Source organism: Pseudomonas sp. FW305-25, assembly GCF_017351415.1.
Taxonomy (GTDB): domain Bacteria; phylum Pseudomonadota; class Gammaproteobacteria; order Pseudomonadales; family Pseudomonadaceae; genus Aquipseudomonas; species Aquipseudomonas chlororaphis.
This window is the reverse complement of the sequence record NZ_JACNDE010000039.1, coordinates 1-54,328: the sequence shown is the minus strand read 5'-3', so window position 1 is coordinate 54,328 and position 54,328 is coordinate 1. Positions and strand designations below refer to the sequence as shown.

The window sequence follows — 54,328 nt, the reverse complement described above, 5'->3', positions numbered from 1 at the left end:
CACCTTGTGGATAACTTCGAAGCCCTGGCCGGCCGCGGTGTGCGTGGCGAAATCAACGGCCAGCTCTACCACCTGGGCAATCACCGCCTGGTGGAGGAGCTGGGGCTGTGCTCGCCGGAGCTGGAAGAGCAGCTGTTCGCCCTGGAGAAACAGGGCAAGACTGTGGTGCTGTTGCTCGACAGCGCCGGCCCCCTGGCCCTGTTCGCCGTGGCGGACACGGTCAAGGAGTCCAGCCGCGAAGCGATCCAGCAGTTGCACGAACTGGGCATCAAGACCCTGATGCTGACTGGCGACAACCCGCACACCGCCGAAGCCATCGCCGCCCAGGTGGGCATCGATCAGGCCCGCGGCGACCTGCTGCCCACCGATAAACTGCAAGCTATCGAAGACCTGTACGCCCAAGGGCACCGGGTCGGCATGGTCGGCGACGGCATCAACGACGCCCCGGCCCTGGCCCGCGCGGAGATCGGTTTCGCCATGGCCGCGGCAGGCACCGACACCGCCATCGAGACCGCCGATGTCGCCCTGATGGACGACGATCTGCGCAAGATTCCGGCGTTTGTCCGGCTGTCCCGGCAGACCTCGAACATCCTCGTACAAAATATCGCCCTGGCCCTGGTCATCAAGGCGATCTTTCTTGGGGTAACCTTCTTCGGGTTGGCCACCATGTGGATGGCCGTGTTCGCCGACATGGGCGTCAGCCTGTTGGTGGTCTTCAACGGTTTGCGCCTGTTGCGCAAATAAAGGGATAACGAGAGCGTGCAGTGCTGAGTGCCGAGCTGAAGGCGTTTTACATGGTGGCCCGCCTGGGCAGCATCACCCTGGCGGCGAAAAAGCTCGGCCTGAGCCAGCCCACGGTGACCACCCAGATCCGTCATCTGGAAAGCCAGTATGCGGTCGAGCTGTTCTATCGCGGCGGCCGCCGCCTCAGCGTCAGCGAAGAGGGTGCCCGGCTGTTGCCGATGGTCAAGGCGCTGTTGCAGCAGGAAGCCGATATCGAGTTCTTCCTGCGCAATAGCGGCCAGCTGCAAGGCACCCTGCGGATTGCCGCCACGGCGCCGTATTACATCCTCGATCTGGTGAAGACCTTCCGGGAGCGCCTGCCCCAGGTGGAAGTGTCGGTGGAAATCGGCAACTCGCAGCAGGTCCTGGAATCGCTGGAGGAATACCGGGTCGACATCGCCGCGTCGTCGCAGCTGCTGGAGGATTCGCGCTTGATCCGCCGGGTGCTCGGCAGCGATCCACTGGTGCTGGCGGTGCACCGCAATCATCCGTTGGCGGCCCTCGATCACGTGCCCTTGAACGCCCTGGCCGGGCACACCCTGCTGATGCGCGAGCCGGGCTCCACCACCCGGCGCCTGACCGAAGAGCTGCTCGACAGCGCCCGGGTCAGCTTCGGGCCGCTGCTGGAGATCGGCAGCCGCGAGTCGATCCGCGAGGCGGTGCTGCGCAATATCGGCATCAGCATCATTGCCCGTCAGGAAGTGCCCCACGATCCGCAACTGCGGGTGCTGACCATCGAGAACGCGCCGCAGATCGCCGAGTATCTGTACTGCCTCAAGGAGCGCAAGGGTGCGCGCCTGCCGGCGGCCTTCCTCGGGCTGGCGCAGGAAATGGCGCCAGCCTGATCCGCCCACACCTCATCCGTAGCCGCTGCCGAGCGCAGCGAGGCTGCGAACGGGTGCGCAGCGCCCGCAAAAGGCGCCCTGCGGTTACCTCGCCAGATCGCGTTGTCGGGCCTGCGGTTGCTGCGCAACCGTTCGCAGCCTCGCGGGCTCGGCAGCGGCTACAAGGCTCTGCGTTCTCTTGAACCCAAATCTGCCAATACCACTATCGGCAGCTTTTGCCTCACTGCCACAGTAACTACGCATTCGTTCCCTAGGATGGCCTGCATCTGCTTGATGAGGTCCGTCCATGAACAACCCGATCGCAACTGCCCTGAGCAACCCCGGCGCGCCGATGAAAGTGCGCGGCATGCAGAAACGCTTTGGCGCTTTCACCGCCCTGGATAACGTCTCCCTGGACGTGGCGGCCGGCGAGCTGGTGTGCCTGCTCGGTCCGTCGGGCTGCGGCAAGACCACCTTGCTGCGCTGCATCGCCGGCCTCGAGCGCCAGGACCGGGGCGAGTTGTACCTGGGCAGCCGCGACGTCTCGCACCTGGCGCCCCAGGCCCGGGACTACGGCATTCTGTTCCAGTCCTATGCGCTGTTCCCCAACCTCAGCGTCGAAGCCAACATCGCCTATGGCCTGGCCGGCAGCGGTCGCGACGAAGTGCGCAAGCGCGTAGCGCAGATGCTGGAGCTGGTGGGCCTGACCGGCAGCGAAAAGAAATACCCCGGCCAGCTGTCGGGCGGCCAGCAGCAGCGGGTGGCCCTGGCGCGAGCCCTGGCCCCGGCGCCTTCGTTATTGTTGCTGGATGAACCGATGTCGGCGCTGGATGCCCGGGTGCGCGAGCACCTGTGCACCGAGCTGCGCCAACTGCAGCGACGCCTGGGCATCACCACCCTGATGGTCACCCACAACCAGGACGAGGCCATGTTGATGGCCGACCGTATCGCGGTGATGAACAACGGCAAGGTCGAGCAATACGCCACGCCGCAGGAAATCTATGATCGCCCGGCCACCCCGTTCGTCGCCGAATTCGTCGGCCAGGGCAACTGGCTGCCGTTCCGCCGCAGCAGCGACAGCCACGCCCAGGTTGGTGGGATGAATGTGCGGCTGGCGGCCGACTCCGGCAAGGCTGCCTCGGGTCGCTTGTTCTGCCGCCCGGAGGCGATCAGCGTCAACCCGCCGGTGCACGAGGAAAACCTGTTCCCGGCCAAGGTCCGGGAGATCACCTTCCTCGGCAACCGCTGTCGCATGAGTTTCGAACTCAACCAATTGCCCGGCCATCCGCTGCTGGCCGAGCTGGCCCCGGAAGCCATGCCGCGCCTCGGTGCCCAGGACATCTGGGTTGCCTTGCCACCGCGCAGCCTGCAGGTGTTTGCCTGAGATGGCCGTTGACCTGACCCTGCCGCTACCCACAAAACGGGCGCGCCAGGCGGCCCGTGCGCAAATCGGCGACCGCCTCTTCGTGCTCGGCGGCAAGCTGGTCCTGCTGATGCTGCTGGGCCTGGCGGTGTTGCTGCCGTTGCTGGCGATTTTCTGGCGCGGTTTCAGCGGCGAAGCCGGGCAGGGCGGTGGCCTGGTTGCGGCCCGTGAGCTGGTGACCAGCGCCAACTTCCACTGGCTGTTGGGCAACAGCCTGAAAGTCTCCCTCAGCGTGGCCGCCATCGTGGTGCCGCTGGCCTACCTGTTCGCCTATGCCCTGCAACGCACGCTGATTCCCGGCAAGGCGATCTGGCGCGGCCTGTCGCTGCTGCCGCTGATGGCGCCGTCGATGCTGCCGGGGATCGCCCTGGTCTATCTGTTCGGCAACCAGGGCCTGCTCCGTGGCCTGCTCTCGGACAATATCTACGGTTTCTGGGGCATCGTTCTCGGCGAGGTGATCTACACCTTTCCTCACGCCCTGATGATCCTGCTGTCGGCCCTGTCCCTGGCCGATGCGCGGCTGTTCGACGCCGCGTCGAGCATGGGCGCCAGCCCGGCCAAGGCCTTTCGCAGCATCACCTGGCCGGCCACCCGGCAGGCGGTGTTCGCCGCGTTCTGCCTGGTGTTCACCCTGACCATCACCGATTTCGGCGTGCCGGTGGTGGTCGGTGGCGACTATCAGGTGCTGGCGCTGGAAGCCTACAAGGCGGTGGTCGGCCAGCAACAGTTCGGCCGTGGCGCCTTGATCGGCATGGTGCTGTTGCTGCCGGCGCTGTTCAGCTTCGGTGTCGATGCCTGGCTGCGCCGTCGCCATGGCGATTCCATGAGCGGCCGGGCTCAGGTGTTCCAGCCGGCGCCTTCCCGGCTGCGGGACGGTTGCTACCTGGCGATCGTCCTGCTGATCTGCGCGGCGCTGCTGCTGGTGTTCGGCATGGCGGTGTTCTCGTCGCTGGTGAAGTTCTGGCCCTATAACCTTTCGCTGTCGCTCAACCACTACCAGTTCAACGACACCGCCGGCGGCGGCTGGCTGGCCTACCGCAACAGCCTGACCATGGCCCTGTGCACGGCGCTGATCGGCAGCGCGCTGATCTTCACCGGCGCCTACCTGATGGAGAAGACCCATACCCAGCGCGGCCTCAACCTGGCGCTGCGCATGCTCAGCTTCGTGCCGATGGCGGTGCCGGGCCTGGTGCTGGGCCTGGGTTACGTCTTCTTCTTCAACCTCAGCGGCAACCCGCTGCATGTGTTCTACGGCAGCATGACCCTGCTGGTGGTGTGCACCATTGCTCACTACCTGACCACCGCGCAGATGACCGCCACCACCGCGCTGCGCCAGCTCGATGCCGAGTTCGAGGCCGCGGCGCTGTCGCTCAAGGCCCCGCTGTACCGCCATTACCTGCGGGTCACCGTGCCGATCTGCCTGCCGGCGCTGCTGGATATCCTGCGCTACCTGTTCGTCTCGGCCATGACCACCGTCTCGGCGGCGATCTTCCTCTACAGCCCCGACACCATCCTCGCGGCGGTGGCGGTGCTGAACATGGACGACGCCGGCAACGTCGGCGGCGCGGCCGCCATGTCGACCCTGATCCTCTTTACCTCGGCGGGCGTGTCCCTGCTCCTGGCCTGGGCTTCGCGCGGTTTGCTGCGCCGCTCCCAGGCCTGGCGGCAGACCGCGCCCGGCCATTGAGTCTGCCCAACCCCCACTAACAAGCCCCCACCCCAGAAAGGAACCGCACCATGTTCAAGCCCCTGGCTGTTGCCGCTGCTGTCCTCACTGCCTTCAGCATGAACGCCTTTGCCGCGAAGACCGAACTGACGGTCTATACCGCCCTCGAAGCCGAACAGCTCAAGAGCTACAAGCAAGCCTTCGAAGCCGCCAACCCGGATGTGGAAATCAAATGGGTGCGTGATTCCACCGGGATCATCACCGCCAAGCTGCTGGCGGAAAAAGCCCGGCCGCAGGCGGACGCAGTGTGGGGCCTGGCCGCTTCCAGCCTGGCGATCCTCGATCAGCAGGGCATGCTGCAAAGCTATGCACCGAAGGATCTGGGCAAGATCGGCGGCAACTACCGTGACGCCGCCAACCCGCCGGCCTGGGTCGGCATGGACGTCTGGGCCGCGACCATCTGCTTCAACACCGTCGAGGCACAAAAGCAGGGCCTGACCAAGCCAGTGAGCTGGCAGGACCTGACCAAGCCTGAGTACAAGGGCAAGATCGTCATGCCCAACCCGGCCTCGTCCGGCACCGGCTTCCTCGACGTCAGCGCCTGGTTGCAGACCTTTGGCGAGAAGCAGGGCTGGCAGTACATGGACGACCTGCACCAGAACATCGGCCAGTACGTTCACTCCGGTTCCAAGCCGTGCAAGCTGGCGGCGGCCGGCGAATTCCCGATCGGCATCTCCTTCGAATACCCGGCCGTGCAGCTCAAGCGCCAGGGCGCGCCGCTGGACATCGTGCTGCCCAAGGAAGGCCTGGGCTGGGAAATCGAAGCCACCGCGGTGATCAAGGGCACCCCTCATGAAGAAGCGGCGAAGAAGCTCGCCGACTTCTCCGCCAGCCCCGCGGCCATGGAGCTGTACAAGGAAAACTTCGCCGTGCTGGCCCAGCCGGGGATCGCCAAGCCGCAGACCGAACTGCCGGCCGACTACGAGCAGCGCCTGATCAAGAACGACTTCGCCTGGGCCTCGAAGAACCGCGACGAGATCCTCGCCGAGTGGCGCAAGCGTTATGACGGCAAGTCCGAGAAGGTCGCCGCCCAGTAACCAATAGACCGCTATCGCGAGCAATCGAGCGTCGACCGGCTGCTCCTACAGGGTTGGCCTTTGTAGGAGCGAGCTTGCTCGCGATTGACCTCGTAGGGTCATTTCCCAAGGACCACACCCATGAGCAACCACAACGACCTGCTGATCGTCGGCGCCGGCATTCTCGGGCTGTCCCATGCCTATGCCGCGGCCAAGCGCGGTTTGCGGGTCAAGGTTTTCGAGCGCAGCGCCACGCCCCTGGGCGCGTCGGTGCGCAATTTCGGCCAGGCCCTGGTGACCGGCCAGCCGCCTGGCGTGATGCTCGACCTGGCCAGGGCCAGCCGCGGCATCTGGGGCGACTGGGCACAGTTGGCCGGCCTGCCGCTCAAGCGCAACGGCTCTTACCTGTTCGCCCGCACCGAGGCCGAGGAGCAATTGCTGCAGGCCTTCTGCGCCGGACGTGCGCAGGAACACGGCTACCGGGTCGAACTGCTGCGCGGCGCGGCGTTGAACGATCTGTACGGCGGCCGCTTCCGCCATCATCGCGCGGCGCTGCATGGCCTGGATGACCAGCAGCTGTATTCCCGCGAAGCCATCCCGATGCTGATCGACTACCTGCGCCGCGACCTGGGGGTGGAGTTTCATTTTTCCACCCTGGTGCGCGACATCGAGCCCGGCCAGTTGCACAGCACCGCCGGCAGCTTTCGCGCGGGGCAGATCCTGGTCTGTTCCGGGCATGACTATCAGACCCTGCTGGCCGAACCGATTGCCGCGCTGGCGCCGCAGGTCTGCCGCCTGCAAATGCTCCGCGCCCGGCCCGAGGTGCCACTGAACCTGCAACACGCGTTGCTCACCGGCCTGAGCTGCGTGCATTACGGCGCCTTTGCCGACCTGCCTGAAGCGGCGGCGGTGCAGGCGCAGATCCTGCGGGATGCGCCGCACCTGCACGAAAACGGCATCCACCTGCTGATCAGCCCGACGCCCTACGGCGAGCTGATCATCGGCGACTCCCACCATTACGGCAGCGACCCGTCGCCGTTCAATACCGAGCAGGTGGACACCTGGATGCTCGAACTGGCCGAGCACACCCTGGGCTGCAAGGTGCAGGTGGTCGAGCGCTGGCAGGGTGTTTATGGCGCCCGCGGCCCGGGGCCGTTTTCGTTCCTGCGCCCGGCCGCCGGGGTCAGCGTGGCCCTGATGCATACCGGCGTGGGCATGAGCGTCGGCCCGGCCATGGCCGAGGGCAATATCGCCCGTTTGCTGGAGGAAGCCTGATGCGGCCTGAGCAGCGGATCGCCGAGGTGTTCGGCCTGTATGAGCGCTTTGGCGACAGCGACTACATCGGCGAGCCGGTGTCGCAGATCGAGCACATGTCCCAGGCCGCACAACTGGCCATGGCCGAGGGCTTCGACGACGAAGTGGTGCTGGCGGCGTTCTTCCACGATATCGGGCATATCTGTGGGCAGGATGCCGAGAGCATGGACGGTTTCGGCGTGGCCGGCCATGAGCGGCTGGGCGCCGACTACCTGCGCCGCGCCGGTTTCAGCGAGCGCCTGGCGCGGCTGGTGGAGTACCACGTGCAGGCCAAGCGTTACCTGACCTGCAAGGAGCCGGGCTACTACGAGCGGCTCAGCCAAGCCAGCCGGCGCACCCTGGAATACCAGGGCGGGGTGATGAGCGCCGAGGAGGCCCGGGCCTTCGAGCAGGACCCGCTATGCGCGGTCAGCCTGCGCCTGCGCCATTGGGACGAACAGGCCAAGGAGCTGTGGGTGCCGGTGATGGATTTGCAGGTGCTCAAGGACAAGGCGGTGCGGTTGTTGGCTGTCTGATCCGAGTCCTGCGGTGCCCGGGGGACAGCTATCGCGAGCAAGCTCGCTCCTACAGGGGAACGCATGTTCTGTAGGAGCGAGCTTGCTCGCGATGACGTAGGCGGGGGCGCCGCAGGCTTAACTGTCGACCACCAGCTTCTGCGCCAACACCTCGATCTGCTCCTGGCGCTCCGCCTGGCTCAGGCGCGGCGCCGGGTTCAGCGACGACCACTGCGGATGGGCGCGGGCCTTGTTCAGCGCCTCCGGCAGCTTGCCCTCGCGCCAGCTCTGGTCCTGGGGCGTGGCCAGCTGGATGCTGCCCAGCGCCGCATGCCCGCGCACATTCAACGCCTGCACCAGTTGCCGTTGGCGCAGGGCCAAGAGGCGCAGCACGCTGTCGTCCACGGTCAGTTCGCGCTGGCCCTTGAGCTTGCCCAGCAGGCGGCCGCCGTAGCTGCGGGCGGTTTGCAGCGCGCCACCGGCAATCGCCCCGGCCAGGGCCGCCGCGCCCAGGGTCAGGCCGCCCACCAGCAGATCGACGCCAGCCCCGGCCGCCGCGCCGGCGGCGATCCCGCCACCGACCCGGACCCCGAGTTGCTTGAGGGTTTCCGGGTTGAACAGGTCATCGCCCCAGCGTCCGTCGAGCAGCGGCACATCGCTGGCGGCGGCATCCTGCGGGCGGAAGGCGTAGAGCTTGAGCAACGCCTCGACGCAGCGCTGTTCGCGCTGGCGCACGGCCTTGCGCAGTTCGCCGATGGCCTGCTGTTCCTGCTCGACCTCGCTGACCACGCTGCACCGGCAGGCGGCGCAATCGATCAGCAGTTCGGCGATCAGCCGCGCGGCGCTTTGCTGGCGAGCCGCGCGCTGCGCCTGCTGGTCGGCGATCAGGCGTTCCAGCTGCGGTCGCGAGCTTTCCAAAAGCAACGCCAGGCTTTCATACAGCCGCCGCTCGCCATCCTCCGGCGGTGCCACGCTGTCGAAGCGCACCAGCGCGTGCAGGCCCAGGCGGGCCAGGGCGTCGCGCCAGTCCGGCTCACGGTGGCTGGCGCTGCTGACGAAGTTCAGCACCGGCAGCAACGGCTTGCCGCAGCTGGCGAGGACTTCCAGCTCGTCGCGGTACTTGGCCAGTACCGGCTCGCGAGCGTCGATCACATACAGCCCGGCGTCGGAGTCCAGCAGTTGGCGCAGCACCTTGGCTTCCTGTTCGAAACGCTGGCGCGCCTCGCTGCCTTCGAGAAACCGCGCCAGGCGGGCCGGGCCGTCCAGGCGCTCGCCAGGGTGCTCCAGGCGTTCCAGGTAGTCGAGCAGGGCGATGGCGTCTTCCAGGCCGGGGGTGTCGTACAGGTCGAGCAGCGGTTCGCCGTCCACCGACAGCCGCGCGCCCTCGACATGGCGGGTGGTGCTGGGGCGATGGGAGACCTCGCCGAACCCCACGTCCCGGGTCAGGGTACGCAGCAGGGAGGTCTTGCCGACGTTGGTGTGGCCGACCACCGCCAGCTTCAACGGCGGTTTGCGAGGATCAGTCATGGCCGGTCTCCAGCCAGTTCAGCGGTGCGCAATCGGCGAATGGCAGCTCCAGCTGTTGCAGCGCCACGTGCCAGTCGCCCAGGCGTTCGGCGTCCAGCGCCTGGCCCGGTGGCGCCTGCAACAGCCAGACCCGGGTGGCAGTCGCGCTGCGGGCCAGTTCGGCGATCAGCGCCAGGCTGCCACGGTCCGGCGAGCGCCGTGGATCGCAGGCGATGGCCAGGCGCGCCGGCGGAAAGCGGCTCATCTGTTCCAGCAGCTTGTGCCGGGATTCGCGGCTGTCGAGGATGCCGGCGTCCTTCACCGAGGCCGGCAATTGCGGTGGCCAGGGGCGCTGGTCGTCCAGTTCGATGGCCACCAGCAGGGCGCCATCGCTGTCCTGTGCGCTGACGCCGCCTTCGATGCGGTGCAGCAGTTCGGGGGCGGCATCGTTGATCCCCAGGCGTTCGCTGCTGGGCATCAGCGCTTCGCGCAGCTGGCTGTAGCCAGGGAGGTTGAGGTCCAGTCGCAGGCGCGCCTGCCCGTGCTTCCAGCACCAGCGACAGAACAGCATCAACAACAGGCGCGGCAGCACGCCGTAAATGATCAGCGAGGCCACCAGCCAGACGGCCCACATCTGGCGCACCAGTTCAGTGTTGTAAACATCCCGGGTACTGGCGTGAATCATCTCTACGGTCGGTACCCCGAAACCTATGGCCCGGGGTATGGCGCTGAGGGCGTTGGTGATCGCCACGAAGGCATCCGCGCCGAGCAGGGTGCTTTCCCAGTAGAACCCGTAGCGCTTGGTGATCAGCAGCATCAGCAGGATCGCCACGGCGCTGAGCAGGGCGAGCAGCCACAGGCCGTTGACCAGGGTGCCGATGGCCCAGCGATTGAGTTTGCGCCGTTGCAGCAACAGCAGCAGGGCCGGCGCCAGCTGCGCGGCCTTGGCGTCGCGGGCGAGCTTGGCGCTGAGCCACAGCCACAGGCGGCCGAGGCTGGCGCCCTGTTCGCCGGCGAACAGCAGGCCGATGGCCCAGCTCAGCAGCAGAAGCAGGTTGAGGCCGAGCAGGCTGCCCAGGGCCCAGAACACATTAACCGGCGCCTGCCCGTTACCCAGGGCGGCGAAGGCCAGGCCGGCACCGCTGACCATGGCCAACACAGCCATCAGCAACAGCGCCAGGCGCGCGCCCTGGACCCAGTGGCGCAGGGCGGCGGCCAGGCCGTCGCGTTCGGCCAGCCACAGCGCGCGGTATTGGAGGCGGCTCGCCAGGTCGCCGCCCGCAGTGCGCGCCAGGCGATTGGCTTCCTGGTCCTCCAGGGCGCCGGCGTGTTCTTCACGCAGGCGTACGGCTTCGGTGAGCCAGAGTTTTTGCAGTGGGGTCAGTGCTGTCACGCGTCATTCCGTTGCTCAAATGAGCGCTGAGCATAACCGCTGTCACGCCTGTCGGGGTACGTTGCGGGATGCTGAGCCTCTGGTATGCTCGCCCGCATGAAAAAAACTCTTACTTTAAGTCTGATCGCAGCTCTTGGTGAAAACCGGGTGATTGGCGTCGACAACAGCATGCCCTGGCACTTGCCGGGGGATTTCAAGTACTTCAAAGAAAATACGCTCGGCAAACCGATCATCATGGGTCGCAAGACTTGGGATTCCCTTGGTCGTCCACTGCCGGGTCGCCTGAATATCGTGGTCAGCCGTCAAGCTGAACTGCAATTAGAAGGGGCGGAGGTTTATCCGTCTTTGGAGGCAGCGGTGACTCGGGCTGAAGAGTGGGCCCGTGAACAGTGTGCTGATGAAGTGATGCTGATTGGCGGAGCTCAATTGTATGCGCAAGGGTTGGATCACGCTGATCGGCTGTATCTCACTAGTGTTGCTCTGAGCCCGGAAGGGGATGCTTGGTTTCCCAAGTTCGACCAGAGCCAATGGAAAAAGGTGTGGGACAGCCCGAATCCGCCGCAAGGGGATAAGCCGGCCTATACATTCGAGGTCTGGGAAAAAGCCTAAAAGCTTCGCGGGCAAGCCTCGCTCCTACAGATGAAGGCGTTCTTCTGTAGGAGCGAGGCTTGCCCGCGATGACATTCTAAAGGTCGCAGCCCTTAAGCCTGCGCCAGCTCCGCATGCTCATCGGCATCGAGCTTTTCTTTATCGGTCTGCTGCATGATCTGGCTGGTGATCGCCCCGGCGGTCATCGAACCGCTGACGTTCAGTGCGGTACGGCCCATGTCGATCAGCGGCTCCACGGAAATCAGCAGCGCCACCAGGGACACCGGTAAGCCCATGGCCGGCAGCACGATCAGCGCGGCGAACGTCGCGCCACCGCCTACCCCGGCCACCCCGGCCGAACTCAAGGTCACTATCGCCACCAGGGTCGCGATCCACAGCGGGTCCAGCGGGTCGATGCCGACGGTTGGGGCCACCATGACCGCCAGCATGGCCGGGTACAGGCCAGCGCAGCCGTTCTGGCCGATGGTCGCGCCGAACGAGGCGGCGAAGCTGGCGATGGACTGCGGAATGCCCAAGCGGCTGGTCTGCGCCTCGATGCTCAGCGGGATGCTCGCGGCGCTGGAGCGGCTGGTGAAGGCGAAGGTCAGCACCGGCCAGACCTTGCGGAAGAAGCGCAGCGGGTTGATCCCGGCCAGCGAAACGAGCAGGCCGTGGACCACGAACATCAGGCCCAGGCCGATGTACGACACCACCACGAAACTGCCGAGTTTGATGATGTCCTGCAGGTTGGAGCTGGCGACCACCTTGGTCATCAGCGCCAGCACGCCGTAAGGGGTCAGCTTCATCACCAGGCGTACCAGGCGGGTGACCCAGGCTTGCAGGGTGTCGATGGCGTTGACCACTTTCTGGCCCTTGTCGGCGTCGTCCTTGAGCAACTGCAGGGCGGCGACACCGAGGAAGGCGGCGAAGATCACCACGCTGATGATCGAGGTCGGCTTGGCCCGGGCCAGGTCGGCGAAGGGGTTCTGCGGAATGAACGACAGCAGCAGTTGCGGGATATTCAGGTCGGCGACCTTGCCCGCGTAATCGCTCTGGATCACCTGCAGGCGGGCCATTTCCTGGGTCCCGGCCACCAGCCCTTCGGCGGTCAGGCCGAACAGGTTGGTCAGGGCGATGCCGATCAGCGCGGCGATGGCGGTGGTGAACAGCAGGGTGCCGATGGTCAGGAAGCTGATCCGGCCCAGGGACGAGGCGTTGTGTAGGCGCGCCACGGCACTGAGGATCGAGGCGAACACCAGCGGGATCACGATCATCTGCAGCAATTGCACATAACCGTTGCCCACCAGGTCGAACCAGCCGATGGAGGTTTTCAGGACGGGGTTGCCGGCACCGTAGATGCCGTGCAGGGCAACACCGAAAACCACGCCCAGCACCAGCGCCAGCAGGACCTTCTTGGCCAGGCTCCAGGTGGTATGACGGGTTTGTGCCAGGCCCAGCAGCAAGGCGAGGAACACCAGCAGGTTGAGGATCAGCGGCAGGTTCATTAAGGCTCCGATAAGACTTGTGCCAATCGCTTATGGCGGCGATTGCGAACCGGCAAGCCTAACAGCTTGATATCTAATGAATTAATATCAAAAACGCATTGAGACTGTCGTTTTTGGAATAAGCCGCTGACGCTCAGGCACATGCCGATGACGGGATCAGGACGCGGGCGGTCGCCCACAGGCGAGGATTGTCACAGCGATTTGTTAGCGTCGATCTCTTTAAATCAGGGAGAAAACGCCGATGAAACTCGCTCCGAAATTTCTGGTTGCCGCACTCTGCCTGGGCCTTGCCGGCCAGGTTCTCGCCACCGACTTGCAGCACTGGCCCGCGGACCAGGCCAAGCAACTGGACGCGATGATCGCGGCCAACGCCAACAAGGGTAACTACGCGGTGTTCGACATGGACAACACCAGTTACCGCTACGACCTGGAAGAGTCGCTGCTGCCGTTCATGGAGAACAAGGGCCTGATCACCCGCGAGACCCTCGACCCCTCCCTGAAGCTGATGCCGTTCAAGGACACCGCCGAGCACAAGGAAAGCCTGTTCAGCTATTACTACCGCCTCTGTGAAATCGACGACATGGTCTGCTACCCCTGGGTGGCGCAGGTGTTCTCCGGATTCACCCTCAAGGAACTCAAGGGCTATGTCGACGAATTGATGGCCTCGGGCAAGCCGGTGCCGGCCACCTATTTCGAAGGCGACGTGGTCAAGAACACCGAGATCAATCCGCCGAAAATCTTCACCGGCCAGAAAGAGCTGTACAACAAGCTGATGGAGAACGGCATCGAGGTCTACGTGATGACCGCCGCTTCCGAGGAACTGGTGCGCATGGTCGCGTCCGATCCGAAGTACGGCTACAACGTCAAGCCGCAGAACGTCATCGGCGTGACCACCCTGCTCAAGGACCGCAAGACCGGCGAGCTGACCACCGCGCGCAAGCAGATCACCGCCGGCAAGTATGACGAGAAGGCCAACCTCGGCCTGGAACTGACCCCTTACCTGTGGACCCCGGCGACCTGGATGGCCGGCAAGCACGCGGCGATCCTGACCTACATCGACGAGTGGAAAAAACCGGTGCTGGTGGGCGGCGACACCCCGACCAGCGATGGCTACATGCTGTTCCACGGTGTCGACGTGGCCAAGGGCGGCATCCACCTGTGGGTCAACCGCAAGGACAAGTACATGGCCCAGATCAACGGCATGATGGCCAAGCACGCCGCGGCCCAGGCCAAGGAAGGGCTGCCGGTGACGGCGGACAAGAACTGGGTGATCGTCAAGCCGGAGGACATTCAGTAAGAACGGGTTGAATCCATCGCGGGCAAGCCTCGCTCCTACAGGATCAGTGCCGCCTGTAGGAGCGAGCGGGCGGCGATCCGACTTACCCGCGACAGGCCTCGCAGAGGCCGATCTCCAGACAAAAAAATGCCCCGCACTTGGCGGGGCATTTTCATTCAGTGGCCGGCAATCACAGACCGTCGAGCATCGCCTTGTTGCGCACCGCGCCCTTGTCGGCGCTGGTGGCCAGCAGGGCATAGGCTTTCAGGGCGGTGGTCACCTTGCGTGGGCGTTTTTCCACCGGCTTCCAGCCTTTCTTGTCCTGCTCGACGCGGCGGGCAGCCAGTTCTTCGTCGCTGACCAACAGGTTGATCGAGCGGTTCGGAATGTCGATCAGCACCTTGTCGCCGTCCTGTACCAGACCGATGGCGCCGCCCGCCGCTGCCTCTGGCGAAGCATGGCCGATGGACAGGCCCGAGGTGCCGCCGGAGAAGCGGCCGTCGGTCAGCAGGGCGCAGGCTTTGCCCAGGCCCTTGGACTTCAGGTAGGAGGTCGGGTACAGCATTTCCTGCATGCCCGGGCCGCCTTTCGGACCTTCGTAGCGAATGATGACGATGTCGCCTTCCTTCACTTCGTCGGCGAGGATGCCGCGCACCGCGCTGTCCTGGCTTTCGAAGATCTTCGCGTTGCCTTCGAAGACGTGGATCGACTCGTCGACGCCGGCGGTCTTCACCACGCAGCCGTCCAGGGCGATGTTGCCGTACAGCACGGCCAGGCCGCCTTCTTTCGAGTAGGCATGTTCGACGCTGCGGATGCAGCCGTTTTCACGGTCGTCGTCGAGGCTCGGCCAGCGGGTCGACTGGCTGAACGCGGTCTGGGTCGGGATACCGGCCGGGCCTGCCTTGAAGAAGTGGTGCACCGCTTCGTCGCTGGTCTGGGTGATGTCCCACTTGGCGATGGCTTCTTCCATGCTGCGGCTGTGCACGGTCGGCAGGTCGGTGTGCAGCAGGCCGCCGCGCGCCAGGGAGCCGAGGATGCTGAAGATGCCGCCGGCACGGTGCACGTCTTCCATGTGGTACTTCTGGATGTTCGGCGCCACCTTGCACAGTTGCGGCACGCTGCGGGACAGGCGGTCGATGTCGCGCAGGTCGAAATCGATCTCGGCTTCCTGGGCGGCGGCCAGCAGGTGCAGGATGGTGTTGGTCGAACCGCCCATGGCGATGTCGAGCATCATGGCGTTCTCGAACGCCTTGAAGTTGGCGATGTTGCGCGGCAGCACCGACTCGTCGTTCTCGCCGTAGTAGCGCTTGCACAGCTCGACGATAGTGCGGCCGGCCTGCAGGAACAGCTGTTCGCGGTCGCTGTGGGTGGCCAGGGTCGAACCGTTGCCCGGCAGGGCCAGGCCCAGGGCTTCGGTCAGGCAGTTCATCGAGTTGGCGGTGAACATGCCGGAGCAGGAACCGCAGGTTGGGCAGGCGCTGCGCTCGTACTCGGCAACCTTCTCGTCAGAAGCGCTGGAGTCGGCGGCGATCACCATGGCATCGACCAGGTCGAGGCCGTGGGCGGCGAGCTTGGTCTTGCCGGCTTCCATCGGGCCGCCGGAAACGAAGATCACCGGGATGTTCAGGCGCAGGGCGGCCATCAGCATGCCGGGGGTGATCTTGTCGCAGTTGGAGATGCAGACGATGGCGTCGGCGCAGTGGGCGTTGACCATGTACTCCACGGAGTCGGCGATGATCTCGCGGCTCGGCAGTGAATACAGCATGCCGTCGTGGCCCATGGCGATGCCGTCATCCACGGCGATGGTGTTGAATTCCTTGGCCACGCCGCCGGCGCGTTCGATTTCGCGGGCGACCAGCTGGCCCAGGTCCTTGAGGTGCACGTGGCCCGGGACGAACTGGGTGAAGGAGTTGGCAATGGCGATGATCGGCTTCTTGAAGTCGTCATCTTTCATCCCCGTGGCGCGCCACAGGGCGCGGGCGCCGGCCATGTTGCGGCCGTGGGTGGATGTTTTCGAGCGGTAATCAGGCATGGAGCACTCCGGGCGGCTAATCAGGTAACAAATGGGGAGTGAGCTTCTATTGACCCCTGGAACACTCAGAAATGGCCGTGTGTCCTGAAGCTGCCGATGACGCCGCGGGATCGCCGCGCGCCTCAGCCTGAGCTCATAAACCCGCCGGGGGATGACTGGCGATGAATCTCGCGATTCTACACCGCTGGCGCCAGGAAGGAATGGTGCGAATGACCGGCAGTACGAACACGCAGGCCCCTGTAGGAGCGAGCTTGCTCGCGATCAGCCGCTAGGCTGAAATCCGGCGGCGCCTGCAAAATGGCTATCGCGAGCAAGCTCGCTCCTACAGGTCGATCGGGGCATCAGAGCCAGATGGCGTCCCATAGGGGGTAGTCGCCGATGCGCCGGACCAAACCAGCGCGCAGCGGGTTGGCGATAATGTAGCGGGCCATGGCTTTCAGGTCTTCGTCACGGCGCAGGGCCCGGTCGAAATAGCCTTTCTGCCAGACAGGTTGCGAACTGTTGCGGATGCGGTTGATAGCCCTGGCACTACGGGATTTGCTGCCTTGCATCAGTTTTGGCAAGTCGCCGCTGTGCAGTTCGATCAGCCAGTGGAAGTGATCCGGCATGACGACCCAGGCCAGAGATATGGCGGTATCCGACTGTTGAGCGTGCCTGAATTCATTGGCCAGCAAGCGGCCGAGGCGCCAGTCGTGAAAGATGGGCTCGCGGCATTGGGTGACGGCGGTGAGCAGGTAGATACGGCCTGATTCCGAATAACGACCGATGCGCAGACGATGGGCATGGGGAGTGTTGGACATTCCGTTGTCCTCTTCGATGGATGGAAGAGCAACGGTAGGTGCTGTGAAGAAGGCTGTCGTAGTGACAATGGGACTGGATGTATCTGTAGGAGCGAGCTTGCTCGCGAAAAAACATCAGGCACCGCGATCCGGCAGGACGGGCGCGTTATCGTTGACGTTTTTCGCGAGCAAGCTCGCTCCTACAGGTTTTGTGACGCCTTGTGTAGCGATTAGCTGTTAGGCAGCAGGCGGCAGGTGATGCTCTTGATGTAGCGGGTTTCCGGGATGGCCGGGTGCACCGGGTGGTCCGGGCCCTGGCCGCCGCGTTCCAGCAGCTGGATATTGCGGTCCAGGTGGCGGGCGCTGGTGAGCAGGATGTTCTGCAGGTCGTCTTCGGGCAGGTGCATCGAGCACGAAGCGCTGACCAGGATGCCGTCCTTGCTGAGCAGGCGCATGGCCTGTTCGTTCAGGCGGCGGTAGGCGCCTTCGCCGTTCTTCAGGTCTTTCTTGCGTTTGATGAAGGCAGGCGGGTCGGCGACGATCACGTCGAAACGCTCTTCGGCGGCCTTGAGTTCTTTCAGGGCTTCGAACACGTCGCCTTCGATGCAGGTGACTTTCTCGGCGATGCCGTTGAGCGCGGCGTTGCGCTCGACACCGTCAAGGGCGAAACCCGAGGCATCGACGCAGAACACTTCGCTGGCACCGAAGGCGCCGGCCTGCACGCCCCAGCCGCCGATGTAGCTGAACAGGTCCAGTACGCGCTTGCCCTTGGCGTAAGGCGCCAGGCGGGCGCGGTTCATGCGGTGGTCGTAGAACCAGCCGGTCTTCTGGCCTTCCATCACCGGGGCCTCGAACTTCACGCCGTTCTCTTCCAGGGCGACCCACTCCGGCACCAGGCCGAACACTGTTTCCACGTAGCGGTTGAGGCCTTCGGCATCACGCGCGGCGGAGTCGTTCTTGAACAGGATGCCGCTTGGCTTGAGGACCTGGACCAGAGCGGCGATCACGTCATCCTTGTGCTGTTCCATGGTCGCCGAAGCCAGCTGCACGACGAGGATGTCGCCGAAACGGTCGACCACCAGGCCCGGCAGCAGGTCGGAGTCGCCGTACACCAGGCGGTAGAACGGCTTGTCGAACAGGCGTTCGCGCAGCGACAGGGCCACGTTCAGGCGGTGTACCAGCAGCGATTTGTCCAGCGCCAGCTTGGCGTCGCGCGACAGCAGGCGGGCGCAGATCAGGTTGTTTGGGCTCATGGCGACGACGCCCAGCGGCTTGCCGCCGGCGGCTTCCAGCACTGCCTGGTCGCCTGCCTTGAAGCCGTGGAGTGGGGTGGCGGCTACATCGATTTCGTTGCTGTAGACCCACAGGTGGCCGGCGCGCAGGCGGCGATCGGCGTTGGCTTTGAGGCGCAGGCTTGGCAGGGACATGACGTCGCTCCGGAAAAAAGAGCGGGAGTATAACGTGTTGCGCTCGCCGAGAGGCTGGCGAGTGGATATGTGGTGACAGGGCAAACCCGCCGTGGATATCCCGCGCCGGCCCGGCATTGCCCCGAGGCGCCCGTTGTAAAGTTCCTTTCGGCTGGCCATGGGCGCCATCTAAAGGGTTAGAATCGCCGCCTAGCCCAGAGTGCGTACCTATGTCCCAAGCGATGTCCCAAGAGCTTTCCGCCGAACAGATTCAACAGGCCCTGCAAGGCATCAGCGTGCCGCCCCAACCGCAGATCATGGTGGATTTGCAGATGGAGCAGTACATGCCCGACCCTGACCTGGAAGTGATCGCGCGGCTGATCTCCCAGGACCCGGGCCTTTCCGGCGCCCTGCTGAAAATCGTCAACTCGCCGTATTACGGGCTGAGTAACAAGATCGCCTCGATCCAGCGCGCGGTGAACCTGCTGGGCAGCCGTTCGATCATCAACCTGATCAACGCGCAGTCGATCAAGGGCGAGATGAGCGACGAAACCATCGTCACCCTCAACCGTTTCTGGGACACCGCCCAGGATGTGGCGATGACCTGCCTGACCCTGGCCAAGCGCACCGGCTCGCAAGCGGTCGACGAGGCTTATGCCCTGGGCCTGTTCCACGATTGCGGCGTGCCGCTGATGCTCAAGCGCTTCCCCGACTACATGACAGTGCTGGAAGAGGCCTACGCCAGCGCGGGCCCCGAGAACCGCGTGGTGGATACGGAAAACCGTGCGTTCAATACCAACCACGCGGTGGTCGGTTACTACACGGCCAAGTCCTGGCGCCTGCCGGAGCACGTGACCAATGCCATCGCCAATCACCATAACGCCCTGGCGATCTTTAGCGACGAGTCGTCGCGCAACAGCCAGCTGAAGAACCTGCTGGCGATCCTGAAAATGGCCGAGCATATCTGCGCGTCCTACCGGGTGCTGGGCAATCAGGTCGATGATCATGAATGGAACAGCATCGGCCATCTGATCCTCGATTACGTCGGCCTGTCCGACTACGACTTCGAGAACCTCAAGGAAACCGTGCGCGAACTGGGCGCGCACTGATTCCCGACCACGTTATAGAGAACACGAGGCGCACATGCCTGAATTACCGGAAGTCGAAACCACCCGGCGCGGTATCGCGCCGCACCTGGAAGGGCAGCGCGTCAGCCGCGTGATCGTGCGCGAGCGGCGCCTGCGCTGGCCGATTCCGGAGGACCTCGATGTGCGCCTGTCCGGCCAGCAGATCGTCAAGGTCGAGCGCCGCGCCAAGTACCTGCTGATCAATGCCGAAGTCGGCACCCTGATCAGTCACCTGGGCATGTCGGGCAACCTGCGCCTGGTGGAGGTCGGCTTGCCGGCGGCCAAGCACGAGCACGTCGACATCGAGCTGGAGTCCGGCCTGGCCCTGCGCTACACCGACCCGCGGCGCTTTGGCGCGATGCTCTGGAGCCTGGACCCGTTCAATCACGAACTGCTGATCCGCCTGGGGCCGGAGCCGCTGACCGACCTGTTCGACGGCGAGCGCCTGTATCAGCTGTCGCGGGGACGTTCGATGGCGGTCAAGCCGTTCATCATGGACAACGCGGTGGTGGTGGGGGTGGGCAATATCTATGCGACCGAAGCGCTGTTCGCCGCTGGCATCGACCCGCGCCGCGAAGCCAAGGGGATTTCCCGGGCGCGCTACCTGAAGCTGGCGATCGAGATCAAGCGCATCCTGGCCGCGGCCATCGAGCGCGGCGGCACCACCCTGCGCGACTTTATCGGCGGCGACGGGCAGCCGGGCTATTTCCAGCAGGAACTGTTCGTCTACGGGCGCGGCGGGGAACACTGCAAGGTCTGTGGCACGGGGCTGCGGGAGATCAAGCTGGGGCAGCGTGCGAGCGTGTATTGCCCTAAATGCCAGAGCTGAAAAGCTTCGCGGGCAAGCCTCGCTCCTGCACAGGCAAAACCTGTAGGAGCGAGGCTTGCCCGCGATAGCTGTTGTTCTGACGCAGCAACACGACCGATTTATGCCTTGCCGGTGATCTTCCGGTACTTGGCCATCAACTCTTCTTCGGTTTCCGGGTGGGCCTCGTCCAGCGGGATGCAATCCACCGGGCAGACCTGCTGGCATTGCGGCTCGTCATAGTGGCCGACGCATTGGGTGCACAGGTTCGGGTCGATCACGTAGATCTCTTCGCCTTGAGAGATCGCGGCGTTCGGGCACTCGGGTTCGCAGACGTCGCAGTTGATGCAATCGTCGGTGATGATCAGGGACATGGGGCACTCCGGCCGGGGCGGCGGGCCCAGGCATTTGAAAAACCAATGGCGCAATTGTGCCGCATTGGCGAGCGCAGTGCACGCGGGCGCGATGGGAGGGGCGTTTGCAGGTCGACTGCGTGGGAGCTGGCGCGGGCTGCGCCAGCTCCCACGGGGGTTATTTCTTGAAGCGCAGGGTCAGGGCGTCGGCCACGGCCGGATGCACGAACTTGCTGATATCGCCGCCCAATGCCGCGATTTCCCGGACCAGGGTCGAGGAAATGAACGAATAACGCTCCGACGGCGTGAGGAACAGGCTTTCCACGTCCGGCGCCAGTTGGCGGTTCATGTTGGCCAGCTGGAATTCGTATTCGAAGTCCGAAACCGCCCGCAGCCCCCGCAGGAAGACATTGGCGTTCTGCTCCTTGGCGAAATGCGCCAGCAGCGTGGAAAAACCGACGACTTCAACGTTCGGCAGATGCTTGGTGACCTCGCGAGCCAGTTCCACACGCTGTTCCAGGGGAAAAAGCGGGTTTTTCTTCGGGCTGGCGGCGACGGCGATGATCACATGATCGAACAGGCGCGAGGCGCGTTCGACCAGATCGCCATGGCCCTTGGTAATAGGGTCGAAGGTACCTGGGTACAACACTCGGTTCATCGCGTCGTCCTGGCGGGAGTCCGTTGGGGAGTCGGATGGTATCGCAGCCTTTCCGGTCGGCCAAGTCGCCTGTAACGGAAGAAAGCACTATAGACGACGAAAATAAGCGGCGTTTTCACCCGCTTTTCAGCCGTTCGGCCAGGGCCGTTGCCAGTTGCGCAGTCAGGCCGTAGACCGACAATTGCGGATTGGCGCCGATGCTGGTGGGGAACAGCGAACCGTCGTGGATCGACAGATTGGCCAGTTGGTGATGCCGGCCCAGGCTGTCGGCGACGGCGTTTTTCGGGTCTTCGCCCATGGCGCAACCGCCCATCACATGGGCGCTGCCCAGGCGGGTGCGGTACAGCGCAAGGTTCAGGCCGTCGATCAGTGTCTTGGCCTCGGCCAGGGTCTTCACGTAGCGGGCATCGCTGTGCATCGGCATGACCGCCTTGGCGCCGCCGGCGAACTGGATCTGCGCCATGCTGTGGAAGGCCCGGCGCAGGCCATCCCAGGCGTAGTCCGAGACCTGATAGTCGAGCACCGGCGAGCCGTCGCCGCGCAGTTCCACGCTGCCGCCGCTGCTGTCCGGGTGAAAACCGTCGCGCAGCAGCGCGAGCATGGCATGGGTATGGGGCAACTGCTGCATGTTCAGGGCGCTCTGCGGGCCGAAACCGCCGAGCAGGGTGGCGGCCAGCGCCGGTTGCAGCGGCGGCACCTCGAGTTTGTAGGACATTTTGCCGGTGGTGCCGTCCAGCCACTGGAAATGGTCGGAGTAGATTGACTGCGGCGCCCCGTAAAAGGGGTTGATCACCTGGTCGAACTGCCCGGCGGAAAAATTCACCAGGTGCAGGAAGGTGCGTTTGCCCAGGCGCTTGTGCGGGTCGGCCGCGTCGGAGCGCAGCAGCAGGGCCGGGCTGTTGATCCCGCCACCGGCCAGCACATAGTGCCGGGCCTTGACCTTGATGGTGCGCCCGGTGGGCGCCACGCAGCGCTCGTCCATGGCCAGGCAGAGCAGGCTTTCGACCCGGTCGCCCTTGATCTGCAGGCGCTCGGCGCGGGCCAGGTACAGCAGTTCGCCGCCTTTCTCCAGGGTCGCGGGAATGGTGGTGACCATCATCGACTGCTTGGCGTTGGTCGGGCAGCCCATGCCGCAATAGCCGAGGTTCCAGCAGCCGCGCACGTTGCGCGGGATCACGTGCCAGCTGTAGCCGAGTTTCTCGCAGCCGATCCTGATCACGTCGTTGTTGGCGTTGGGCGGCATGATCCACGGGGCGATCCCCAGGCGTTGCTCCATCTTCGCGAACCAGGGGGCCATCTCGGCCGGGCTGTGGCCCTTGACGTCGTGCTCCTTGGCCCAGTGCTCCAGGGTCGGCTCGGGGGTACGGAAGCTGGACGTCCAGTTGATCAGGGTGGTGCCGCCGACCGCGCGGCCTTGCAGGATGGTGATGGCGCCATCCTTGCTCATGCGGCCGATGCCTTCCTGATAGAGGCTGGCGTAGGCCTGGTCCTCGAGCATCTTGAAGTCGTCGCTGGTCTTGAGCGGTCCTTCCTCGATCAGCAGCACCTTGTAGCCGGCGGCGCTGAGGATCTCGGCGGTGGTGCCGCCGCCCGCGCCGCTGCCGATGATGGCGACATCCGCTTCGAGGGTCAGGTCCTCCTGCAATTGCGCGCCGTTGTAGGTTTTCCAGCCGCGGGCCAGGCCTTCGCGAAACAGATCGGGTACAGGCATATCAGGCACTCTCTAGTTGTTCTGGGGCTTCTGGGTGCTTGTGTAGCCGCTGCCGAAGGCTGCGACAAGGTCCGTAGGATTTAGGAGCGCGTCTCCTGCGGAGCCGATCGCAGCCTTCGGCAGCGGCTACAGAGCGAGCAGTCTTCAGATCCTGGGCGGCCCGGGATAACCGCAATGGGCCCAGGATTCGGGGCGGCTGTACCAGGCCATCATCACCAGTTGCAGCAGGGATGCGTGGCCCATGCGCAGCAGGCTGAGGGAGCTGGTTTCCCAGCGCTTGAGAAACTGGCGGATGTCTTCGGCGCTGGCGTTTTCCCAACTGCCCCAGATGCCGGTCAGGGGGCCGCGCGTGATGCCCATGCCCAGCACGTCGAACAGCTGCTGGGTGAGCTTGAGCATTTCCGGCGACAGGTGGTCGAGGCTGTAATCCAGGCTTTTCAGGGTGGCGTCGAGCGCCGCTGGCAGCTTCTCGGCGGCCACGGCACCGTCGAGCATGACCGGGAGCAGCGCCCGCAGAATCGGCAGGTCGCTGCTGCGCAATGCGGCAAAGCCGCTGGCAGGGGTGCTGGACGAGCAACCGCTGAGGCTGGCGCCGAGGCCGGCGGTGGTCAGGAACGCGCTGGCGCACAGGCCGATTTTCAACAGGCCACGGCGCGACAGTAGGGGTGCGGCAGGCAGGCTGGGAGTCATTATTGTTATTACCCGCAATGGTCTGGTTAACGGATGAACAGCTTCTGGATCAGCTTCTGGATCGGTTTACCATAGGGCGGGTAGATCAGCCGCGCGGCATTCAGGCGCTGCTTGCTCAGCACTCCCTTGGCCTTGCTGAAGGTCAGGAAACCCTCGTGACCGTGGTAATGGCCCATGCCCGAGTGGCCGATGCCGCCGAACGGCATGTCGTCCTGGGCGACGTGCAGCAGGGTGTCGTTGAGGCAGACCCCGCCCGAGTGGGTTTCGTTGAGTACCCGGTCCTGCTCGGCCTTGTCGTAGCCGAAGTAATAGAGCGCCAGCGGGCGAGGGCGCTGGTTGATGTAGGCGAAGGCCTGGTCCAGGCCGGTGTAGGGCACGATCGGCAGGATCGGGCCGAAGATCTCATCCTGCATCACCGTCATGTCGTCGCTGACATTCAGCATCAGGCTGTGGCCCATGCGCCGTTCCTGGTTCTCTTCGAACAGCGGGATCAGCAGCGCGCCCTTGCTGGTGGCGTCGCTGATGTAGCTGTTCAGGCGCGCCAGCTGCCGCGGGTTGATGATCGCGGTGTAGTCGGGGTTGTCGACCAGGGTCGGGAAGAAACCACGGACCACCTGGCGATAGGCGTCGACGAAGGCGCCGACGCGGTGTTCCGGGACCAGCACGTAGTCCGGGGCGACGCAGGTCTGGCCGGCGTTCATGGTCTTGCCGAAGGCGATGCGTTCGGCGGCGTCCTTGAGCGGTACGTCGTCGGACACGATGGCCGGAGACTTGCCGCCCAGCTCCAGGGTCACCGGGGTCAGGTTTTCCGCCGCGGCGCGCATCACATGCTTGCCGATGCTGGTGGCGCCGGTGAACAGCAGGTGATCGAAGGGCAGCCGGGAGAAGGCCACGCCCACGTCGGCTTCGCCCAGCACCACGGCGACCAGGTCCTCGGGGAACGCCTTGGCCAGCAGGCGCTTGAGCAGCAGGCCGGTGGCGGGGGTCGATTCGCTAAGCTTGAGCAGCACCCGGTTGCCGGCGGCGAGCGCGCCCACCAGCGGGCCGATGGCCAGGTACAGGGGGTAGTTCCACGGCACGATCACCCCCACCACGCCCAATGGCTGGTAGACGACCTTGGCCGAGGCCGGCTGGAAGGCCACGCCGACCTTGCGCCGCGAAGGTTTCATCCAGCCCTTGAGGTGTTTGCTGGCGTAGTGGATGCCATGCAGGCTGGGCATGATTTCGGCGAGCAGGGTTTCGTCGGCGCTGCGATGGCTGAAATCTTCGCTGATGGCATCGATCAGGGCCTGGCGTTCGCTGTCGAGCAGCTCGCGCAGGCTCTTGAGCCATTGCTGGCGCTGGGCGGCGGGCGGCATGGGGTTGGCCGCGAAGGCCTGGCGCTGGGCGGCGAACAGACGGTGGAGCTCATCCAGCTGCTGGTGGGCTTCCGGCAAGTAGGCGATTTCGGCAGACATGGGCAGCTCCGGTTTTTGTGGGTGGGAGATTTTTAGAGTTTATGCTCTAAAATGTCAAATGACATCCCGGGCCGGCTTTGATTTATCCCGTTGGGGATAGGTCGTAAGATGCCGGGCAACGCCTTCTCGATTAAAGCCCACGCTCATGGCCCCACGCATAAAAACCCGCGAACGTATCGTCCAGAACAGCCTGGAGCTGTTCAACCAGCAAGGCGAACGCAGTGTCAGCACCAATCACATTGCGGCCCACATGGAGATTTCGCCGGGCAACCTGTATTACCACTTCCCCAACAAGCAGGCGATCATCGCCGTGCTGTTCTGCGAGTACGAAGCCCTGGTCGACAGCTTCCTGCGCCTGCCCCAGGGCCGTACCGTGACCGTCGAGGACAAGCGCTATTACCTGCAGGAGCTGCTGGCCGCCATGTGGCGCTATCGCTTCTTGCACCGTGACCTGGAACACCTGCTCGACAGCGACGCCGAACTGGCCGCCCGTTATCGGCGCTTCTCCCAGCGCTGCCTGATCCACGGCACGGCGATCTACGAAGGTTTCGTCGAGGCCGGCATCCTGCGGATGGATAAGGTGCAGATCGAGTCCCTGACCCTCAATGCCTGGATCATCCTTACCTCCTGGGTGCGTTTTTTGTGCACCACCCGGGAAAACTCCGCGCACCTGAGCGAAGAAGCCATCAAGCGCGGCGTGTATCAGGTGCTGGTGCTGGAAGCCGGATTTGTCACCGACCAGGCCCGGGGGGCGGTCAACGCGCTGTTCGGCGAGTTTTACGTGCCCCTGGGGCAAGCCCTGGAAGAAGTGCAGTAGGATCGCAAACAAACTGGCTACGCGTTTGCGTGCACATCATTGGATCAAGTCATCGTTCAATTACTGGAGCCCGTCATGCCCATCGCGCAACTGATCAGTCCACAGCAATTGGCCGCTCGCCTGGAGCAGCCCGGGCTGGTGATTCTCGATTGTCGTTTTGCCCTGGAAGACCCGGATTACGGCCAGCGCAGTTATGCCGGGGGGCATCTGGCCGGCGCGCATTTTGCCGATCTGGAACGCGACCTCAGTGGCCGGGTGGTCAAGGGCGTGACCGGGCGCCATCCGTTGCCCGAACCGGCGACGCTGATCGCGCGCCTGCAAGCCTGGGGCATCGACGCCGACAGCGACATCGTGCTTTACGATGACGGCCCCGGTGCCTATGCCGCCCGCGCCTGGTGGCTGCTGGCCTGGCTGGGCAAGCGCGATGGTGTGTTCATTCTCGATGGCGGCTTGAAAGCCTGGCACGCCGCGGGCCTGCCATTGAGCCTGGATCCGCCGACCAATGTTCTCGGCCATTTCACAGGCCAGCCCGACAAAACCCTGTTGTTGACTGCCGAGCAACTGCAAAAGCGCCTCGGCCAGCCGACCCTGACCCTGCTCGACGCCCGCGGCCAGCCACGTTTTCGCGGCGAGGTGGAGCCGATCGACCCGGTGGCCGGGCATATTCCCGGTGCGCAATGCGCGGCTTTCACCGACAACCTGGACAGCGATGGCCGTTTTCTGCCGGCCGATCAGCTCAAGAAGCGCTTTGCCGCGAAGCTGGGCGAGCGTTCGCCGAGCGAACTGGTGGCGTACTGCGGCTCGGGCGTGACCGCCTGTCACAACCTGTTCGCCCTGTGCCTGGCCGGTTATCCCCTGGGCAGGCTGTATGCCGGCTCCTGGAGCGAATGGATCACCGATCCGCAGCGCGCGGTCGCCACGGGCGACTGAGCCAAAAGCATTCCTGTAGGAGCGAGCTTGCTCGCGAAAAAATCCTTTCGGCAGCGTGCTCTGCCAGAAATAGCGCGCCGTCTGCAAGGGAGGATCGCGAGCAAGCTCGCTTCTACAAGGGAGTGTCGGTTCAGAGGGACTGGCGGGCGCTGCGATAGGCCGCCGGCCCCACGCCGTAGACCTGCTTGAACTGCCGGCTCAGATGGCTCTGGTCGGCGAACCCCAATTGTGTCGCCACTTCCAGCGGCAGGCAGCCGTCGCGCAGCAGTGCCCGGGCCTGGGCGATGCGCTGTTGCATCAGCCAGGTGTGCGGCGGCATGCCGGTGGCGCGACGGAACACCCGGGCGAAATGGAACGGCGAGAGATTCACCGCCGCGGCCAGTTCCTCCAGGGAGGGCGGGGCCGCCAGCTGCGCTTGCAGCAACTCCTTGGCCTGGACGATCGCCCGGTGTTCCCGCCCGGGTTTGCCCGGCGCCTTGACTCCGGCGTGACGCCGCAGCAGCAAGAGCATCATTTCCCGCCACAGGGTCTGTTGTTGCAGGGCGGTGGCCGGGCTTTCCAACAGTTGATGCAACTGGCAGAAACCGCTGACCAGATCGGGGTCGCGATACAGCGTGGCGCCGAAGGCCGGCAGGCTGTCGGTGGGTAGTTCCAGTTCGCCGAGCATGGCGAGGATCTGCGCGTTGTCCGGATAAAACGCCCGGTACAGCCAGCCGTCCTCGGTGCCTTTGTGGCCGGTGTGCAGCTCGTCCGGGTTGATCAGCACCAGGGTGCCACGCCCCGCCAGGTGCTCGGCGCCGCGATAACGGTAGCGCTGGGCGCCGTCCATGATCATGCCGATCACATAGCCGTCATGCACATGGGGCACGAAGCGATGCTCGATGTAGCGCGCGGCCAGCAACTCCACGCCGGCCAGGGGCGCGGTCTGCCAGAAACGGATCGACTCGCCCTGGCCGCCGTTCATCGCAACTCGCCCCCCAGGTTGGACAGCCACTGGGGAATGCGCCGTTCCAGGTAGTAACCCGGAGTCTTCACCGAACCCTCGACAAAACCGACGTGCCCACCCTTGGCCTGCAGCTCGAGGTGGGTGCTGTCGGAAAGCTCGCCGGCTTCCGGCAGGCTGTGGGGGAACACGAAAGGATCGTCCGCGGCCTGGATGATCAGGGTTTGTGTGCGGATTTCCCCGAGGAAATAACGGCTGGAGGCGCGCCGGTAATAGTCCTGGGCATCGGCGAAGCCATTCAGCGGCGCGGTGACCCGGCCGTCGAAGTCCCAGAAGGTACGCATCTTTTCCAGCGGCCCGAGCCGCTCCAGCACAGCCAGGCCCTCATGGCGCCCGTCGTGCTGGAACTGGCGCTGCTTGTCCTTGATGTAGGCCAGCATCTCGCGCATGAAATGCGCCTGGTAGACCTTGGAAAGCCCCTGGCCGATGCGGTCGGCGCACTGGTCCAGGCGAAACGGCACCGACACCGCGACGGCGCCTTGCAACTGGCTGGCGCTGCCGCTTTCACCCAGGTGCTTGAGCAATACATTGCCGCCCAGCGAGTAGCCCACCGCGAACAGCGGGGCCTGCGGGCGTTTGCTGCGCAGGTGGTCGATGGCGGCGGCCAGGTCTTCGCTGGCCCCCGAGTGATAGCTGCGCGGCAGCAGGTTGGGTTCGCCCGAGCAGCCGCGCCAGTTCAACGCCGCGCTGGCCCAGCCCTGGCTCGCCAGGGCCTTTTGCAGGCCGGCCACATAAGGCGAGTTGGAAGAGCCGGTCAGGCCGTGCAGCACCAGCACCAGGGGCGCGGTGGCGGAGTGCGGGCCGTGCCAGTCGAGATCGAGAAAGTCGCCGTCGTCGAGCCACAGGCGTTCGCGCTGGCGCTCGAGGTGAGTGGTCTTGCGCCATAGCGGGCCCCACAGGGTCTGCAGGTGCGGGTTGCCGAGGCCGAAGGCGGGAATGAAGCAATCTGACGGAGTAGGCACGGTGATTCTCGTAGCAGCGGTGCGCGTCCCCGGCGGGGTTGCGCACCTTTTCAGGCCAGTGGTTTAACCGGCGATCTCTGCCGTACGTTGCCACAAGGCGTAGTACACCTGCCCGGATTTTTGCTCGCGGTGCAGGCGCCAGTTCGCCGGGAGGCCGAGGGTCGACGGCGCGGTTTCACTTTCGGTATAGACCCAGGCGTCGTCGGCCAGCCAGTCGCGTTCTTCCAGCAGGGCACAGGCGGCCGGCAGCAGGTTCTGATGGAACGGCGGGTCGAGGAACACCAGGTCGAAACGGCTGGCCGGCTGGGTTTCCAGGTAACGCAGGGCGTCGGCGGTCTGCACCTGGCCGACGGTGCAGCGCAGGGTGCCCAGGTGTTCGCGCAGGCGCGACACGGCCAGGTTGCTGGCATCCAGCGCCTGGCCCATGGCGGCGCCACGGGATAGGGCTTCGAGAAACAGCGCGCCGCTGCCGGCGAACAGGTCGAGCACCTTGGCCCCGGCGACATAGGGCGCCAGCCAGTTGAACAGGGTCTCGCGCACCCGGTCCGGAGTCGGGCGCAGGCCCGGCACATCGGGGAAGCTCAGGCGGCGGCTGCGCCACTCGCCGCCGATGATGCGCAGTTGGCCCACACCGTTGTGCTGGTTATGGACGGGTTTCTTGCTAGGACGCGATGGGCTGGCCATTAGTGCTCCGGAACCCCGAGCGGCTGCTCGGCGGGTTTGTCAGTAGGGGCCGGCAACGGCTTTTGCGGCACGGTCGGGCCGGCGGTAACGATGACCATCTTGTCGGCGCCCAGGTGCTTGTTCAGCACGTCCCGGACCTGCTCCACGGTCAGGCTCTGGGACTGCTGCATGAAGTCTTCAAGATAGCTCAGCGGCAGGTTGTAGAAGCCGATGGCGCCCAGTTGGCCGACGATGTCGGCGTTGCTGGCGGTGGACAGCGGGAAGCTGCCGGCCAGTTCGCGCTTGGCGTCGTCGAGTTCCTTCTGGGTCGGGCCGGTCTTGAGGTAGTCGGCGAGCACGTCCTGCACCAGCTTGAGGGTGCCCTCGCTCATTTCGGCACGGGTTTGCAGGTTGATCATGAACGGGCCGCGGGCCTGCATCGGGCTGAAGCCGGAGTAGACGCCGTAGGTCAGGCCGCGCTTTTCTCGCACTTCACTCATCAGCCGGGTGCCAAAACCGCCACCGCCAAGGATCTGGTTGCCCAGGGACAACGCGGCGTAGTCCGGGTCGTCACGATCGATGCCCAGTTGTGCCAGCAGCAGGCTGGTCTGGCTGGAGGGGTATTCGATATGGCCGATGCTGGCCTGTGGCTCGCTCGGTTGCGGGATTTTCGCCAGCGCCGGGCCTTTGGGCAGGGCGGCGGAGATCTGCGCGGCAATCGCCTCGGCATCGCTGCGCGACAGGTCGCCCACCAATGCGATCACCACGTTGCCGGCGGCATAGGCCTTGGCGTGGAACGCCCGCAGTTGGGCCAGGCTGATCGGCGGCACGCTCTGCGCGGTGCCATCGCTGGAATGGGCATACGGATGGCTGCCGTACAGGCGGTTCATCAGTTCCAGGCTCGCCAGCTTGCCGGGGTTCTGCTTCTGGTACTCGAAGCCGGCGAGCATCTGGTTCTTGATGCGCGCCAGGGAGTCGGCCGGGAAGGTCGGCTTGCCGACGACATCGGCGAACAGCTGCAGGGCCGGCGTGCGTTTGTCCGGTGCGCTGAGGCTGCGCAGGGACGCGATGGCCATGTCCTTGTAGGCACCGTTGCCGAAATCGGCACCCAGGCCCTCGAAACCTTCGGCGATCGCGCCGACATCCTTGCCGGCCACACCTTCGTTGAGCATGGCGTTGGTCAGCATCGCCAGGCCCGGCGCGTCGCCATCCTGGCTGCTGCCGGCGGCGAAGGTCAGGCGCATGTCGAACATCGGCAGCTCATGGGCTTCGACGAACAGCACCTTGGCGCCTTCGGCGGTGCTCCAGGTCTTGATGTCGAGGCTGCGGCGGCTTGGGGCCTTGCCGTCGAGCTCGGTCAAGGATTGCAGCTTCTGGCTGCTCTTGGCCTTGTCCAGCGCCTGGCTGGCGTCGGATTGGTCCGCGCGCAGCAGATAAAGGCCGGCGGCGGTGATCAGGGCCACGAGTGCCAGGCCGAGCAGGACCGGGCTGGCGCTTTTGCGCTTACTCATGAGCGGACTCCTCAGGCAATACGTGGGCAACGCTCAGGCGTTCGCGGGTGAAATAGGTACGAGCGGCCTTCTGGATGTCTTCAGGGGTCACGCTTTGCAGTTCGGCGAGTTCGGTGTCCATGAGCTTCCAGGACAGGCCGACGGTTTCCAGCTGGCCGATGGCGGTGGCCTGGCTGGTGATGGAGTCACGTTCGTAGACCAGGCCGGCGATCACCTGGGCGCGCACGCGTTCCAGTTCTTCGGCGGTCGGCGGGGTGGTTTTCAGCTCTTCGAGCAGGCGCCACAGCCCGGCTTCGGCCTGGGCGATGGTTTTCTTCTTCTGGCTGTTGGGCATGGCCGAAAGCAGGAACAGGCTGTCACCGCGAGTGTAGGCGTCGAAGCTCGACGAGCCGCCGGACACCAGCTCTTCGCCGCGCTCCAGGCGGGTCGGGATGCGGGCGCTGTAGCCGCCGTCGAGCAGCGCGGCGATCAGGCGCAGGGCGTGCACCGAATGCTTGTCTTCGGCGGTGGCGATGCTCGGCACGTTGAAGGCCAGCATCACGCTCGGCAGCTGGGTCTTCACCCGCAGGGTGATCTGCCGCTCGCCGGGCTCGGCCAGTTCCAGGGGTATCTTCGCCGCGGGCACGGCGCGCTTGGGAATGGCGCCGAAATAACGTTGGGCCAGGGTTTTGACTTCGTCCGGGGTCACGTCGCCGACCACCACCAGGGTGGCGTTGTTCGGCACGTACCAGGATTCATACCAGTGGCGCAGTTCCTCGACCTTCATCCGGTTGAGGTCGGCCATCCAGCCGATGGTCGGCGTGTGGTAGCCGCTGGCCGGATAGGCCATCGCCTTGAAGCGCTCGAAGGCCTTGGACATCGGCTTGTCGTCGGTGCGCAGGCGGCGCTCTTCCTTGATCACTTCGATTTCGCGGCTGAACTCGTCCGGCGGCAGGCGTAGGCTGGCCATGCGATCGGCTTCCAGCTCGAAGGCCACGCCCAGGCGGTCACGGGCCAGCACCTGGTAATAGGCGGTGAAATCGTCGCTGGTGAAGGCGTTCTCTTCGGCGCCCAGGTCGCGCAGGATCAGCGAGGCTTCGCCGGGGCCGACCTTTTCGCTGCCTTTGAACATCATGTGTTCCAGGGCGTGGGACAAACCGGTCTGGCCCGGGGTTTCGTAGCTGGAGCCGACTTTGTACCAGACCTGGGAGACCACGACCGGAGCCCGATGGTCTTCGCGGACCACGACCTTGAGGCCGTTATCGAGGGTGAATTCGTGGGTGGGTTGTGGATCGGCAGCCAAGGCTGAAAGGGGCAGACAAACCGTACTGAGCAGCAGGCCTGCGGCGCGGCGGGCTAGAGCATTCATTCGTTTTTTAAACCTGTTGGACTGCCCGCTTGGTCTTAGCGTCGGCGGGCGAGGAGATGCTAGGATACTGATCCGTTTTACTGGCGGCCACGCCTATCAGGCTCGCATGGATCAATGTGTGCTTGAGCAGGTTGTATGGGTTCCCGGCAAGAAGTGCTGTTTTATCGACTAGACTTCGACTTTTCGCCGATTTTGCCGTTTCAGTCCTTTAGTAAAATCGATCCTTGAGATGCCATTGGGCACCTCGACAAAATGTTGCGCGTGAACAAGCCGGCGGAAACGCAGTCTGTTCTGCATCGAATATTTATTTGCCGGTGCGCCTTGATGGCGCGTCGCTACCTTGAGATAGCCGTCCTCCATGTTTGGTTCCAACGACGACAAGAAGACCCCAGCCGCGGCTGGCGAAAAGAAAGGCCTGTTCGGATGGCTGCGCAAAAAGCCGCAGGAAACCGTCGTCGAACAGCCACAAGTTCCTGTCGAGCCTGCCCCGGCTCCCGCTCCCGCTCCCGTGATAGAGCAAGCTCCGGTTGCCGAAGTTGCCGCTCCTGTAGTGTCGCCGATCGCCGAGCCGATCCGGCAGCCTGAACAGCCCGCACCAGCGGACGAGCCTGCTCCCGCGCCGGAACTGCCGCTGACCCCCGATCCCGAGCACAAGCCCTGGCTGACCCTGCCGGTGGCGGAAGAACCGGTGGCGCTGGTGGAAGACGAGCAGGCGCCGCACATCACCCCGCCGATTCCGGCCGCGACCGATCTGCAGCAAGCCGCCGAGCTGTTGGTGGCCGAGTTGGCCCACGGAAGCGAGCCAGTTGAAGCCCAGGCGCAGATTGAAGAAGAGGATGTGCCACAACCGGTGATCGCGGCTTTCGTGAAACCCGAACCTGTTCCAGAACCGGAGCCTGCCCCGGTTGTCGTTGCTCCAGTTGCTCCAGTTGCTCCAGTTGCTCCAGTTGCTCCAGTTGCGGCGGTCGAAGCGCCCGCTGCCGTCGAGCCGCCCCGTGCCGAGGAAAACAAGGTCGGCTTCTTCGCCCGCCTCAAGCAGGGCCTGTCCAAGACCAGCGCCAGCATCGGCGAAGGCATGGCCAGCCTGTTCCTGGGCAAGAAGACCATCGACGATGAGTTGCTGGAAGATATCGAGACCCGCCTGCTGACCGCCGACGTGGGTGTGGAAGCCACCGCGGTGATCATTCAGAACCTGACCCAGAAGGTCGCGCGCAAACAACTGACCGACGTCGATGCGCTGTACAAGTCGCTGCAGGCCGAACTGGCGAGCATGCTCAAGCCGGTGGAGCAGCCGCTGCGGATCGCTTCGCAAACCAAGCCGTTCGTGATTCTGGTGGTGGGCGTCAACGGCGCCGGCAAGACCACCACCATCGGCAAGCTGGCCAAGAAGCTGCAACTCGAAGGCAAGAAGGTCATGCTCGCCGCGGGCGACACTTTCCGCGCCGCGGCGGTGGAACAGCTGCAAGTCTGGGGCGAGCGCAACAAGATCCCGGTGATCGCCCAGCACACCGGCGCCGATTCGGCTTCGGTGATCTTCGATGCCGTGCAGGCCGCCAAGGCCCGTGGCATCGATGTGCTGATCGCCGACACCGCCGGTCGCCTGCACACCAAAGACAACCTGATGGAAGAGTTGAAGAAGGTTCGCCGGGTGATCGGCAAGCTGGACGCCGACGCGCCGCACGAAGTGCTGCTGGTGCTCGATGCCGGTACTGGCCAGAACGCCATCAACCAGGCCAAGCAGTTCAACCAGACGGTCGAGCTGACCGGCCTGGCCCTGACCAAGCTCGATGGCACTGCCAAGGGCGGGGTGATCTTCGCCCTGGCCAAGCAGTTCGGCCTGCCGATCCGCTACATCGGCGTCGGTGAGGGCATCGACGACCTGCGTACCTTTGAAGCCGAACCCTTTGTCCAGGCACTGTTTGCCGAGCGGGAGCGTTCATGATTCGTTTCGAACAGGTCGGTAAGCGTTACTCGAACGGCCATGTCGGCCTGCACGAGCTGAGTTTCCGGGTTCGTCGCGGTGAGTTTCTGTTCGTCACCGGCCACTCCGGCGCCGGCAAGTCCACGCTGCTGCGGTTGCTGCTGGCCATGGAGCGCCCGACCAGCGGCAAGCTGCTGTTGGCCGGTCAGGACCTGAGCACCATCAGCAATGCGCAGATTCCGTTCCTGCGGCGGCAGATCGGCGTGGTGTTCCAGAACCACCAACTGCTGTTCGATCGCACCGTTTTCAACAACGTCGCCTTGCCTCTGCAGATCCTCGGCCTGTCCAAGGCTGAAATCGCCAAGCGCGTGGACTCGGCCCTGGAGCGCGTGGCGCTCTCGGACAAGACCGATCTCTACCCGGGCGACCTGTCCACCGGTCAGCAGCAGCGCGTCGGCATTGCCCGCGCCATCGTGCACCGCCCGGCCTTGCTGCTGGCGGACGAACCCACAGGTAACCTCGACCCGCGTCTGGCGGCGGAAATCATGGGCGTATTCGAAGATATCAACCGTCTGGGCACCAGCGTGCTGATCGCCAGTCACGACCTGGCGCTGATCGCGCGCATGCGTCACCGCATGCTGACCCTGCAACGCGGCCGATTGATCGGCGACGGGGAGGCTGGCGTATGAGTGCGACCCGTAGCCCCAAAGTGGCCGAACGCGTGGCTCCGAAAGCCTCGGACCAGCCGCCGCAGAAGAAAAAGCGCGACGAAGACGACGGTCCGGATTTCGGCACCCTGCTGCATGCCTGGATCGAAAGCCACCGCGCCAGCCTGCTGGACAGCCTGCGTCGCCTGGGCAAGCAACCGATCGGCAGCTTCTTCACCTGCCTGGTGATGGCCGTGGCCCTGAGCCTGCCGATGGGCTTGTCGTTGTTGCTCAACAACGTCGAGCGCCTGGGCGGTTCCTGGCAGCGCGCGGCGCAGATTTCCCTGTACCTGGAACTCGACGCCAGCGCCACCGAGGGCGAAAGCCTGAGCGAGCAGATCAAGGCCATGCCGGGCGTGGCGGATGCCGAGTTCATCAGCAAGGACAAGGCCCTGGACGAGTTCCAGCAGCAGTCCGGGCTGGGCGAGGCGCTCAAGGAGTTGCCGCAGAACCCGCTGCCGGGCGTGGTCCTGGTCACGCCGAACGAAGTGGACAAGGCAACCCTGGAAGCCTTGCGTCAGCGCCTGGCAGAAATGCCCAAGGTGCAACAGGCGCAACTGGACCTGGTGTGGGTCGAGCGGCTGGCGGCGATCCTCAAGCTGGGCGACCGGTTTGTCTTCGGTCTGACGGTGTTGCTGGTTTCCGCATTACTTTTGGTGATAGGCAATACCATTCGTCTTCATATTGAAAACCGCCGCACCGAGATAGAAGTGATTAAACTCGTCGGCGGCACGGACAGTTATGTGCGGCGTCCCTTCCTTTATATGGGCGCCCTGTATGGCTTCGGTGCGGGGATACTGTCCTGGGGTGTTCTGGCGTTCGGCCTCGACTGGTTGAACGACGCGGTAGTGGGGCTGGCCGGTTTGTACGGCAGTGATTTTGCCCTGGCTGGCGTGCCGGTCGCCGATGGTCTATCACTCTTGCTTGGCGCGGTGTTGTTGGGGTATATCGGTGCGTGGATTGCGGTCGCCCGCCACTTGCGGGAGCTGGCGCCGAAATAGTGTCTTTTTGCTTGTATTGACCTTTTAGAATTTTTGGGAACTTGTTTTGCGGTTTCCGGTCAATTTTCAGCAGTGCTGAATAAGCACGAGTTATGTGAGTCGGAGGTTTTTTCGTATGACCACTTCTTTGCAACCTGCTTATGCCTTGGTCCCAGGTGCGAACCTGGAGGCCTATGTGCACACGGTGAACAGCATTCCATTGCTGACGCCCGAGCAGGAGCGTGAACTGGCCGAGAGTCTCTACTATGAGCAGGATCTTGAGGCGGCTCGGCAGATGGTGCTCGCCCACCTGCGTTTTGTCGTACATATCGCCCGTAGCTATTCCGGCTACGGTCTGGCCCAGGCCGACCTGATTCAGGAAGGCAATGTCGGGCTGATGAAGGCTGTAAAACGCTTCAACCCGGAAATGGGTGTGCGTCTGGTTTCGTTCGCCGTGCACTGGATCAAGGCGGAAATCCACGAGTTCATCCTGCGCAACTGGCGCATCGTGAAAGTCGCGACCACCAAGGCCCAGCGCAAGCTGTTCTTCAACCTGCGCAGCCAGAAGAAGCGTCTGGCCTGGTTGAACAACGAAGAAGTCCATCGTGTGGCGGAAAGCCTCGGTGTGGAACCGCGCGAAGTGCGCGAGATGGAAAGCCGCCTGACCGGCCATGACATGGCCTTCGACCCAGCCGCCGAAGCGGATGACGACAGCGCCTTCCAATCGCCGGCCAACTACCTGGAAGACCACCGGTACGATCCGGCCCGTCAGCTGGAAGATGCCGACTGGACCGACAACTCCACCAGCAACCTGCACGAGGCGCTGGAAGTGCTGGACGACCGCAGCCGCGACATTCTCTACCAGCGCTGGCTGGCGGAAGAGAAAGCCACGCTGCACGACCTGGCGCAGAAGTACAACGTGTCGGCCGAGCGTATTCGTCAGCTCGAGAAGAGCGCGATGAACAAGCTCAAGCTGTCGATTGCCGCGTAATACGGCCACGCAATAAAAAACGCCCCGATCCGATCGGGGCGTTTTTGTTTGTGGCGTTGGAACGGTGGTGTCTGTGGGGATGCTATCGCGAGCAAGCTTCGCTCCTACAGAAGAAGACGCGGGCCTGTAGCGCGGATCCTGGACATCACTGCGCCCACAGCGCCTTGCGTGAATCGTTCAGGCCCAGCAGGTAGCTGTCGCCACCCAACTGGCTCATCTGCCGGCGGATCCAGCCGGCCCGTTGTGCCACGTAGCTGCTCGGATGGCTGGCGCTCCATACCCGTGGGTTGGGCAGGACCGCGGCCAACAGGCTGGCCTGTTGCCGCGACAGCGAGCCCGCGCTGACACCGAAGTGATGCCGCGCCGCGGCCTCGGCGCCAAATACGCCTTCGTCCCACTCGACGCTGTTGAGGTAGACCTCGAGAATCCGTTGCTTGGGCCAGAAGATCTCGATCAGCCCGGTGAACCAGGCTTCCAGTCCTTTGCGCAGCCAACTGCGCCCAGACCACAGAAACAGGTTCTTCGCCACCTGCTGGCTCAGGGTGCTGGCGCCGCGAATCGAGCCGCCGCGCTCGTTGTGGGCGAAGGCGGCCTGGATCGCGCCAATGTCGAACCCCCAGTGCTCAGGGAACTTCTGGTCTTCGCCGGCGATCACCGCCACCTTCAGGTCGTCGGAGATTTCCTCCCAGGGTTTCCAGCTGCGTTGCAGGTCGATGGGCTCGCCGTCGATCCAGGATTCGATCTTGCGTTCGACCATCAAGGCCGTGCCCGGAGGCGGCACGACGCGGAACACCAGCACCAGCAAAACGCTGCCGACGGCGAACCAGAACAGGGCTTTAGAGAAACGACGGAAAAATAAACGCAGCATAGAGATGGCTTGGCCGAACCCGTTGAGCGCGCCATTATACAGGCCCGACCGACGATTCTGACTGGAGTTCCTCATGCTGCGTGGCTTCCTGATGCTGGCCGCCTTTTTCGGCTTTACCGGCGTTGCCCTGGGCGCATTCGCTGCCCATGGCCTGAAAAATCGCCTGAGCGCGGAATACCTGGCGATTTTCCATACCGGCGTCACCTACCAGCTGGTGCACACCCTGGCGCTGCTGGGCGTGGCGCTGCTGGCCACGCAGAACCCCGGCCGCCTGGTGACCTGGGCCGGCGCTTCGTTCGCCATCGGCATCCTGCTGTTTTCCGGCAGCCTCTACCTGCTGACCCTGACCGGTTTCAGCAAGCTGGGCATCGTCACCCCCTTCGGTGGTCTGGCCTTCCTGGTCGGCTGGTTGTGCCTGGGTCTTGCCGCCTGGCGGTTGAGCTGACCGGCAGGTCCATTTCGAGACGAATGGCTTGGGTCGGCCAGACTGATCGGGCTAGAATGCTGGCCCCTAAAAATGATGGCGGCATTCGGCATGCGCATTCAGTTGAACGGCGAATCCTTTGAACTGCCCGACGGCGAAACCGTTGCGGCCCTGCTGACCCGTCTGGACCTGACCGGACGCCGGATCGCGGTCGAACTCAACCTGGATATCGTCCCGCGCAGCCAGCACGCCGAGACCACCCTCAACGAGGGCGATCAGGTCGAAGTGGTACACGCCATCGGCGGCGGCTAGCCACCCGGGCCAGGGCTGGCCCCACCCACGCATTCTGCAAGAACCTCACCCCAACAGAGGATTTCCGATGAGCAACGTTCGCAGCGACAAGCCTTTCGTCCTGGCCGGTCGTACTTACCAGTCGCGTTTGCTGGTAGGCACCGGCAAGTACCGTGACATGGAAGAAACCCGCCTGGCCATCGAAGCCTCGGGGGCCGAGATCGTCACCGTCGCCGTGCGCCGGACCAATATCGGGCAGAACCCGGGCGAACCGAACCTGCTGGATATCCTGCCGCCGGATCGCTACACCATCCTGCCGAACACCGCCGGCTGCTATGACGCGGTCGAGGCCGTGCGCACCTGCCGCCTGGCCCGTGAGCTGCTCGACGGTCACAATCTGGTGAAGCTGGAAGTGCTGGCCGACCAGAAAACCCTGTTCCCCAACGTGCTGGAAACCCTCAAGGCCGCCGAAGTGCTGGTCAAGGAAGGTTTCGACGTGATGGTGTACACCAGCGATGACCCGATCATCGCCCGCCAGCTGGCGGAAATGGGCTGCATCGCGGTCATGCCGCTGGCCGGCCTGATCGGTACTGGCCTGGGGATCTGCAACCCGTACAACCTGCAGATCATTCTCGAAGAAGCCAAGGTCCCGGTGCTGGTGGATGCCGGTGTCGGCACTGCCTCCGACGCCACCATTGCCATGGAACTGGGTTGCGAAGCGGTGCTGATGAACTCGGCCATCGCCCATGCGCAACAACCGGTGCTGATGGCCGAAGCCATGAAGCACGCCATTGTGGCAGGCCGCCTGGCGTACCTCGCCGGCCGCATGCCGAAGAAACTCTATGCCAGCGCCTCCTCGCCGCTGGATGGTCTGATCAAGTAAGAGCCATTGATGACTGAATCAAACGACACGCCAATCCAGCCGGAAGCCGGCGACGAGCGCCAACACCGCCGCATCAAGAGTTTCGTGATGCGCGCCGGGCGCATGACCGAAGGCCAGCAGCGCGGCCTGGAGCAGGGCGCGCCGCTGTATGTGCTGCCGCTGGCCGACGCGCCGGTGGATTTCGATCAGGTGTTTGGTCGCTCGGCGCCACGCTCCCTGGAAATCGGCTTCGGCATGGGCCACTCGCTGCTGGAAATGGCCGCGGCCGCGCCGGAGCAGGATTTCATTGGTGTGGAAGTGCACCGTCCGGGTGTCGGCGCGTTGCTCAACGGCGTGCTGACCCAGGGCCTGACCAACCTGCGGGTCTACGATTGCGATGCGATCGAAGTGCTCAACCGCTGCATCGCCGATAACAGCCTGGATCGCCTGATGCTGTTTTTCCCCGATCCGTGGCACAAGAGCCGTCACCACAAGCGGCGTATCGTCCAGGCGTCCTTCGCCGAGCTGGTGCGCAGCAAGCTGAAGGTCGGCGGCATCCTGCATATGGCCACCGACTGGGAGCCTTATGCCGAGTACATGCTGGAAGTGATGAATGTCGCGCCGGGTTACCGCAACCTGGCCGAAGACGGCAAGTGCGTGCCACGCCCGGCCGAACGGCCGATCACCAAGTTCGAGCGCCGCGGCGAGCGCCTGGGCCATGGTGTGTGGGACCTGAAGTTCGAAAAGCTGGCGTGAGCCCTGCTGTGTAGGAGCATCCGGTCGATGCTCGATTGCTCGCGATCGGCTGCCAGGCTGAAAGATAGCGGCGCTGCGAAGTCCGCTATCGCGAGCAAGCTTCGCTCCTACAGGGGCGAGAGGAAATCGACGGGAACGTGATCGGTCAGCCAGACCCCGTTCTCTGCCTGATAGAACGTGAAGCCCTGCGCCTGCATGTCCTGTGCGGCGACCTTGAGTATCACCACCTTCCCGTAACGCTGTCCCACTGTTTCGGCGGTCGCCAGGTCCTGTGACAGGTGCACGTGATGACGTGAGCCTGGGATCAGGCCTTTCTCGTTGATCGAGTCGATGAACCGCGTGGCAGTGCCGTGGTAAAGCACGGCCGGTGGCTGCTGCTCGGCCAGTTGCAGGTTCACGGTCTTGCTGGAATGACCTTGCACGGCGCGGATGCGCTGGCCGTCCTCGGACAGGGCGAAGCGTTTCTTGTCGTTGCTGGCGACTACCTCGGCGATCAGTTCGGGCGTCAGCTGGTGTCCTTCCCTGGCTGCACCGCCGATCAAGGCCTCGACTTCGGCCCAGCCTTCGCTGTCCAGCAGCAGGCCAATCGCCTGCGGCTCGTGACGCAGCACGTAGCTGAGAAACTTGCTGGTGTCGTCCAGGCGCTTTTTACTCATGTTCTGCATATCCCTGCATTTCGTGTTCTGTAGGAGCGCGCGGGCGGCGATCCGACTTGCCCGGGATGGCCGCCACGCGCAATACCTGACCCCGCGTCATCGTTCATCGCGAGCAAGCTTCGCTCCTACGGGGCGCGGCTTATCGGCGGTCGGCGACGACGCCGATCAACACCAGCACCACCAGCAGCACCGGCGCCAGGCTGTAGTTGTTGAACTGGCTCAGGCCGCGGACGATCCACGGCGTGGCGTAGATCAGCGCGGCACCGCTGCCGATCATGCACAGCAGCGCCATCATCGGTACGCGCAGGGCGCCGGCGAGGCCGCCCAGGCGTGCTTCGACCCAGCCCTTGATATCGGCGCCGAACAGCACCAACAGGCAGCCGACGAGGGCCAGGGAGATTTCTGAAAGGTTGCTGCGACTCCAGCGGGACACGGTAGCGAGCAGGTCGAGTATCAAATCCATTCGTTTTCCCTTAGGGCTGAAATCAGCTCAGAAATTTCTGCAGCAAGTCATTGAGGAACAGCTGGCCGCGCGGGGTGGCGGCCAGGCGTGACGGTTCGACCTGCAACAGGCCGCTTTGTTCGGCGTCGCGGCGACCTTCGGCGAGGCTTTCCAGGGGCAGCCCGGTACGCTCCGGATACAGCCGCGCCTCGACGCCTTCGGTCAGGCGCAGGGCGTTCATCAGGAACTCGAACGGCAGCTCTTCGTTGCTCAGGTCCTTTTCGCCGGCCTTGAAGTTTTTCGCCGGGTTGAGGTAGTCCTTGGGCAGGCGGGTCTTCCAGGTGCGCACGATGCGCCCGTCCGGATGGCTGAGCTTGCCGTGTGCCCCGGCGCCGATGCCGATGAAGTCGCCGAAGCTCCAGTAATTGAGGTTGTGCCGGGCCGCCCGACCGGGCTGGGCATAGGCCGAGACTTCGTACTGGGCGTAGCCGTGCTCGGCCAAAAGTGCCTGGCCGGCTTCCTGGATGTCCCACAGGGTGTCGTCTTCCGGCAGCGTCGGCGGCTGGTTCCAGAACACCGTATTGGGTTCCAGGGTCAGCTGGTACCAGGACAGGTGGGTCGGCTTCATGGCGATGGCCTGGCGCAGGTCGCCCAGGGCGTCGTCCAGGGACTGGTCGGGCAGGCCGTGCATCAGATCCAGGTTGAAGTTGTCGAACCCGGCCTGGCGTGCCATGCCGGCGGCGCGCACGGCTTCGTCGCCATTGTGGATGCGGCCCAGGGCCTTGAGCTTGTCTTCCTGGAAACTCTGGATGCCGATCGACAGGCGATTGATGCCCAGGGCGCGATAGGCGGTGAACTTCTCCTGTTCGAAGGTCCCGGGGTTGGCTTCCAGGGTGATCTCGATGTCGCGGGCGAACGGGATGCGTTGCTCCACGCCTTTGAGCAACCGGCCCAGGGCCTGGGCGCTGAACAGGCTCGGCGTGCCGCCGCCGAAGAAGATCGAACTCAGCTCGCGGCCGTAGACGGCGGACAGGTCCTGGTCGAGGTCGGCCAGCAGGGCGTCGACGTACTCTTCTTCCGGCAGCACCGGGCTGGCGGCGTGGGAGTTGAAGTCGCAGTAAGGGCATTTGCGTACACACCACGGGATGTGGATGTACAGCGCCAGGGGCGGCAGCTGGGGCAGGGCCGCCCGGGGCGTTTGCGCGCCGCCGAGAATCAGCGGTGGCGCGGACGAATCAATGGTCATTGCAGGCTCAGGCGTTGCCGCAGAATGGCCATGGCGCGGGCGCGATGGCTGAGTTGGTTCTTTTGGATCGGGTCCAGTTCGGCGCTGGAGCAGTTGCGCTCCGGCACCCAGAACAGCGGGTCGTAGCCGAAACCGTGCTCGCCGCTGGCGGCCGTGAGGATGCGTCCGTGCCACAGGCCTTCGCAGAGGATCGGCAGCGGATCCTCGGCATGTCGCACCAGCGCCAGGACGCAGACGAACTGCGCGCCGCGCTCGGCCTCGGGAACGTCCTTCAGGGCGTCCAGCAGCTTGGCGTTGTTCGCCGCGTCGCCCTGGCCGTCGGCGTAGCGCGCCGAGTAGATGCCTGGCGCGCCGCCGAGGAAATCCACCGCCAGGCCGGAATCGTCCGCCAGCGCCGGCAGGCCGGAAATGCGCGAAGCGTTGCGGGCCTTGAGGATGGCGTTCTCGACGAACGACAGGCCGGTTTCTTCCGGTTCGACGCTGCTGAACTCGCCGATCGAGCGCAGGTGCACCGAGTCGCCGAGCATGGCCTGGAGTTCCTTGAGCTTGCCGGCGTTATGGCTGGCCAGTACGAGTTGGGTAAAAGTCATCATTCGCCGGGGAAAAGCTCTTGGTTGAAGTTGATGGTGTTGATCGCGTCACCGGTCTGCACCTTGATTTCGAAGGTGCGGGTTTCCTGCTGTTCCACCGGATACTGGGCGATGTAGTAGATCGCGCCCTGTTCGGTGACCTGCTTGAATTTCAGCGGCACCGACTGGCTGGTCAGGTCCTTGACGGTCCCGGTGACCTGGGCGACCAGCGGTTTGCCGGCCTTGAGCACGGAAACGTTGATCACGCCCTGGTTCTTGCTGCGCACCAGCTCCGCGGCCTTGGCGATATCCGGTTGCAGGAAGGTGGAGTTGAAGGTGTTGTAGTGCACGGTCACGTCACCGAACACTTCCTGGCGCTCGCCCTTGATGGGCTCGGCGGCCATCGCCGATGCGCTCAGGCACGCTGCCAATAGAAAAGTAACCAAGCGACCCATGATCGTTCTCCTTTTGAACCTGGTTTATACCGCGATCTGGTGATCCTGCAGGCCGGGGCTGCTGACGCGGTAGATGCCGATCTCACCTAACAGATTAGGCCATAGCTTACTGGCCCACCCGTGCCGGTGCTGTTGATCCACCGCAAGGCGATCGATGACCTTGGCTTCACGTTCGCGGCAAAGCTCTTCAAAGTCCTCGAACGTGCAGAAGTGAATGTTCGGCGTGTTGTACCAGGTGTACGGCAGGAATTCGGAGACCGGCATCCGCCCCTTGCTGGCCAGGTACCAGCGGCAGCGCCAGTGGCCGAAGTTGGGGAAGGTGATGATGCACTGGCGGCCGACCCGCAGCATTTCGTCGAGGATCCGGTCCGGGTAGTGCACGGCCTGCAGGGCCTGGGTCATGACCACGATGTCGAAGCTGTTGCTGGCGAAGTTGCCCAGGCCCTTGTCCAGGTCCTGCTCGATGACGTTGATGCCCTTGGCCACGCACTCGGCGATGTTGTCCGGGTCGTTTTCCAGGCCATAGCCGGTGACTTGCTTGTGATCGCGCAGCCAGCTCAGCAGTTCGCCATTGCCGCAACCGAGGTCGAGCACGCGGCTGCCGGCGGGGATCCATTCTTGGATGATTTCCAGATCGGCTCTCATGGCGTCCTCACAGCGTTATACGGTTCATGTAGTTGCCGAACGCCTGCAGGTAACGCGGGATCGGAATCAGAAAGGCGTCGTGGCCCTGTGGGGCATCGATTTCCAGGTAGCTGACGTCCTTGCGCGCGGCCATCAGGGCATCCACCAGCTCCCGCGAGCGGGCCGGGGAGAAGCGCCAGTCGGTGGTGAAGGACATCACGCAGAACTTGGCCTTGGCGCCTTCGAAGGTTTTCGCCAGGTTATCGTCGAAGTTCGCCGCCGGATCGAAGTAATCCAGGGCCTTGGTCATCAGCAGGTAGGTGTTGGCGTCGAACCGCCCGGAGAACTCCTCGCCCTGGTAACGCAGGTAGCTTTCGACCTGGAACTCGACGCTGTGGAAGTCGTAGTTGAGCTTTTCGCTCTTCAGGCCACGGCCGAATTTCTCGCCCATGGAGTCGTCGGACAGGTAAGTGATGTGCCCGACCATCCGCGCCAGCATCAGCCCGCGCTTGGGGATCACGCCCTGTTCCTGGAACGAACCGCCGTGGAATTCGGGGTCGGTGAGGATGGCCTGGCGCGCCACTTCGTTGAAGGCGATGTTCTGCGCCGACAGCTTGGGCGCCGAAGCGATGGCCAGGCAATGGCGCACCCGCTCCGGGTAGGTGATGGTCCATTGCAGGGCCTGCATGCCGCCCAGGCTGCCACCGATCACGGCGGCCCACTGGTGGATGCCGATGCGGTCGGCCAGGCGCGCCTGGCTGTGCACCCAGTCTTCCACGGTCAGCACCGGGAAGTCGGCGCCGAACGGCTTGCCGGTGTCCGGATTGACGCTACTCGGACCGGTGGAGCCGTTGCAGCCGCCGAGGTTGTTCAGGCTGACGACGAAGAACTTGTTGGTGTCGATCGGCTTGCCCGGGCCGATGCAGCTGTCCCACCAGCCCGGCTTGCGGTCGTCGGGGCTGTGGTAGCCGGCGGCGTGGTGATGGCCGGACAGGGCGTGGCAGATCAGCACGGCATTGCTCGCCGTGGCGTTCAGCTGGCCGTAGGTCTCGTAGATCAGATCATAGGCTGGCAGGGAGCGGCCGCAGGCCAGGGCCAGGGGCTCGCTGAAATGCGCCACTTGCGGCGTCACCAGACCAACGGAATCGGCGGGAAAGGCAGTTGGCATCGACCCTGCTCTCGTTTAAATGAGGCGTAAGTCTAAAGACCGCTGCCCCCAGCGGCAAGCAAAGGCCTGCGTGGGTTGCGCCAATCGTTGTAGCCGCTGCCGAAGGCTGCGATCGACCGCGAAGCGGGCGCTGCTTTTGAGGGCCCAGGAAGGCCCTGCGGGCCTTATCGCAGCCTACGGCAGCGGCTACAGAGAGTGATCAGGATGGACGCTGTAATTCCGGCAGGTCCGGGAGTTTTTTCGGCGCGTTGATCCGCACCCGTTTCTGCCGGTTCAGCTCGCCGCTGATCAGGCTGACCTGGCTCTTGGATACGCCGAAGGCCTTGGCCAGGAACGCCATCAAATAAGCGTTGGCCTTGCCCTCCACCGGCGGCGCGGTGAGGCGGATCTTCAGGCGCTCGCCATGCAGCCCGGCGAAATCATCGCTACGGGCCGCAGGTTGCAGGTGGCACTCCAGGATCAGATCGTCGCCGTCCCAGCGAAAGTAACTCATCGCAGAGGCCTGGTCAGATCAGCAGACGCAGGATTTCCGGCATCATGGTCATGGCCGCCAGGTTGTTGATCACCAGCATGTCGATCAGCTTGAGCACCATGAACGCCAGGATCGGCGAGATATCCAGGCCGCCCATGCTCGGCAGGATGCGACGGAACGGCGCCAGGGCCGGCTCGCAGATCTGGTTGACCAGCTCGGCGCCCGGGTTATGGCTGCCCGGGGCGACCCAGGAAAGGATCACGCTGATGATCAGGGCGAAGAAGAAAATCTTCATGAACAGCGCGGTCACGCCAATGATCGACCAGATCAGCAGTTGCAGCGGGTTGCCGGTGGTGCCGTAGGTCAGCAGCAGGGTCAGGGCCATCAGCAGCAGTTGCACGACGATCGCCAGGATCAGCGACGACATGTCCAGGCCGAACAGGCTCGGGATGACCCGGCGCATCGGCTTGAGCAGCGGCTGGGTGGCGCGCACGGCGAACTGGCACAGCGGGTTGTAGAAGTCGGCGCGTACCAGTTGCAGCACGAAGCGCAGCAGCACGATCAGCAGGTACAGGCTGCCCAGGGTTTGCAGCACGTACACCGCCGCAGTGTTCAATCCAATCATCATTGGCTCCTTATTGGCCCAGTTGTTCGGCCATCTCGGCCGAGCGGTGCGCGGCGGCACCCAATGCTTTTTCCACCAGGGCTTCGAAGCCACTGGCCTGGAACGACTTGATCGCGGCTTCCGTGGTCCCGGCCGGCGAGGTCACGCGGCGGCGCAGTTCAGCCGCGTCCACGTCGCTGGACACCGCCATGTGCGCCGCGCCCAGTGCGGTCTGCAGGGTCAGTTGGCGGGCGGTTTCCCGTGGCAGGCCGAGTTTCTCGCCGGCGGCGGTCATGGCTTCGATCAGCAGGAAGAAATACGCCGGGCCGCTGCCGGACACCGCGGTCACCGCGTCCAATTGCTGCTCCTGTTCCAGCCACAGGACGATGCCCACGGCCGACAGCAGTTCTTCGGCCTGCTGGCGTTGCGCCGCGCTCACCGCGGCGGTGGCGTACAGGCCACTGGCGCCCTGGCGCAGCAGGGCCGGGGTGTTGGGCATGCAACGCACGATCGGCTGCTCGCCGAGCCACTTGTTCATGCTGGCGCAGGTGATGCCGGCGGCGATGGACACGATCAACTGGTGCGGTTTCAGGCTGGGGCTCAGGGCTTCGCACACGGCCTTCATGGCCTGTGGCTTGACCGCCAGCACCACCACGTCGACGCCGTCGATGGCTTCGGCGTTGTCGGCGAACAGTTCAATGCCGTGCTCGGCCTGGACCTTGGCGCGGGTTTCGGCGCCCGGGTCGCTGGCGCGGATCTGGCTGGCGTCCAGGCCCTTGGCGCGCAGGCCGCCGATCAAGCTGGCAGCCATGTTGCCGGCGCCGATAAAGGCGATACGAGTCTTGCTCATGACAGGTCCTTATTCAGAGGTGAGGCCGCCACAGTCATGGCTGGCCATAATCGCGGGCACCAAACAGGGCGGTACCGATACGTACCCAGGTGGCGCCTTGGGCGATGGCCGCTTCGAGGTCGTGGCTCATGCCCATGGAAAGTGTGTCGGTTGGCAGGTCCAGGCTGTCGCGCAGGTTGTCGTTCAGGCTGCGCACGGCCGCGAAGGCGGCGTCCTGGGCGGCACGATCTTCGGTCGGCTCGGGAATCGCCATTAGCCCGCGCAGTTTCAGGCGCGGCAAGGCGCTGATGGCGCTGGCCAGGGCCGGCAGGTCGGCCGGTGTGCAGCCAGATTTGCTGGCCTCGCCACTGACATTGACCTGAATGCAGATGTTCAGCGGCGGCAAGTCGGCCGGGCGTTGCTCGGACAGGCGTTGAGCGATTTTCAAGCGATCCACGGAATGCACCCAGGCGAAGTTCTCGGCGATAGCTCGCGTCTTGTTCGACTGAATGGGGCCGATGAAGTGCCAACTCAAGGGCAGGTCGCCAAGTTCCGCCTGTTTGCCCAGGGCTTCTTGCAGGTAGTTCTCGCCGAAGTCGCGCAGACCGGCCGCGTAGGCTTCACGCAGCGCCGCGGCGGGCTTGGTCTTGCTCACGGCCAGCAGATGGATGCTGCTTTCGTCACGTTGCGAGGCCTGCGCCGCGGCACGGATCCGTGCGCTAACCAGGGCGATGTTGTCTGCTATCGTGGACATTCGATGTACGCCAGCGGGTCTTGGGTTCGCGGCATTCTACTGGAATTGGGGAACGCTATGGATATCACTGAGTTGCTGGCCTTCAGCGTCAAACAGGGCGCTTCGGACCTGCACCTCTCGGCCGGTTTGCCGCCGATGATTCGCATCGACGGCGATATTCGCCGGATCAACCTGCCGGTGCTGGAGGCGCAACAGGTGCATGAGCTGATCCTGGCCAGCATGACTGATCCGCAACGGGCCGAGTTCAAGGCCGCGCTGGAGATCGACTTTTCCTTCGCGGTGCCGGGCCTGGCGCGCTTTCGGGTCAATGCCTTCAACCATCAGCGCGGCGCCGGCGCGGTCTTTCGCAGCATTGCGGCCAAGGTACCGAGCCTGGACGAGCTGGGCATGGGCGAGGTCTTTCGCCGCATCAGCGAAGTGCCCCGCGGCCTGGTGCTGGTGACCGGGCCGACTGGCTCGGGCAAGTCGACCACCCTGGCGGCGATGATCGATCACCTGAATCAGCACCGGCACCAGCACATCCTCACCATCGAGGACCCCATCGAGTTCATCCACGAATCGAAGAAGTGCCTGATCAACCAGCGCGAGGTGCATCGCGACACCCGCAGCTTCTCCACGGCCCTGCGCTCGGCCCTGCGCGAAGACCCGGATGTGATTCTGGTGGGGGAAATGCGCGATCTGGAAACCATCCGCCTGGCGCTGACCGCCGCGGAGACCGGGCATCTGGTGTTCGGCACCCTGCACACCACGTCGGCGGCGAAAACCGTGGACCGGGTGGTGGACGTATTTCCGGCCGAGGAGAAGGCGATGGTTCGCTCCATGCTCTCGGAGTCGCTGCAGGCGGTGGTTTCCCAGGCGCTGGTGAAGCGGGTCGGCGGAGGCCGGGTGGCGGCTCACGAGATCATGCTGGGCAGCGCGGCGATCCGTAACCTGATCCGCGAGGACAAGGTGGCGCAGATGTACTCGGCGATCCAGACCGGCGGGGCGCTGGGGATGCAGACCCTGGACATGAGCCTGAAGGCACTGGTGGATGCGGGGCTGGTCAGCCGGGAGCACGCCCGGGAAAAGGCGCGGGCGCCGGACAGTATTTGAAGAGGTATCGGGGCGGCAAATGCAATCGCGAGCCATCGAGCGTGGTGGCTCGATGACTCGCGATCAGGGAGGGCGATCAGCGCTGAACGATGCGCAGGGTGTTCTGCTCTTTTGGCAGGACCCGCTTGGCCACTACGTAGTTCTTGTCCCAGTACGGCTTCTTCAGGGTATCGATGGTCACCGACTTGCCGCGGCGCGGCGCGTGGATGAAGCGATCGTTGCCCAGGTAGATGGCAACGTGGTTGACCCGACGGCTCTTGAGGTTGAAGAACAGCAGGTCGCCAGGCTTGAGGTCCTTGCGCTCGACTTTCTGCCCGTGACCGCTGGCCATGGCGTTCGAGGTGCGGGGCAGATCGACGGCGGCGACGTCGTTGAAGGCGTATTTCACCAGGCCGCTGCAGTCGAAGCCTTTACTTGGGCTGCTGCCGCCCCAACGGTAAGGAGTACCCAGTACGTTGACGGCACGGCTGAGCACGGTGCTGCTCTGCTTGGCCGCCATCTGCGGTACCGGCTTGCTGCTGACGCTGCTCAGGTGAGTCGGGCGTTTGACCGACAGCTTGTTCTTGGAGCTGTTCTTGCTGATTTGGGTGACGTGGGCTTTTGGAGTGAAGCCGTTCACGTTGGGAAGACGTTGCTCACGATTGGTGGCGTGGGCAGCCAGTGGCATCAATAGGCAAATGGTTAGCCATGTCTTGAAAAATGGACGCATTAGGCAAGGCTCATATGGGTTAGCGCGCAACTTTATAACAGCTTTTTTGTCACTTCTCAGGCCGTTGGTCGATTCAACCTGGAGGTCAAATTCGCTGAAGAGGCGGCAAATTGACGCAATTGTCCGACAGAAGTCAGGCAGTACAAGGGTTTCATGGCAGCGACCTTAACATTTGCCACACGTCGGCTGCCTGTAAAAAAGTCACAAAGAATTAAAGAAAATTTATCTATTGCGTGGAACGAGGTACTCAATGAACACCTATCGCCCGGACGGTTCGACCCATGACACCCACAGCAAGGTGATCGGTTACCTGTTGTGGATTTTCGGTTTTACCGGCTCTCACCGCTTCTATTACGGCAAGCCGGTTACCGGAACCATCTGGTTTTTCACCTTGGGCTTGCTGGGCATCGGCTGGCTGATCGACCTGTTCCTGATCCCGGCCATGGACCGCGAGGCCGACCTGCGTTTTACCCCGGGACCCATCGAATACAGCGTCGCCTGGATCCTCCTGACCTTTCTCGGGATCTTCGGCGTGCACCGCATGTATCAGGGCAAATGGATCAGCGGCCTGCTGTACCTGCTGACTGGCGGGGTGTTCTTTCTGGGGGTCTTGTATGACTTCTGGACGCTGAATGACCAGGTGTCGTTGCGTAACGCGCAGCGGCGTTGAATACAGGAGCGCCATCGCGAGCAAGCTCGCTCCTACAGAAGAAGTGCGGCGCCAATGGGGTCTGCGCCGTACCTGTAGGAGCGAGCTTGCTCGCGATCATGGCCGTCAGCCCTTGTGGCTGATCCGCCCATCCACCAGGGTGTAACGCACCACGCCCGGCAGGCTATGGCCGAGGAACGGGCAGTTCTCGCCTTTCGACAACCAGTGTTCGCCAGCCACCGTGGACGTGCTCGGGTCGAACAGCACCAGGTCCGCCGGAGCGCCCACCGCCAGCTTGCCGGCTGGCAGGCGCAGGGCGTCGGCCGGGCCGCTGCTCAGGCGGGCCAGCAGGGTCGACAGGTCGAGCAGACCGTCTTCCACCAGGGTCATGGCCAGTGGCAGCAGCAGCTCGACGCTGCTGATGCCCGGCTCGGTGGCGCCGAAAGGCGCCAGCTTGGCGTCGCGTTCGTGGGGCTGGTGATGGCTGGAGATGGCCTGGACCACCCCGGACTTCACGGCCTCGCGCAGGCCTTCGCGGTCGGCGCGTGAGCGCAGCGGCGGCTGGACGTGATAGAGGCTGGAGAAGTCGATCAGCGCGTCGTCGGTGAGGATCAGCTGGTACAGCGCCACGTCGGCGGTCACCGGCAGGCCACGGGCCTGGGCCTGGGCGATCAGGGCCACGCCCCGGGCGCTGGTCAGCTGGCTGAAGTGGGCGCGCACGCCGCTTTGCTCCACCAGCAGCAGGTCACGAGCCAGGGCCACGGTTTCCGCGGTTTCCGGAATGCCCGGCAGGCCGAGGAAGCTGGCGGTGGCGCCTTCGTGGGCCAGGCCGCCTTCGGCCAGGTCGCGGTCCTGGGAGTGGAAAATCACCGTCAGGTCGAAGGTCGCCGCGTACTCCAGCGCCCGGCACAGGGTGCGGGTGCTGCGAAAGCCATCCAGGCCGTTGCCGAAGGCCACGCAACCGGCGTCGCGCAGGGCGATCAGCTCGGCCAGCTGTTCGCCGTCCAGGCCTTTGCTCAGGGCGCCGATCGGGAACACCTTGGTGTTGCCGGCCTCGCGGGCGCGATCGAGGATCAGCTCGGCCACCGCCGAGGTGTCCAGCACCGGCTTGGTGCGCGGCGGGCAGCACAGGCTGGTGACGCCACCGGCCGCGGCGGCGCGGGTTTCGCTGGCGATGGTGCCTTTGCGGCTGTAGCCCGGCTCGCGCAGAGAGACGTTCAGGTCCACCAGCCCGGGCGCGGCCACCAGGCCCTTGGCGTCGAGGCTTTCAACCGCGCTGAAACCGGCGGGCGCGGCGCCGATGGCGACGATCTTGCCGGCTTCCAGATGGATATCGCTGACTTGATCCAGGCCGCTGCTTGGATCGATGACACGGGCGCCGAGAATGCTGAGCTTCACTGGGCGTTCTCCTGCTCGAATTGTCGCTGGGCGGTCTGCCCGCTCATGGCCATGGACAGTACGGCCATGCGTACCGCGATGCCGTAGGTCACCTGATTGAGGATCACCGAATGCGGACCGTCGGCCACCGCCGATTCGATCTCCACACCACGGTTGATCGGGCCCGGGTGCATGACGATGGCGTCCGGCTTGGCGCCGGCCAGGCGTGCGGTGGTCAGGCCGAACAGGCGGTAGAACTCGCCCTCGCTCGGCAGCAGGCCGCCCTGCATGCGCTCGCGCTGCAGGCGCAGCATGATCACCACGTCGACATCTTTCAGGCCTTCGGCCATGTCGGTGTAGACCTTCACCCCGTATTGCTCGATGCCGATCGGCAGCAGGGTCTTGGGCGCGATCACGCGGATGTCCGGGCAACCCAGGGTTTTCAGGGCCAGCATGTTCGAGCGCGCCACCCGCGAGTGCAGGATGTCGCCGACGATGGCCACCGAGAGGTTTTCGAAACCGCCCTTGTGCCGACGGATGGTGAGCATGTCGAGCATGCCCTGGGTCGGGTGGGCGTGGCGGCCGTCGCCGCCGTTGATGATTGCCACCTGTGGGCACACATGCTCGGCGATGAAGTGCGCGGCGCCGGAGTCGCCGTGGCGCACGACGAACATGTCGGCGGCCATGGCTTCGAGGTTGCGCAGGGTGTCGAGCAGGGTTTCACCCTTGCTGGCCGAGGAGGTGGACACGTTGAGCGTGATCACGTCCGCCGACAGGCGCTGGGCCGCCAGTTCGAAGGTGGTGCGGGTGCGGGTGGAGTTCTCGAAGAACACGTTGCACACGGTCTTGCCGCGTAGCAAAGGGACTTTCTTGACGGCCCGGGCGCCGACTTCGAGGAAGGAGTCGGCGGTGTCGAGGATTTCCGTCAGCAGCTCGCGACGCAGACCGTCGAGCGAGAGGAAGTGGCGCAGCTGGCCCTGATCGTTGAGCTGCAGCGGGCGCTTGGCGTCTAGAGGCGTCATCGCAATGGACTCTTTAGAGGGGCGAATTAAAGGGCGAGGTCTTGAAGCTCGAGTTGAAGCGGCGCAGGACCGGACAATTTTACCCGCTCGTGGGCGGCCAGCGACAGGGTGGCGCCGACCACGTTCGGACGAATCGGCAGCTCGGCGGCGTCCAGGTCCAGCAGGCAGACCAGGGTCACGCTGGCCGGGCGGCCGTAGTCGAACAGCTCGTTGAGGGCAGCGCGGATGGTGCGGCCGCTCATCAGCACGTCGTCGATCAGGATCAGGTGCTGGCCCTCGATCTCGAACGGCAGCTCGGAAGGGCGCACTTGCGGATGCAGGCCGTTCTGGCTGAAGTCGTCGCGGTAGAAGGACACATCCAGGGTGCCCAGCGGCGCGTCGCTGCCCAGTTCGGCGAGCAGGGCCTGGGCGACCCAGACGCCGCCGGTACGGATGCCAATATAGCGGGGCTCGCTGATGGCGCGTTGTTCCAGGTGGGCGGTGAGACGCACGGCCATCTGGCTGATCAGTTCGGCGGGATTGGGCAGGCTCATGATTGCTCCTTCGTGGGCCCGCGCCTGGTTGCATGCAGCAAGGCGCAGGGTCTTACGGCTGGTGTTGTGGCCAGGAGGCGCGTGGCCGGGGGTTGACCACGCATCTTCAGGATTCGGCGTTTCAGTTGTTCAACAGCGCTGCGTTTTCGTCGAGCCAGCCTTGCAGCAGCAGGGCGGCGGCGATGGCGTCGACCGGGTTGTCGCGGTAACTGCCTTTCTGGCCGCCGCGGGCCAGGCGTTCGCCCTTGGCCTCGAAGGTGGTCAGGCGTTCGTCATGGGTATAGAAGGGCAGGTTGTAGCGGCCATTGAGGCGCCGGGCGAATTTCTCGGCGCGCACGCACATCTCGCTCGGGGTGCCGTCCATGTTCAATGGCAGGCCGACCACCACCGCATCCGGCTTCCATTCCTTGATCAGGGCTTCGACCTGGTTCCAGTCCGGCACGCCGTTCTGCGCCTTCAGGGTGCACAGCTCGCGGGCCTGGCCGGTGATGGCCTGGCCGACCGCCACGCCGATCTGCTTGGTGCCGTAGTCGAACCCGAGGATCAGTCGCAGGGCCATCAGGCGTGGCCCGCCTGGCTGGTCAGCAGGGCGAGGTTGATGCCCAGGTGCTTGGCCGCCGCCTCCAGGCGCAGTTCGCTGCTGGTGTTGAACAGGATGTCGGCGTCGAACGGGCAGGTCAGCCAGGCGTTGTCCGCCAGCTCGGCTTCCAGCTGCCCGGCTTCCCAGCCGGCATAACCGAGGGCGATCAGGCTTTTGGCCGGACCGACGCCATCGGCGATGGCGAACAGCACGTCCTGGGACGTCGACAGCGACAGGCCATCAAGCTCGACCGTGGCCTGGAAGGTCGGGCCGCTGGGGTGCAGGACAAAACCGCGATCGGTCTGCACCGGGCCGCCGATGAAGATCGGCACATGCTGGCAGAGCGCTGGTGGGTCGATCTCGGGGCGCAGTTGTTCGAGGATGTCGGCGAGGTTCAGGTCCTGCGGACGGTTGACCACCAACCCCATGGCGCCATTGGCATTGTGCTCGACGATGTAGGTCAAGGTGTGCGCAAAGTTCGGGTCGGCCATGTGCGGCATGGCGATCAGGAAGTGATGCTTGAGGTAGCTGGGGCTGACGTTTTTCATGAGCGCTAGTGTGGCGGTGGAGGGGCGAACTGACAAGCTGGGGATGTGTGGCTCCGGGCATTTTGCTCGGCCTTTTGCGGCGGTGCCGGCGTCGGCGCC

Annotated in this window: 57 protein-coding genes (1 of these 57 cut by a window edge); 23 read left to right on the top strand and 34 right to left on the bottom strand. The window is 64.4% G+C overall.

The annotated features are described in order from the left end of the window. The 7 genes from J4E58_RS26845 to J4E58_RS26815 all read left to right on the top strand — a co-directional run. Positions 1-744 carry the end of a heavy metal translocating P-type ATPase gene (locus J4E58_RS26845; RefSeq protein ID WP_087092474.1) on the top strand. Its footprint begins 1,632 nt before the window's first position, so the window shows 744 of its 2,376 coding nt (coding positions 1,633-2,376); the start codon falls outside the window, past its left edge; it ends in the stop codon at positions 742-744. Between the two features lie 20 nt (positions 745-764). Beyond that, positions 765-1,628 carry a LysR family transcriptional regulator gene (locus tag J4E58_RS26840; RefSeq protein WP_009051348.1) on the top strand — a complete coding sequence of 288 codons (864 nt, stop codon included), beginning with the start codon at positions 765-767 and terminating at the stop codon, positions 1,626-1,628. Positions 1,629-1,914: 286 nt separating this feature from the next. Then, complete coding sequence (locus J4E58_RS26835) at positions 1,915-2,991, top strand: putative 2-aminoethylphosphonate ABC transporter ATP-binding protein (RefSeq protein ID WP_007921288.1); 1,077 nt, start codon at positions 1,915-1,917, stop codon at positions 2,989-2,991. 1 nt (position 2,992) lies between these two features. Next, positions 2,993-4,717 carry a putative 2-aminoethylphosphonate ABC transporter permease subunit gene (locus tag J4E58_RS26830; protein WP_087092473.1) on the top strand — a complete coding sequence of 575 codons (1,725 nt, stop codon included), beginning with the start codon at positions 2,993-2,995 and terminating at the stop codon, positions 4,715-4,717. A 50-nt stretch (positions 4,718-4,767) separates the two neighbouring features. Further along, positions 4,768-5,793 carry a putative 2-aminoethylphosphonate ABC transporter substrate-binding protein gene (locus tag J4E58_RS26825; protein WP_007921284.1) on the top strand — a complete coding sequence of 342 codons (1,026 nt, stop codon included), beginning with the start codon at positions 4,768-4,770 and terminating at the stop codon, positions 5,791-5,793. A gap of 120 nt (positions 5,794-5,913) precedes the next feature. Beyond that, positions 5,914-7,047: a TIGR03364 family FAD-dependent oxidoreductase gene (locus J4E58_RS26820; protein WP_087092472.1), complete on the top strand. Its 1,134-nt coding sequence runs from the start codon at positions 5,914-5,916 to the stop codon at positions 7,045-7,047. Further along, the gene (locus tag J4E58_RS26815; RefSeq protein ID WP_087092471.1) at positions 7,047-7,601 is read left to right on the top strand and encodes a phosphonate degradation HD-domain oxygenase; all 555 of its coding nucleotides are present in this window, start codon (positions 7,047-7,049) and stop codon (positions 7,599-7,601) included. Before J4E58_RS26820 ends, J4E58_RS26815 begins: the two co-directional genes overlap by 1 nt. 117 nt (positions 7,602-7,718) lie before the next feature. Here J4E58_RS26815 and J4E58_RS26810 read toward each other — a convergent pair whose 3' ends face one another. Then, positions 7,719-9,107 carry a GTPase/DUF3482 domain-containing protein gene (locus J4E58_RS26810; protein ID WP_087092470.1) on the bottom strand — a complete coding sequence of 463 codons (1,389 nt, stop codon included), beginning with the start codon at positions 9,105-9,107 and terminating at the stop codon, positions 7,719-7,721. Beyond that, positions 9,100-10,479 carry a DUF2868 domain-containing protein gene (locus tag J4E58_RS26805; RefSeq protein ID WP_087092469.1) on the bottom strand — a complete coding sequence of 460 codons (1,380 nt, stop codon included), beginning with the start codon at positions 10,477-10,479 and terminating at the stop codon, positions 9,100-9,102. The genes J4E58_RS26810 and J4E58_RS26805 overlap by 8 nt, the downstream gene beginning before the upstream one ends. 96 nt (positions 10,480-10,575) lie before the next feature. On the opposite strand from J4E58_RS26805, the gene J4E58_RS26800 reads away from it, so the two are divergent. Further along, positions 10,576-11,088 (top strand): dihydrofolate reductase, encoded by a 513-nt coding sequence (locus tag J4E58_RS26800; RefSeq protein ID WP_087092516.1) that lies wholly within the window; start codon positions 10,576-10,578, stop codon positions 11,086-11,088. Positions 11,089-11,180: 92 nt separating this feature from the next. On the opposite strand, the gene J4E58_RS26795 is transcribed toward J4E58_RS26800, so the two are convergent. Further along, on the bottom strand, positions 11,181-12,572 hold the full coding sequence (locus J4E58_RS26795) for an L-cystine transporter (protein ID WP_087092468.1): 1,392 nt from the start codon (positions 12,570-12,572) through the stop codon (positions 11,181-11,183). A gap of 241 nt (positions 12,573-12,813) precedes the next feature. Between J4E58_RS26795 and J4E58_RS26790 the strand changes: the two genes are divergently transcribed. Continuing rightward, entirely contained in the window at positions 12,814-13,869 is a 1,056-nt protein-coding gene (locus tag J4E58_RS26790) for a phosphorylcholine phosphatase (protein ID WP_087092467.1), read from the top strand. 169 nt (positions 13,870-14,038) lie between these two features. Here the strand turns inward: J4E58_RS26790 and ilvD are convergent, their stop codons facing one another. The 3 genes from ilvD to J4E58_RS26775 form a co-directional block, all read right to left on the bottom strand. Further along, the gene (gene ilvD, locus J4E58_RS26785) at positions 14,039-15,880 is read right to left on the bottom strand and encodes a dihydroxy-acid dehydratase (protein WP_009046053.1); all 1,842 of its coding nucleotides are present in this window, start codon (positions 15,878-15,880) and stop codon (positions 14,039-14,041) included. A 341-nt stretch (positions 15,881-16,221) separates the two neighbouring features. After that, a complete protein-coding gene (locus J4E58_RS26780) occupies positions 16,222-16,680 on the bottom strand; it encodes an REP-associated tyrosine transposase (protein ID WP_007921264.1) in 459 nt (152 codons plus the stop codon). 209 nt (positions 16,681-16,889) lie between these two features. Further along, positions 16,890-18,086: a class I SAM-dependent rRNA methyltransferase gene (locus J4E58_RS26775; RefSeq protein WP_007921262.1), complete on the bottom strand. Its 1,197-nt coding sequence runs from the start codon at positions 18,084-18,086 to the stop codon at positions 16,890-16,892. A 275-nt stretch (positions 18,087-18,361) separates the two neighbouring features. Here J4E58_RS26775 and J4E58_RS26770 point away from each other — a divergent pair, with 275 nt between their 5' ends. Both J4E58_RS26770 and mutM read left to right on the top strand, forming a co-directional pair. Continuing rightward, entirely contained in the window at positions 18,362-19,174 is an 813-nt protein-coding gene (locus J4E58_RS26770; protein ID WP_164485824.1) for an HDOD domain-containing protein, read from the top strand. A 34-nt stretch (positions 19,175-19,208) separates the two neighbouring features. Then, complete coding sequence (gene mutM, locus J4E58_RS26765) at positions 19,209-20,021, top strand: bifunctional DNA-formamidopyrimidine glycosylase/DNA-(apurinic or apyrimidinic site) lyase (protein WP_087092466.1); 813 nt, start codon at positions 19,209-19,211, stop codon at positions 20,019-20,021. Positions 20,022-20,119: 98 nt separating this feature from the next. Here the strand turns inward: mutM and J4E58_RS26760 are convergent, their stop codons facing one another. The 5 genes from J4E58_RS26760 to J4E58_RS26740 form a co-directional block, all read right to left on the bottom strand. Continuing rightward, positions 20,120-20,371: a YfhL family 4Fe-4S dicluster ferredoxin gene (locus J4E58_RS26760; protein ID WP_007921257.1), complete on the bottom strand. Its 252-nt coding sequence runs from the start codon at positions 20,369-20,371 to the stop codon at positions 20,120-20,122. A gap of 157 nt (positions 20,372-20,528) precedes the next feature. Further along, positions 20,529-21,008 (bottom strand): pantetheine-phosphate adenylyltransferase, encoded by a 480-nt coding sequence (gene coaD / locus J4E58_RS26755; RefSeq protein ID WP_003229157.1) that lies wholly within the window; start codon positions 21,006-21,008, stop codon positions 20,529-20,531. A 115-nt stretch (positions 21,009-21,123) separates the two neighbouring features. Then, complete coding sequence (locus J4E58_RS26750) at positions 21,124-22,719, bottom strand: GMC family oxidoreductase (protein ID WP_087092465.1); 1,596 nt, start codon at positions 22,717-22,719, stop codon at positions 21,124-21,126. A gap of 144 nt (positions 22,720-22,863) precedes the next feature. Further along, positions 22,864-23,409 (bottom strand): twin-arginine translocation pathway signal protein, encoded by a 546-nt coding sequence (locus tag J4E58_RS26745; RefSeq protein WP_087092464.1) that lies wholly within the window; start codon positions 23,407-23,409, stop codon positions 22,864-22,866. A 26-nt stretch (positions 23,410-23,435) separates the two neighbouring features. Continuing rightward, positions 23,436-24,866 carry a coniferyl aldehyde dehydrogenase gene (locus tag J4E58_RS26740; protein ID WP_053263000.1) on the bottom strand — a complete coding sequence of 477 codons (1,431 nt, stop codon included), beginning with the start codon at positions 24,864-24,866 and terminating at the stop codon, positions 23,436-23,438. Positions 24,867-25,011: 145 nt separating this feature from the next. On the opposite strand from J4E58_RS26740, the gene J4E58_RS26735 reads away from it, so the two are divergent. Together J4E58_RS26735 and J4E58_RS26730 are read left to right on the top strand one after the other, a co-directional pair. Beyond that, positions 25,012-25,683, top strand: a complete 672-nt coding sequence (locus tag J4E58_RS26735) for a TetR/AcrR family transcriptional regulator (protein WP_053262999.1) — start codon at positions 25,012-25,014, stop codon at positions 25,681-25,683. Between the two features lie 75 nt (positions 25,684-25,758). Then, positions 25,759-26,613 carry a sulfurtransferase gene (locus tag J4E58_RS26730; protein ID WP_087092463.1) on the top strand — a complete coding sequence of 285 codons (855 nt, stop codon included), beginning with the start codon at positions 25,759-25,761 and terminating at the stop codon, positions 26,611-26,613. A gap of 130 nt (positions 26,614-26,743) precedes the next feature. On the opposite strand, the gene J4E58_RS26725 is transcribed toward J4E58_RS26730, so the two are convergent. The 5 genes from J4E58_RS26725 to J4E58_RS26705 form a co-directional block, all read right to left on the bottom strand. Further along, entirely contained in the window at positions 26,744-27,577 is an 834-nt protein-coding gene (locus J4E58_RS26725) for an AraC family transcriptional regulator (protein ID WP_053262997.1), read from the bottom strand. Further along, positions 27,574-28,578 carry a hydrolase gene (locus tag J4E58_RS26720; protein WP_087092462.1) on the bottom strand — a complete coding sequence of 335 codons (1,005 nt, stop codon included), beginning with the start codon at positions 28,576-28,578 and terminating at the stop codon, positions 27,574-27,576. The genes J4E58_RS26725 and J4E58_RS26720 overlap by 4 nt, the downstream gene beginning before the upstream one ends. A gap of 63 nt (positions 28,579-28,641) precedes the next feature. Continuing rightward, entirely contained in the window at positions 28,642-29,262 is a 621-nt protein-coding gene (gene rsmD, locus J4E58_RS26715) for a 16S rRNA (guanine(966)-N(2))-methyltransferase RsmD (protein WP_009046042.1), read from the bottom strand. Next, on the bottom strand, positions 29,262-30,752 hold the full coding sequence (locus J4E58_RS26710; RefSeq protein WP_007921222.1) for a pitrilysin family protein: 1,491 nt from the start codon (positions 30,750-30,752) through the stop codon (positions 29,262-29,264). The genes rsmD and J4E58_RS26710 overlap by 1 nt, the downstream gene beginning before the upstream one ends. After that, positions 30,745-32,100, bottom strand: coding sequence for a pitrilysin family protein (locus J4E58_RS26705; protein ID WP_007921220.1), 1,356 nt, complete (start codon positions 32,098-32,100; stop codon positions 30,745-30,747). The genes J4E58_RS26710 and J4E58_RS26705 overlap by 8 nt, the downstream gene beginning before the upstream one ends. 358 nt (positions 32,101-32,458) lie before the next feature. On the opposite strand from J4E58_RS26705, the gene ftsY reads away from it, so the two are divergent. The 4 genes from ftsY to rpoH all read left to right on the top strand — a co-directional run bounded on the left by ftsY (position 32,459) and on the right by rpoH (position 36,699). Beyond that, positions 32,459-34,042, top strand: a complete 1,584-nt coding sequence (ftsY, locus tag J4E58_RS26700) for a signal recognition particle-docking protein FtsY (RefSeq protein WP_087092461.1) — start codon at positions 32,459-32,461, stop codon at positions 34,040-34,042. Beyond that, on the top strand, positions 34,039-34,710 hold the full coding sequence (gene ftsE / locus J4E58_RS26695) for a cell division ATP-binding protein FtsE (RefSeq protein ID WP_007921216.1): 672 nt from the start codon (positions 34,039-34,041) through the stop codon (positions 34,708-34,710). Before ftsY ends, ftsE begins: the two co-directional genes overlap by 4 nt. Beyond that, positions 34,707-35,729, top strand: a complete 1,023-nt coding sequence (gene ftsX / locus J4E58_RS26690; RefSeq protein ID WP_009046038.1) for a permease-like cell division protein FtsX — start codon at positions 34,707-34,709, stop codon at positions 35,727-35,729. Before ftsE ends, ftsX begins: the two co-directional genes overlap by 4 nt. A gap of 115 nt (positions 35,730-35,844) precedes the next feature. After that, positions 35,845-36,699, top strand: coding sequence for an RNA polymerase sigma factor RpoH (gene rpoH, locus J4E58_RS26685; RefSeq protein WP_007921212.1), 855 nt, complete (start codon positions 35,845-35,847; stop codon positions 36,697-36,699). A 145-nt stretch (positions 36,700-36,844) separates the two neighbouring features. On the opposite strand, the gene mtgA is transcribed toward rpoH, so the two are convergent. Further along, positions 36,845-37,567: a monofunctional biosynthetic peptidoglycan transglycosylase gene (gene mtgA, locus J4E58_RS26680; RefSeq protein ID WP_087092515.1), complete on the bottom strand. Its 723-nt coding sequence runs from the start codon at positions 37,565-37,567 to the stop codon at positions 36,845-36,847. Between the two features lie 73 nt (positions 37,568-37,640). Here mtgA and J4E58_RS26675 point away from each other — a divergent pair, with 73 nt between their 5' ends. From J4E58_RS26675 to trmB, 4 genes are all read left to right on the top strand, one after another. Beyond that, positions 37,641-38,012: a DUF423 domain-containing protein gene (locus tag J4E58_RS26675; protein ID WP_087092460.1), complete on the top strand. Its 372-nt coding sequence runs from the start codon at positions 37,641-37,643 to the stop codon at positions 38,010-38,012. Positions 38,013-38,102: 90 nt separating this feature from the next. After that, complete coding sequence (thiS, locus tag J4E58_RS26670) at positions 38,103-38,303, top strand: sulfur carrier protein ThiS (protein WP_007921206.1); 201 nt, start codon at positions 38,103-38,105, stop codon at positions 38,301-38,303. 67 nt (positions 38,304-38,370) lie between these two features. Continuing rightward, positions 38,371-39,165, top strand: coding sequence for a thiazole synthase (locus J4E58_RS26665; protein WP_007921204.1), 795 nt, complete (start codon positions 38,371-38,373; stop codon positions 39,163-39,165). Between the two features lie 9 nt (positions 39,166-39,174). Beyond that, on the top strand, positions 39,175-39,900 hold the full coding sequence (gene trmB / locus J4E58_RS26660; RefSeq protein ID WP_016704842.1) for a tRNA (guanosine(46)-N7)-methyltransferase TrmB: 726 nt from the start codon (positions 39,175-39,177) through the stop codon (positions 39,898-39,900). 107 nt (positions 39,901-40,007) lie between these two features. Here the strand turns inward: trmB and J4E58_RS26655 are convergent, their stop codons facing one another. The 11 genes from J4E58_RS26655 to J4E58_RS26605 form a co-directional block, all read right to left on the bottom strand. Beyond that, positions 40,008-40,556 carry an RNA 2'-phosphotransferase gene (locus J4E58_RS26655; RefSeq protein ID WP_087092514.1) on the bottom strand — a complete coding sequence of 183 codons (549 nt, stop codon included), beginning with the start codon at positions 40,554-40,556 and terminating at the stop codon, positions 40,008-40,010. 139 nt (positions 40,557-40,695) lie between these two features. Next, on the bottom strand, positions 40,696-41,019 hold the full coding sequence (locus tag J4E58_RS26650; RefSeq protein ID WP_007921199.1) for a DUF3392 domain-containing protein: 324 nt from the start codon (positions 41,017-41,019) through the stop codon (positions 40,696-40,698). A gap of 22 nt (positions 41,020-41,041) precedes the next feature. Further along, positions 41,042-42,244, bottom strand: coding sequence for a radical SAM family heme chaperone HemW (gene hemW, locus J4E58_RS26645; protein ID WP_087092459.1), 1,203 nt, complete (start codon positions 42,242-42,244; stop codon positions 41,042-41,044). Further along, on the bottom strand, positions 42,241-42,837 hold the full coding sequence (gene rdgB / locus J4E58_RS26640) for an RdgB/HAM1 family non-canonical purine NTP pyrophosphatase (protein WP_009046030.1): 597 nt from the start codon (positions 42,835-42,837) through the stop codon (positions 42,241-42,243). Before rdgB ends, hemW begins: the two co-directional genes overlap by 4 nt. Further along, complete coding sequence (locus tag J4E58_RS26635; RefSeq protein ID WP_007921193.1) at positions 42,834-43,268, bottom strand: DUF4426 domain-containing protein; 435 nt, start codon at positions 43,266-43,268, stop codon at positions 42,834-42,836. Before J4E58_RS26635 ends, rdgB begins: the two co-directional genes overlap by 4 nt. 24 nt (positions 43,269-43,292) lie before the next feature. Next, entirely contained in the window at positions 43,293-43,913 is a 621-nt protein-coding gene (metW, locus tag J4E58_RS26630; RefSeq protein ID WP_007921185.1) for a methionine biosynthesis protein MetW, read from the bottom strand. A 7-nt stretch (positions 43,914-43,920) separates the two neighbouring features. Further along, positions 43,921-45,060 (bottom strand): homoserine O-acetyltransferase, encoded by a 1,140-nt coding sequence (locus tag J4E58_RS26625; protein WP_087092458.1) that lies wholly within the window; start codon positions 45,058-45,060, stop codon positions 43,921-43,923. A 199-nt stretch (positions 45,061-45,259) separates the two neighbouring features. Further along, complete coding sequence (locus J4E58_RS26620) at positions 45,260-45,553, bottom strand: DUF167 domain-containing protein (protein WP_053262984.1); 294 nt, start codon at positions 45,551-45,553, stop codon at positions 45,260-45,262. Between the two features lie 13 nt (positions 45,554-45,566). Then, on the bottom strand, positions 45,567-46,157 hold the full coding sequence (locus tag J4E58_RS26615) for a YggT family protein (RefSeq protein WP_007929986.1): 591 nt from the start codon (positions 46,155-46,157) through the stop codon (positions 45,567-45,569). Between the two features lie 10 nt (positions 46,158-46,167). Continuing rightward, positions 46,168-46,986: a pyrroline-5-carboxylate reductase gene (gene proC, locus J4E58_RS26610; RefSeq protein ID WP_087092456.1), complete on the bottom strand. Its 819-nt coding sequence runs from the start codon at positions 46,984-46,986 to the stop codon at positions 46,168-46,170. A 34-nt stretch (positions 46,987-47,020) separates the two neighbouring features. Next, on the bottom strand, positions 47,021-47,719 hold the full coding sequence (locus J4E58_RS26605) for a YggS family pyridoxal phosphate-dependent enzyme (protein WP_009046024.1): 699 nt from the start codon (positions 47,717-47,719) through the stop codon (positions 47,021-47,023). A gap of 57 nt (positions 47,720-47,776) precedes the next feature. On the opposite strand from J4E58_RS26605, the gene J4E58_RS26600 reads away from it, so the two are divergent. Further along, positions 47,777-48,811 carry a type IV pilus twitching motility protein PilT gene (locus J4E58_RS26600; protein WP_087092455.1) on the top strand — a complete coding sequence of 345 codons (1,035 nt, stop codon included), beginning with the start codon at positions 47,777-47,779 and terminating at the stop codon, positions 48,809-48,811. Between the two features lie 76 nt (positions 48,812-48,887). Here the strand turns inward: J4E58_RS26600 and J4E58_RS26595 are convergent, their stop codons facing one another. Continuing rightward, entirely contained in the window at positions 48,888-49,520 is a 633-nt protein-coding gene (locus J4E58_RS26595; RefSeq protein WP_007929981.1) for a C40 family peptidase, read from the bottom strand. A gap of 250 nt (positions 49,521-49,770) precedes the next feature. Between J4E58_RS26595 and J4E58_RS26590 the strand changes: the two genes are divergently transcribed. After that, positions 49,771-50,190, top strand: coding sequence for a TM2 domain-containing protein (locus tag J4E58_RS26590; protein ID WP_007929980.1), 420 nt, complete (start codon positions 49,771-49,773; stop codon positions 50,188-50,190). Positions 50,191-50,295: 105 nt separating this feature from the next. On the opposite strand, the gene J4E58_RS26585 is transcribed toward J4E58_RS26590, so the two are convergent. From J4E58_RS26585 to J4E58_RS26565, 5 genes are all read right to left on the bottom strand, one after another. Continuing rightward, positions 50,296-51,567, bottom strand: a complete 1,272-nt coding sequence (locus tag J4E58_RS26585) for a dihydroorotase (protein WP_087092454.1) — start codon at positions 51,565-51,567, stop codon at positions 50,296-50,298. After that, on the bottom strand, positions 51,564-52,568 hold the full coding sequence (locus J4E58_RS26580) for an aspartate carbamoyltransferase catalytic subunit (RefSeq protein WP_007929978.1): 1,005 nt from the start codon (positions 52,566-52,568) through the stop codon (positions 51,564-51,566). The genes J4E58_RS26585 and J4E58_RS26580 overlap by 4 nt, the downstream gene beginning before the upstream one ends. Before the next feature lie 26 nt (positions 52,569-52,594). After that, positions 52,595-53,101 carry a bifunctional pyr operon transcriptional regulator/uracil phosphoribosyltransferase PyrR gene (gene pyrR / locus J4E58_RS26575; RefSeq protein WP_007929976.1) on the bottom strand — a complete coding sequence of 169 codons (507 nt, stop codon included), beginning with the start codon at positions 53,099-53,101 and terminating at the stop codon, positions 52,595-52,597. 121 nt (positions 53,102-53,222) lie between these two features. Continuing rightward, on the bottom strand, positions 53,223-53,660 hold the full coding sequence (gene ruvX / locus J4E58_RS26570) for a Holliday junction resolvase RuvX (protein WP_009046019.1): 438 nt from the start codon (positions 53,658-53,660) through the stop codon (positions 53,223-53,225). Then, positions 53,660-54,229: a YqgE/AlgH family protein gene (locus J4E58_RS26565; protein WP_007929972.1), complete on the bottom strand. Its 570-nt coding sequence runs from the start codon at positions 54,227-54,229 to the stop codon at positions 53,660-53,662. Before J4E58_RS26565 ends, ruvX begins: the two co-directional genes overlap by 1 nt. Between the last annotated feature and the right edge of the window lie 99 nt (positions 54,230-54,328).

Excerpts from the sequence above, each read along its gene's own strand:
- J4E58_RS26835 (WP_007921288.1), top strand. The coding sequence starts at position 1,915 with ATGAACAACCCGATCGCAACTGCCCTGAGCAACCCCGGCGCGCCGATG.
- J4E58_RS26830 (WP_087092473.1), top strand. The coding sequence starts at position 2,993 with ATGGCCGTTGACCTGACCCTGCCGCTACCCACAAAACGGGCGCGCCAG.
- J4E58_RS26825 (WP_007921284.1), top strand. The coding sequence starts at position 4,768 with ATGTTCAAGCCCCTGGCTGTTGCCGCTGCTGTCCTCACTGCCTTCAGC.
- J4E58_RS26820 (WP_087092472.1), top strand. The coding sequence starts at position 5,914 with ATGAGCAACCACAACGACCTGCTGATCGTCGGCGCCGGCATTCTCGGG.
- J4E58_RS26815 (WP_087092471.1), top strand. The coding sequence starts at position 7,047 with ATGCGGCCTGAGCAGCGGATCGCCGAGGTGTTCGGCCTGTATGAGCGC.
- J4E58_RS26810 (WP_087092470.1), bottom strand. The coding sequence starts at position 9,107 with ATGACTGATCCTCGCAAACCGCCGTTGAAGCTGGCGGTGGTCGGCCAC.
- J4E58_RS26800 (WP_087092516.1), top strand. The coding sequence starts at position 10,576 with ATGAAAAAAACTCTTACTTTAAGTCTGATCGCAGCTCTTGGTGAAAAC.
- J4E58_RS26795 (WP_087092468.1), bottom strand. The coding sequence starts at position 12,572 with ATGAACCTGCCGCTGATCCTCAACCTGCTGGTGTTCCTCGCCTTGCTG.
- J4E58_RS26790 (WP_087092467.1), top strand. The coding sequence starts at position 12,814 with ATGAAACTCGCTCCGAAATTTCTGGTTGCCGCACTCTGCCTGGGCCTT.
- ilvD (WP_009046053.1), bottom strand. The coding sequence starts at position 15,880 with ATGCCTGATTACCGCTCGAAAACATCCACCCACGGCCGCAACATGGCC.
- J4E58_RS26780 (WP_007921264.1), bottom strand. The coding sequence starts at position 16,680 with ATGTCCAACACTCCCCATGCCCATCGTCTGCGCATCGGTCGTTATTCG.
- J4E58_RS26775 (WP_007921262.1), bottom strand. The coding sequence starts at position 18,086 with ATGTCCCTGCCAAGCCTGCGCCTCAAAGCCAACGCCGATCGCCGCCTG.
- mutM (WP_087092466.1), top strand. The coding sequence starts at position 19,209 with ATGCCTGAATTACCGGAAGTCGAAACCACCCGGCGCGGTATCGCGCCG.
- J4E58_RS26760 (WP_007921257.1), bottom strand. The coding sequence starts at position 20,371 with ATGTCCCTGATCATCACCGACGATTGCATCAACTGCGACGTCTGCGAA.
- coaD (WP_003229157.1), bottom strand. The coding sequence starts at position 21,008 with ATGAACCGAGTGTTGTACCCAGGTACCTTCGACCCTATTACCAAGGGC.
- J4E58_RS26750 (WP_087092465.1), bottom strand. The coding sequence starts at position 22,719 with ATGCCTGTACCCGATCTGTTTCGCGAAGGCCTGGCCCGCGGCTGGAAA.
- J4E58_RS26745 (WP_087092464.1), bottom strand. The coding sequence starts at position 23,409 with ATGACTCCCAGCCTGCCTGCCGCACCCCTACTGTCGCGCCGTGGCCTG.
- J4E58_RS26740 (WP_053263000.1), bottom strand. The coding sequence starts at position 24,866 with ATGTCTGCCGAAATCGCCTACTTGCCGGAAGCCCACCAGCAGCTGGAT.
- J4E58_RS26735 (WP_053262999.1), top strand. The coding sequence starts at position 25,012 with ATGGCCCCACGCATAAAAACCCGCGAACGTATCGTCCAGAACAGCCTG.
- J4E58_RS26730 (WP_087092463.1), top strand. The coding sequence starts at position 25,759 with ATGCCCATCGCGCAACTGATCAGTCCACAGCAATTGGCCGCTCGCCTG.
- J4E58_RS26725 (WP_053262997.1), bottom strand. The coding sequence starts at position 27,577 with ATGAACGGCGGCCAGGGCGAGTCGATCCGTTTCTGGCAGACCGCGCCC.
- rsmD (WP_009046042.1), bottom strand. The coding sequence starts at position 29,262 with ATGGCCAGCCCATCGCGTCCTAGCAAGAAACCCGTCCATAACCAGCAC.
- J4E58_RS26710 (WP_007921222.1), bottom strand. The coding sequence starts at position 30,752 with ATGAGTAAGCGCAAAAGCGCCAGCCCGGTCCTGCTCGGCCTGGCACTC.
- J4E58_RS26705 (WP_007921220.1), bottom strand. The coding sequence starts at position 32,100 with ATGAATGCTCTAGCCCGCCGCGCCGCAGGCCTGCTGCTCAGTACGGTT.
- ftsY (WP_087092461.1), top strand. The coding sequence starts at position 32,459 with ATGTTTGGTTCCAACGACGACAAGAAGACCCCAGCCGCGGCTGGCGAA.
- ftsE (WP_007921216.1), top strand. The coding sequence starts at position 34,039 with ATGATTCGTTTCGAACAGGTCGGTAAGCGTTACTCGAACGGCCATGTC.
- ftsX (WP_009046038.1), top strand. The coding sequence starts at position 34,707 with ATGAGTGCGACCCGTAGCCCCAAAGTGGCCGAACGCGTGGCTCCGAAA.
- rpoH (WP_007921212.1), top strand. The coding sequence starts at position 35,845 with ATGACCACTTCTTTGCAACCTGCTTATGCCTTGGTCCCAGGTGCGAAC.
- mtgA (WP_087092515.1), bottom strand. The coding sequence starts at position 37,567 with ATGCTGCGTTTATTTTTCCGTCGTTTCTCTAAAGCCCTGTTCTGGTTC.
- J4E58_RS26675 (WP_087092460.1), top strand. The coding sequence starts at position 37,641 with ATGCTGCGTGGCTTCCTGATGCTGGCCGCCTTTTTCGGCTTTACCGGC.
- thiS (WP_007921206.1), top strand. The coding sequence starts at position 38,103 with ATGCGCATTCAGTTGAACGGCGAATCCTTTGAACTGCCCGACGGCGAA.
- J4E58_RS26665 (WP_007921204.1), top strand. The coding sequence starts at position 38,371 with ATGAGCAACGTTCGCAGCGACAAGCCTTTCGTCCTGGCCGGTCGTACT.
- trmB (WP_016704842.1), top strand. The coding sequence starts at position 39,175 with ATGACTGAATCAAACGACACGCCAATCCAGCCGGAAGCCGGCGACGAG.
- J4E58_RS26655 (WP_087092514.1), bottom strand. The coding sequence starts at position 40,556 with ATGAGTAAAAAGCGCCTGGACGACACCAGCAAGTTTCTCAGCTACGTG.
- J4E58_RS26650 (WP_007921199.1), bottom strand. The coding sequence starts at position 41,019 with ATGGATTTGATACTCGACCTGCTCGCTACCGTGTCCCGCTGGAGTCGC.
- hemW (WP_087092459.1), bottom strand. The coding sequence starts at position 42,244 with ATGACCATTGATTCGTCCGCGCCACCGCTGATTCTCGGCGGCGCGCAA.
- rdgB (WP_009046030.1), bottom strand. The coding sequence starts at position 42,837 with ATGATGACTTTTACCCAACTCGTACTGGCCAGCCATAACGCCGGCAAG.
- J4E58_RS26635 (WP_007921193.1), bottom strand. The coding sequence starts at position 43,268 with ATGGGTCGCTTGGTTACTTTTCTATTGGCAGCGTGCCTGAGCGCATCG.
- metW (WP_007921185.1), bottom strand. The coding sequence starts at position 43,913 with ATGAGAGCCGATCTGGAAATCATCCAAGAATGGATCCCCGCCGGCAGC.
- J4E58_RS26625 (WP_087092458.1), bottom strand. The coding sequence starts at position 45,060 with ATGCCAACTGCCTTTCCCGCCGATTCCGTTGGTCTGGTGACGCCGCAA.
- J4E58_RS26620 (WP_053262984.1), bottom strand. The coding sequence starts at position 45,553 with ATGAGTTACTTTCGCTGGGACGGCGACGATCTGATCCTGGAGTGCCAC.
- J4E58_RS26615 (WP_007929986.1), bottom strand. The coding sequence starts at position 46,157 with ATGATTGGATTGAACACTGCGGCGGTGTACGTGCTGCAAACCCTGGGC.
- proC (WP_087092456.1), bottom strand. The coding sequence starts at position 46,986 with ATGAGCAAGACTCGTATCGCCTTTATCGGCGCCGGCAACATGGCTGCC.
- J4E58_RS26605 (WP_009046024.1), bottom strand. The coding sequence starts at position 47,719 with ATGTCCACGATAGCAGACAACATCGCCCTGGTTAGCGCACGGATCCGT.
- J4E58_RS26600 (WP_087092455.1), top strand. The coding sequence starts at position 47,777 with ATGGATATCACTGAGTTGCTGGCCTTCAGCGTCAAACAGGGCGCTTCG.
- J4E58_RS26595 (WP_007929981.1), bottom strand. The coding sequence starts at position 49,520 with ATGCGTCCATTTTTCAAGACATGGCTAACCATTTGCCTATTGATGCCA.
- J4E58_RS26590 (WP_007929980.1), top strand. The coding sequence starts at position 49,771 with ATGAACACCTATCGCCCGGACGGTTCGACCCATGACACCCACAGCAAG.
- J4E58_RS26580 (WP_007929978.1), bottom strand. The coding sequence starts at position 52,568 with ATGACGCCTCTAGACGCCAAGCGCCCGCTGCAGCTCAACGATCAGGGC.
- pyrR (WP_007929976.1), bottom strand. The coding sequence starts at position 53,101 with ATGAGCCTGCCCAATCCCGCCGAACTGATCAGCCAGATGGCCGTGCGT.
- ruvX (WP_009046019.1), bottom strand. The coding sequence starts at position 53,660 with ATGGCCCTGCGACTGATCCTCGGGTTCGACTACGGCACCAAGCAGATC.
- J4E58_RS26565 (WP_007929972.1), bottom strand. The coding sequence starts at position 54,229 with ATGAAAAACGTCAGCCCCAGCTACCTCAAGCATCACTTCCTGATCGCC.